54 protein-coding genes, 6 tRNA genes and 1 rRNA gene (1 of these 61 cut by a window edge) are annotated in these 56173 nt (G+C 63.6%); 26 read left to right on the top strand and 35 right to left on the bottom strand.

The features are described 5' to 3' along the window. The 3 genes from KBX13_RS07015 to ramA form a co-directional block, all read right to left on the bottom strand. Positions 1-531, bottom strand: a 16S ribosomal RNA gene (locus KBX13_RS07015); the annotation flags it as partial. 605 nt (positions 532-1136) lie between these two features. Further along, positions 1137-2393 carry a UDP-N-acetylglucosamine 1-carboxyvinyltransferase gene (gene murA, locus KBX13_RS07020; RefSeq protein ID WP_070361962.1) on the bottom strand — a complete coding sequence of 419 codons (1257 nt, stop codon included), beginning with the start codon at positions 2391-2393 and terminating at the stop codon, positions 1137-1139. A gap of 24 nt (positions 2394-2417) precedes the next feature. After that, positions 2418-3260: an acetate metabolism transcriptional regulator RamA gene (gene ramA / locus KBX13_RS07025; RefSeq protein ID WP_070478053.1), complete on the bottom strand. Its 843-nt coding sequence runs from the start codon at positions 3258-3260 to the stop codon at positions 2418-2420. A gap of 261 nt (positions 3261-3521) precedes the next feature. Here ramA and cysK point away from each other — a divergent pair, with 261 nt between their 5' ends. Then, the gene (cysK, locus tag KBX13_RS07030; RefSeq protein ID WP_070361960.1) at positions 3522-4457 is read left to right on the top strand and encodes a cysteine synthase A; all 936 of its coding nucleotides are present in this window, start codon (positions 3522-3524) and stop codon (positions 4455-4457) included. A 52-nt stretch (positions 4458-4509) separates the two neighbouring features. Further along, positions 4510-5109: a serine O-acetyltransferase EpsC gene (gene epsC / locus KBX13_RS07035; RefSeq protein WP_070361959.1), complete on the top strand. Its 600-nt coding sequence runs from the start codon at positions 4510-4512 to the stop codon at positions 5107-5109. Between the two features lie 6 nt (positions 5110-5115). On the opposite strand, the gene KBX13_RS07040 is transcribed toward epsC, so the two are convergent. The 6 genes from KBX13_RS07040 to KBX13_RS07065 form a co-directional block, all read right to left on the bottom strand. Continuing rightward, positions 5116-5412 (bottom strand): GNAT family N-acetyltransferase, encoded by a 297-nt coding sequence (locus KBX13_RS07040; RefSeq protein WP_070361958.1) that lies wholly within the window; start codon positions 5410-5412, stop codon positions 5116-5118. A gap of 66 nt (positions 5413-5478) precedes the next feature. Next, positions 5479-5551: transfer RNA gene (locus KBX13_RS07045), tRNA-Phe, on the bottom strand. Positions 5552-5573: 22 nt separating this feature from the next. After that, positions 5574-5647: transfer RNA gene (locus tag KBX13_RS07050), tRNA-Asp, on the bottom strand. Between the two features lie 186 nt (positions 5648-5833). Beyond that, positions 5834-5910 (bottom strand) — tRNA-Asp (locus tag KBX13_RS07055). Positions 5911-5943: 33 nt separating this feature from the next. Further along, positions 5944-6016: transfer RNA gene (locus KBX13_RS07060), tRNA-Glu, on the bottom strand. Between the two features lie 256 nt (positions 6017-6272). Beyond that, positions 6273-6345: transfer RNA gene (locus KBX13_RS07065), tRNA-Lys, on the bottom strand. Positions 6346-6546: 201 nt separating this feature from the next. Between KBX13_RS07065 and KBX13_RS07070 the strand changes: the two genes are divergently transcribed. The 4 genes from KBX13_RS07070 to cydC are packed head-to-tail and all read left to right on the top strand — an operon-like array spanning position 6547 to position 12191. Next, the gene (locus KBX13_RS07070; RefSeq protein ID WP_256021522.1) at positions 6547-8088 is read left to right on the top strand and encodes a cytochrome ubiquinol oxidase subunit I; all 1542 of its coding nucleotides are present in this window, start codon (positions 6547-6549) and stop codon (positions 8086-8088) included. Between the two features lie 3 nt (positions 8089-8091). Beyond that, positions 8092-9096, top strand: coding sequence for a cytochrome d ubiquinol oxidase subunit II (gene cydB, locus KBX13_RS07075; protein WP_256008636.1), 1005 nt, complete (start codon positions 8092-8094; stop codon positions 9094-9096). A gap of 3 nt (positions 9097-9099) precedes the next feature. Further along, the gene (locus tag KBX13_RS07080; protein ID WP_256021426.1) at positions 9100-10632 is read left to right on the top strand and encodes an ABC transporter ATP-binding protein/permease; all 1533 of its coding nucleotides are present in this window, start codon (positions 9100-9102) and stop codon (positions 10630-10632) included. Next, positions 10629-12191, top strand: a complete 1563-nt coding sequence (gene cydC / locus KBX13_RS07085) for a thiol reductant ABC exporter subunit CydC (RefSeq protein WP_256021428.1) — start codon at positions 10629-10631, stop codon at positions 12189-12191. The genes KBX13_RS07080 and cydC overlap by 4 nt, the downstream gene beginning before the upstream one ends. A 6-nt stretch (positions 12192-12197) precedes the next feature. Here the strand turns inward: cydC and KBX13_RS07090 are convergent, their stop codons facing one another. Beyond that, the gene (locus tag KBX13_RS07090) at positions 12198-13700 is read right to left on the bottom strand and encodes an acetyl-CoA hydrolase/transferase family protein (protein ID WP_070361953.1); all 1503 of its coding nucleotides are present in this window, start codon (positions 13698-13700) and stop codon (positions 12198-12200) included. A 198-nt stretch (positions 13701-13898) separates the two neighbouring features. On the opposite strand from KBX13_RS07090, the gene dusB reads away from it, so the two are divergent. Continuing rightward, the gene (gene dusB / locus KBX13_RS07095) at positions 13899-15050 is read left to right on the top strand and encodes a tRNA dihydrouridine synthase DusB (protein WP_256001022.1); all 1152 of its coding nucleotides are present in this window, start codon (positions 13899-13901) and stop codon (positions 15048-15050) included. A gap of 43 nt (positions 15051-15093) precedes the next feature. Further along, positions 15094-15822 (top strand): PhoU domain-containing protein, encoded by a 729-nt coding sequence (locus KBX13_RS07100; RefSeq protein WP_256001023.1) that lies wholly within the window; start codon positions 15094-15096, stop codon positions 15820-15822. A 3-nt stretch (positions 15823-15825) separates the two neighbouring features. Here KBX13_RS07100 and pstB read toward each other — a convergent pair whose 3' ends face one another. From pstB to mshD, 5 genes are all read right to left on the bottom strand, one after another. Next, positions 15826-16599: a phosphate ABC transporter ATP-binding protein PstB gene (gene pstB / locus KBX13_RS07105; RefSeq protein WP_070361951.1), complete on the bottom strand. Its 774-nt coding sequence runs from the start codon at positions 16597-16599 to the stop codon at positions 15826-15828. A 14-nt stretch (positions 16600-16613) separates the two neighbouring features. Then, positions 16614-17507: a phosphate ABC transporter permease PstA gene (pstA, locus tag KBX13_RS07110; protein ID WP_070361950.1), complete on the bottom strand. Its 894-nt coding sequence runs from the start codon at positions 17505-17507 to the stop codon at positions 16614-16616. Continuing rightward, complete coding sequence (gene pstC / locus KBX13_RS07115) at positions 17504-18466, bottom strand: phosphate ABC transporter permease subunit PstC (protein WP_070361949.1); 963 nt, start codon at positions 18464-18466, stop codon at positions 17504-17506. Before pstC ends, pstA begins: the two co-directional genes overlap by 4 nt. A 2-nt stretch (positions 18467-18468) precedes the next feature. Then, positions 18469-19590, bottom strand: coding sequence for a phosphate ABC transporter substrate-binding protein PstS (pstS, locus tag KBX13_RS07120; protein ID WP_070361948.1), 1122 nt, complete (start codon positions 19588-19590; stop codon positions 18469-18471). Positions 19591-19711: 121 nt separating this feature from the next. After that, entirely contained in the window at positions 19712-20626 is a 915-nt protein-coding gene (gene mshD / locus KBX13_RS07125) for a mycothiol synthase (protein ID WP_252931975.1), read from the bottom strand. A 34-nt stretch (positions 20627-20660) separates the two neighbouring features. Here mshD and KBX13_RS07130 point away from each other — a divergent pair, with 34 nt between their 5' ends. Both KBX13_RS07130 and KBX13_RS07135 read left to right on the top strand, forming a co-directional pair. After that, positions 20661-21398 (top strand): DUF2993 domain-containing protein, encoded by a 738-nt coding sequence (locus tag KBX13_RS07130; protein ID WP_070478068.1) that lies wholly within the window; start codon positions 20661-20663, stop codon positions 21396-21398. A gap of 20 nt (positions 21399-21418) precedes the next feature. Continuing rightward, positions 21419-22042, top strand: coding sequence for an FABP family protein (locus tag KBX13_RS07135; RefSeq protein WP_070361945.1), 624 nt, complete (start codon positions 21419-21421; stop codon positions 22040-22042). A gap of 20 nt (positions 22043-22062) precedes the next feature. Here KBX13_RS07135 and KBX13_RS07140 read toward each other — a convergent pair whose 3' ends face one another. Continuing rightward, positions 22063-22986 carry an aminodeoxychorismate lyase gene (locus tag KBX13_RS07140; RefSeq protein WP_070478072.1) on the bottom strand — a complete coding sequence of 308 codons (924 nt, stop codon included), beginning with the start codon at positions 22984-22986 and terminating at the stop codon, positions 22063-22065. 31 nt (positions 22987-23017) lie between these two features. Between KBX13_RS07140 and KBX13_RS07145 the strand changes: the two genes are divergently transcribed. Beyond that, a complete protein-coding gene (locus KBX13_RS07145; protein ID WP_256021430.1) occupies positions 23018-24103 on the top strand; it encodes a folate-binding protein YgfZ in 1086 nt (361 codons plus the stop codon). A 189-nt stretch (positions 24104-24292) separates the two neighbouring features. Beyond that, entirely contained in the window at positions 24293-24499 is a 207-nt protein-coding gene (locus KBX13_RS07150) for a DUF3073 domain-containing protein (protein WP_070478076.1), read from the top strand. A gap of 378 nt (positions 24500-24877) precedes the next feature. On the opposite strand, the gene purM is transcribed toward KBX13_RS07150, so the two are convergent. Genes purM through KBX13_RS07165 form a run of 3 tightly spaced genes read right to left on the bottom strand, consistent with a single transcriptional unit; the run spans position 24878 to position 27900 of the window. Next, positions 24878-25951 carry a phosphoribosylformylglycinamidine cyclo-ligase gene (gene purM, locus KBX13_RS07155; RefSeq protein ID WP_256021432.1) on the bottom strand — a complete coding sequence of 358 codons (1074 nt, stop codon included), beginning with the start codon at positions 25949-25951 and terminating at the stop codon, positions 24878-24880. Continuing rightward, complete coding sequence (purF, locus tag KBX13_RS07160) at positions 25948-27441, bottom strand: amidophosphoribosyltransferase (RefSeq protein ID WP_256021435.1); 1494 nt, start codon at positions 27439-27441, stop codon at positions 25948-25950. The genes purM and purF overlap by 4 nt, the downstream gene beginning before the upstream one ends. A gap of 21 nt (positions 27442-27462) precedes the next feature. Beyond that, positions 27463-27900 (bottom strand): sterol carrier family protein, encoded by a 438-nt coding sequence (locus tag KBX13_RS07165; RefSeq protein WP_168156162.1) that lies wholly within the window; start codon positions 27898-27900, stop codon positions 27463-27465. Between KBX13_RS07165 and KBX13_RS07170 the strand changes: the two genes are divergently transcribed. Continuing rightward, positions 27899-28879, top strand: coding sequence for a hotdog domain-containing protein (locus KBX13_RS07170; RefSeq protein ID WP_336296762.1), 981 nt, complete (start codon positions 27899-27901; stop codon positions 28877-28879). The genes KBX13_RS07165 and KBX13_RS07170 overlap by 2 nt on opposite strands. A gap of 8 nt (positions 28880-28887) precedes the next feature. After that, positions 28888-29481 carry a hypothetical protein gene (locus KBX13_RS07175; RefSeq protein WP_256021438.1) on the top strand — a complete coding sequence of 198 codons (594 nt, stop codon included), beginning with the start codon at positions 28888-28890 and terminating at the stop codon, positions 29479-29481. 10 nt (positions 29482-29491) lie between these two features. On the opposite strand, the gene purL is transcribed toward KBX13_RS07175, so the two are convergent. The 7 genes from purL to purD form a co-directional block, all read right to left on the bottom strand. Further along, positions 29492-31765 carry a phosphoribosylformylglycinamidine synthase subunit PurL gene (gene purL / locus KBX13_RS07180; protein WP_256021440.1) on the bottom strand — a complete coding sequence of 758 codons (2274 nt, stop codon included), beginning with the start codon at positions 31763-31765 and terminating at the stop codon, positions 29492-29494. A gap of 7 nt (positions 31766-31772) precedes the next feature. Next, positions 31773-32444, bottom strand: a complete 672-nt coding sequence (purQ, locus tag KBX13_RS07185) for a phosphoribosylformylglycinamidine synthase subunit PurQ (protein WP_070478088.1) — start codon at positions 32442-32444, stop codon at positions 31773-31775. Next, complete coding sequence (purS, locus tag KBX13_RS07190; RefSeq protein ID WP_070361934.1) at positions 32441-32671, bottom strand: phosphoribosylformylglycinamidine synthase subunit PurS; 231 nt, start codon at positions 32669-32671, stop codon at positions 32441-32443. The genes purQ and purS overlap by 4 nt, the downstream gene beginning before the upstream one ends. Positions 32672-32758: 87 nt before the next feature. Then, positions 32759-34879, bottom strand: coding sequence for a S9 family peptidase (locus KBX13_RS07195; RefSeq protein ID WP_256021443.1), 2121 nt, complete (start codon positions 34877-34879; stop codon positions 32759-32761). 30 nt (positions 34880-34909) lie between these two features. Next, positions 34910-35806: a phosphoribosylaminoimidazolesuccinocarboxamide synthase gene (locus tag KBX13_RS07200; RefSeq protein ID WP_070363439.1), complete on the bottom strand. Its 897-nt coding sequence runs from the start codon at positions 35804-35806 to the stop codon at positions 34910-34912. Positions 35807-35817: 11 nt separating this feature from the next. Beyond that, the gene (purB, locus tag KBX13_RS07205; protein WP_256021524.1) at positions 35818-37266 is read right to left on the bottom strand and encodes an adenylosuccinate lyase; all 1449 of its coding nucleotides are present in this window, start codon (positions 37264-37266) and stop codon (positions 35818-35820) included. Between the two features lie 26 nt (positions 37267-37292). Beyond that, complete coding sequence (gene purD, locus KBX13_RS07210) at positions 37293-38540, bottom strand: phosphoribosylamine--glycine ligase (RefSeq protein WP_070363437.1); 1248 nt, start codon at positions 38538-38540, stop codon at positions 37293-37295. 30 nt (positions 38541-38570) lie between these two features. On the opposite strand from purD, the gene KBX13_RS07215 reads away from it, so the two are divergent. Further along, positions 38571-38975 carry an HIT family protein gene (locus KBX13_RS07215; protein ID WP_070361932.1) on the top strand — a complete coding sequence of 135 codons (405 nt, stop codon included), beginning with the start codon at positions 38571-38573 and terminating at the stop codon, positions 38973-38975. On the opposite strand, the gene KBX13_RS07220 is transcribed toward KBX13_RS07215, so the two are convergent. The 4 genes from KBX13_RS07220 to KBX13_RS07235 form a co-directional block, all read right to left on the bottom strand. Beyond that, on the bottom strand, positions 38972-40366 hold the full coding sequence (locus KBX13_RS07220; protein ID WP_256021445.1) for a cell wall metabolism sensor histidine kinase WalK: 1395 nt from the start codon (positions 40364-40366) through the stop codon (positions 38972-38974). The genes KBX13_RS07215 and KBX13_RS07220 overlap by 4 nt on opposite strands. A gap of 14 nt (positions 40367-40380) precedes the next feature. Then, complete coding sequence (locus tag KBX13_RS07225) at positions 40381-41088, bottom strand: response regulator transcription factor (protein ID WP_070361930.1); 708 nt, start codon at positions 41086-41088, stop codon at positions 40381-40383. A gap of 460 nt (positions 41089-41548) precedes the next feature. Next, a tRNA-Thr gene (locus tag KBX13_RS07230) sits at positions 41549-41621 on the bottom strand. After that, complete coding sequence (locus KBX13_RS07235; protein WP_256021447.1) at positions 41600-42349, bottom strand: DUF364 domain-containing protein; 750 nt, start codon at positions 42347-42349, stop codon at positions 41600-41602. Before KBX13_RS07235 ends, KBX13_RS07230 begins: the two co-directional genes overlap by 22 nt. Positions 42350-42532: 183 nt before the next feature. On the opposite strand from KBX13_RS07235, the gene KBX13_RS07240 reads away from it, so the two are divergent. The 8 genes from KBX13_RS07240 to KBX13_RS07275 are packed head-to-tail and all read left to right on the top strand — an operon-like array spanning position 42533 to position 49051. Further along, positions 42533-43858 carry a threonine/serine exporter ThrE family protein gene (locus tag KBX13_RS07240; RefSeq protein ID WP_256472805.1) on the top strand — a complete coding sequence of 442 codons (1326 nt, stop codon included), beginning with the start codon at positions 42533-42535 and terminating at the stop codon, positions 43856-43858. 55 nt (positions 43859-43913) lie between these two features. Beyond that, the gene (locus tag KBX13_RS07245) at positions 43914-44276 is read left to right on the top strand and encodes a hypothetical protein (protein WP_070361929.1); all 363 of its coding nucleotides are present in this window, start codon (positions 43914-43916) and stop codon (positions 44274-44276) included. Positions 44277-44278: 2 nt separating this feature from the next. After that, on the top strand, positions 44279-45562 hold the full coding sequence (locus tag KBX13_RS07250) for a trehalose-6-phosphate synthase (RefSeq protein ID WP_071573141.1): 1284 nt from the start codon (positions 44279-44281) through the stop codon (positions 45560-45562). Continuing rightward, positions 45559-45963 carry a hypothetical protein gene (locus KBX13_RS07255; protein WP_256001041.1) on the top strand — a complete coding sequence of 135 codons (405 nt, stop codon included), beginning with the start codon at positions 45559-45561 and terminating at the stop codon, positions 45961-45963. Before KBX13_RS07250 ends, KBX13_RS07255 begins: the two co-directional genes overlap by 4 nt. Beyond that, positions 45960-46643, top strand: a complete 684-nt coding sequence (locus KBX13_RS07260; protein ID WP_256021449.1) for a trehalose-phosphatase — start codon at positions 45960-45962, stop codon at positions 46641-46643. The genes KBX13_RS07255 and KBX13_RS07260 overlap by 4 nt, the downstream gene beginning before the upstream one ends. Positions 46644-46676: 33 nt before the next feature. After that, a complete protein-coding gene (locus KBX13_RS07265; protein WP_256021450.1) occupies positions 46677-47558 on the top strand; it encodes a metal ABC transporter solute-binding protein, Zn/Mn family in 882 nt (293 codons plus the stop codon). Continuing rightward, positions 47558-48238: a metal ABC transporter ATP-binding protein gene (locus KBX13_RS07270; RefSeq protein ID WP_256021452.1), complete on the top strand. Its 681-nt coding sequence runs from the start codon at positions 47558-47560 to the stop codon at positions 48236-48238. The genes KBX13_RS07265 and KBX13_RS07270 overlap by 1 nt, the downstream gene beginning before the upstream one ends. Next, a complete protein-coding gene (locus KBX13_RS07275) occupies positions 48239-49051 on the top strand; it encodes a metal ABC transporter permease (protein WP_252931451.1) in 813 nt (270 codons plus the stop codon). Here KBX13_RS07275 and rlmB read toward each other — a convergent pair. Genes rlmB through KBX13_RS07300 form a run of 5 tightly spaced genes read right to left on the bottom strand, consistent with a single transcriptional unit; the run spans position 49033 to position 53209 of the window. Beyond that, complete coding sequence (gene rlmB, locus KBX13_RS07280) at positions 49033-49971, bottom strand: 23S rRNA (guanosine(2251)-2'-O)-methyltransferase RlmB (RefSeq protein WP_070478108.1); 939 nt, start codon at positions 49969-49971, stop codon at positions 49033-49035. The two genes, KBX13_RS07275 and rlmB, sit on opposite strands and share 19 nt — an antisense overlap. Beyond that, complete coding sequence (gene cysS / locus KBX13_RS07285; protein ID WP_256021454.1) at positions 49971-51365, bottom strand: cysteine--tRNA ligase; 1395 nt, start codon at positions 51363-51365, stop codon at positions 49971-49973. The genes rlmB and cysS overlap by 1 nt, the downstream gene beginning before the upstream one ends. A gap of 5 nt (positions 51366-51370) precedes the next feature. Next, entirely contained in the window at positions 51371-51862 is a 492-nt protein-coding gene (ispF, locus tag KBX13_RS07290; RefSeq protein WP_070361920.1) for a 2-C-methyl-D-erythritol 2,4-cyclodiphosphate synthase, read from the bottom strand. Positions 51863-51872: 10 nt separating this feature from the next. After that, on the bottom strand, positions 51873-52598 hold the full coding sequence (ispD, locus tag KBX13_RS07295; protein WP_070478112.1) for a 2-C-methyl-D-erythritol 4-phosphate cytidylyltransferase: 726 nt from the start codon (positions 52596-52598) through the stop codon (positions 51873-51875). A gap of 14 nt (positions 52599-52612) precedes the next feature. Beyond that, complete coding sequence (locus tag KBX13_RS07300; RefSeq protein WP_070361918.1) at positions 52613-53209, bottom strand: CarD family transcriptional regulator; 597 nt, start codon at positions 53207-53209, stop codon at positions 52613-52615. Positions 53210-53419: 210 nt separating this feature from the next. On the opposite strand from KBX13_RS07300, the gene KBX13_RS07305 reads away from it, so the two are divergent. The 3 genes in view from KBX13_RS07305 to disA are tightly spaced (at most 6 nt apart) and all read left to right on the top strand, a layout consistent with a single transcriptional unit that may run on beyond the window. Beyond that, the gene (locus tag KBX13_RS07305) at positions 53420-53959 is read left to right on the top strand and encodes a hypothetical protein (RefSeq protein WP_070361917.1); all 540 of its coding nucleotides are present in this window, start codon (positions 53420-53422) and stop codon (positions 53957-53959) included. 6 nt (positions 53960-53965) lie between these two features. After that, on the top strand, positions 53966-55354 hold the full coding sequence (gene radA / locus KBX13_RS07310) for a DNA repair protein RadA (protein ID WP_071573134.1): 1389 nt from the start codon (positions 53966-53968) through the stop codon (positions 55352-55354). Next, positions 55347-56173 carry the 5' portion of a DNA integrity scanning diadenylate cyclase DisA gene (disA, locus tag KBX13_RS07315; protein ID WP_070361915.1) on the top strand. It continues 220 nt past the right edge of the window, so only the first 827 of its 1047 coding nucleotides appear in the window; the start codon lies at positions 55347-55349; its stop codon lies off the right edge, out of view. Before radA ends, disA begins: the two co-directional genes overlap by 8 nt.

Raw genomic sequence — 56173 nt, forward strand, 5'->3', positions numbered from 1 at the left:
GACAACGCTCGCACCCTACGTATTACCGCGGCTGCTGGCACGTAGTTAGCCGGTGCTTCTTCTCCAGGTACCGTCACTTGCGCTTCGTCCCTAGCGAAAGGAGTTTACAACCCGAAGGCCTTCATCCCCCACGCGGCGTCGCTGCATCAGGCTTGCGCCCATTGTGCAATATTCCCCACTGCTGCCTCCCGTAGGAGTCTGGGCCGTATCTCAGTCCCAATGTGGCCGTACACCCTCTCAGGCCGGCTACCCGTCGACGCCTTGGTAGGCCATTACCCCACCAACAAGCTGATAGGCCGCGAGCTCATCCCATACCGCAAAAGCTTTCCACAACAATATCCAAAAAGTTGTCCTATCCGGTATTAGACCCAGTTTCCCAAGCTTATCCCGAAGTACAGGGCAGATCACCCACGTGTTACTCACCCGTTCGCCACTCGAGTACCAGTGCAAGCACTGGCCTTTCCGTTCGACTTGCATGTGTTAAGCACGCCGCCAGCGTTCATCCTGAGCCAGGATCAAACTCTCCACAAAAACTATTTCAGAAAGAAACAAGGCCGTGAAAAGCCTGAAAACCTAACCAAAAACAAACCAACCACCAACAACAACCAACACGGTCATCATTAATGGACTGGCAAAATCCTAAAATTACAAAATGTAAAGTACAAACAACCGGTCCCAACCCGACGGGGCAAAACAGGACCAGTCACAACCACATCAACCAATACAGTCAACATGACCGTGCATCTGCACCACACCAGTGACACCCAATCATAGGTTCAAGCATCACCGCCGGCACACACCAAAACATGGCACACAGCACGCAACCAAAAGTCAATGCAATCAAAAAAATAAAAAGTACATTGGCACACTATCGAGTTCTCAAACAACAACCGCACACCCAACAACCAACCCCAACCAGAGCCAGCGTCAAGCAGCTGAAACAAAGTTACACACCCGTAAACACAAAGTCAAATCCAACCAAACCAGCCAGACTCAAAACCGCCCACAAGCAGCAACTTTATTCACTTTGATCATTCCCTCCAAGCGGCCAGGCCGCTCGTCGGCAACGAGGGATAAACTAACCACGAACCAACAAACAACACAAATCGCCTGGGAGGGACCGGTTTTTAAGCGTTCTAATCGTTTGCTCGTTGCACCTTCGCACCGAGTTCATTGAGCTGCTCCACAAATCGCGGGTAACCACGGTCAATGTGGTAGACATCGTGCACCGTGGTCTGCCCTTCCGCGACAAGGCCAGCGAGGACGAGTCCCGCGCCCGCACGAATGTCAGAGCTCCATACATCCGTGGAGGAGAGCGTCGAAACGCCACGAAGAGCCACATGGTGGCCATCGATGTTGGCGTCAGCGCCGAGGCGCATCATTTCGTCGACAAACCGGAAGCGCGCTTCGAAGACGTTCTCCGTAATGACTGAAACGCCGTCGGCTACCGCGGAAAGTGCAATCGCCATCGGTTGCAGGTCTGTCGGGAAGCCGGGGAACGGCAGCGTCTGGTAGTCGACGGCCTTGGGGCGTTGGTTCATGCGTACGCGGAAACCGTTGTCGTAAGTCTCCACCTGCGCGCCAGCCAGCTTGATCTTCTGCAAAGGAAGGTGCAGGTGACCTGGTGCAATGCCGGATACCGTGATATCGCCCTGAGTAATTGCAGCTGCGTAAGCCCAGGTTCCGGCAACAATCCGGTCGCCAACCACGGTGTGTTGCGTCGGCTCCAGCTTTTGGACGCCATCGATAACAATTGTCGACGTTCCCGCACCCTCGATCTTCGCCCCCATGGCCCGGAGCATGTCGCAAAGGTCGACGATCTCCGGTTCACGTGCCGCGTTGGAGAGAGTAGTACGCCCCTCAGCAAGTACTGCCGCGGTAATGATGTTCTCGGTCGCACCAACCGAGGGGAAGTCGAGTGCGATGTCCGCGCCGTGCAGCTGCTGGGCGCGGGCAACAACGGCTCCGTGCTCGATGTGTGTCGTCGCCCCGAGCTTCTCCAGGCCAGACTGGTGCATATCTAGAGGTCGGGACCCAATCGCGTCGCCACCAGGAAGGGCAACATACGCCTCGCCGCAGCGGGCGACGAGCGGGCCAAGCACCGCAACGGAGGCGCGGAATTGCCGGACGGCTTCGAAGTCGGCGTGGGGAGAAACCTCAGCAGGAGTGTGGATGGTGACCACGGTGCCGTCGATATCTACGGAGCAGCCGAGTCCGACGAGGACGTCCCGCATGAGGGGGACGTCGAGAATTTCGGGGCAGTTAAATAGCGTTGTTGTACCTTCGGCGAGCAGCGCTGCCGCCATGAGCTTCAACACGCTGTTCTTGGCGCCGTCTACCTTTACGACGCCTTCAAGCCGGGTACCGCCAGAGACTAAAAATCGTTCTTTCACGGAACCCAGCGTACCCAACAACGGTTACGGCAACGCCCCGATGCGACGAGCTGCGTTAACGGCCTCGTAGCGGGTGTGTGCCCCAAGCTTGCGCATCACGCTGCGGAGGTAGGACTTCACCGTCTCGGCACCGATCCCCATCTCGGCCGCGGCCTCAACATTGGTATGGCCGAGCGCAACACAGGAAAGAACGTCGAGTTCACGAGCGGAAAGCTTCGTCGTCTGCTTCACGCGCACCGGGGAAACCATCTGGTCACACAGCTGCTCGATTTCCTTGCGAAGATTTTCATCGCCCACACGATTTGCTAGCATGCGCAGCTTCGAGTGCGTGGAGCGAACCTGCTCCCACTCAGCACTGTTCATAACGCGACCCGTCTTCTGTCCGGCGCGCGCGCCGTCGCCCTGCCTCAGGGCGGTATTGACCGCGAGGTCCTGCTCGAGACAGCGAGCCGTCATAGCAACCTCTTCAATCACCTTGTCGCCCAAACGCACCGGCGAGTGCACACCCACGTAGAGGACGCCACGGATCTCGCGCTGGGTAATTACCGGGACTGCAACGATGGAGTGCAGGCCTTCGTCTTGAATCTGCTTGTCGTACTCGTGGGAGATGACATTCGCGCGTGTGTAGTCGGAAATACCCACCGCGCGGCGCGTAGCGACGACCCTTCCACCTACACCGGCACCTGACTCAATGACAAGCTCCTGCAGGGCTGGAGTCCGTAGTCCGATCCATTGCGTGATCTGCAAACGGTTATCCGCCAGGAGGGTGCCATACATGGCTACGGGGATACCGGTTGCGGTTTTCAGCGTGGTCAACGCTGCCCGGATGGCGTCGTCGTCTTCCTTAAGGCACTGTGCGTCGGTCAATGATCTCTCGCTTTCCACCCGTTCGAGTGTCCCCTGTTTAGGGACACTGCTTGTCGAACTTGACTCAAAGCCCTTTCATCATAACGCGTTTTCGGGGGTAGCCAAACTTTGCACTTGCCACACATTCACAGAAACACAACCCCGGAAGTAGGTGAACAAATCGGTCTATTTGACAAAGACTAGCTGGTTCATGTCGCGAGTGTATAATCGCGCAACAAGAACGCAACGTAAGCGAAACATACAGGTAAAGGAGTTATTTTCATGGCAAAGATCGCAAAGTCAGTATTGGACCTCATCGGCAATACGCCGCTCGTAGAGCTCAACGGCATCACTGACGGGCTCAAGGCACGCGTCCTAGCAAAACTTGAGTTTTACAACCCGGCAAATTCCGTCAAGGACCGTATTGGTGACGCTATCGTCCGCGCGGCGGAAGCCTCCGGCGAACTGAAGCCAGGCGGCACCATCGTGGAAGCGACATCGGGCAACACCGGCATCGCACTCGCGCTCACCGGCGCTGCGAAGGGCTACAAAGTCATCCTGACCATGCCGGAGACAATGTCGCAGGAGCGTCGCGTGGTCCTTCGCGCGTACGGGGCAGAGATCGTATTGACGCCAGGCGCGGCAGGCATGAAGGGGGCCGTCGATAAGGCGAACGAGATCGTCGAGACGACGGAAAACACAATCCTGGCCAGCCAGTTCGAAAATGAAGCCAACCCGCAGGTCCACTACGAGACCACCGGCCCCGAGATTTGGAACGACACTGATGGGGAGGTCGACATTGTGGTTGCCGGTGTCGGCACAGGTGGCACGATCTCTGGCTCCGCGAAGTACCTCAAAGAGCAGAAGGAATCCGTCAAGGCCGTCGCAGTCGAGCCAGCTGCTTCCCCACTGCTGTCCACCGGCGAGGCAGGCCCGCACAAGATTCAGGGCCTCGGTGCGAACTTCATCCCTGGCACGTTCGACCGCAACGTCATCGACGAGATTATTACAGTCTCAAACGAAGACGCCGTCGCCACCTCACGCGAACTTGCGCTGAAGGACGGTGTCCTCGGCGGCATCTCGGCGGGCGCAAACCTCAAGGCGGCGCTCGAACTCGCCGCCCGCGACGAGAACGAAGGCAAAACGATCGTCGTGATCATTCCGGACTTCGGCGAGCGCTACGTCTCCACCGTGCTCTACGAAGACATTCGCGACTAGGCCGACCCAGCACGACGTCACCCACACGGATGGTCATTGATAGGATCGCCACATGATCAAAACGGCCATCCGCGTGATTCACATGATCCGCGAGGACCTCGCCAACGCGAGGGACCACGACCCGGCGGCGCGAGGCGACCTCGAGAACGCCATCGTCTACTCCGGACTCCACGCAATTTGGACGCACCGAGTGTGCCACTGGATGTGGAAGCGCAACCTCAAGGGGCCAGCGCGCGTGCTCGCCCAGGCCAACCGGTTCTTCACCGGTATTGAGATTCACCCCGGCGCCACCATCGGCCGACGCTTCTTCATCGACCACGGCATGGGCATCGTCATCGGTGAGACCACCGAAATCGGCGACGGCGTCATGCTCTACCACGGCGTAACGCTCGGCGGGCAGGTGCTCACACAGACGAAGCGCCACCCCACCATCGGCAACAACGTCACCATCGGTGCCGGGGCGAAGGTCCTCGGCCCCATCACAATCGGAGACAACACAGCGGTTGGGGCGAATGCCGTCGTCACAAAGTCCATTCCAGCGAACTCTATCGCCGTCGGCATTCCTGCCAAGGTCAGGGAGCGCCAAGAGTGCGAAACAAAGCACCTCGTCGACCCCGACAAGTACTTCGACCCGGGCAGCTACGTCATCTAATCCGCGCTACTTGACGAGGTCCGCGTACTCCGGGTTCTGCGCAATGTAGCGCGCCACAGCGGGGCACGTCGGAATAACGTTGAGCCCCTCGGAGCGGGCGTCGTCAAGCGCGAACTGCATCAGCGGCTTCGAGAGGCCCTGGCCTCGGAACTTCGGGTCCACCACCGTATGTGGCAGCTCCCGCGCACCGTCGACGTCAGCGTACGTGGCAAACCCGGCCAATTGCCCGTCGACAAATATCTCGTAGCGGGACTCCTGGTCATTCCTCTTCAGCTCGGGCTGTACTGCGTCGTGCTGCGACAAATCAACGCTCCAATCCTCGGGGACAGAAACACAAAACCCCTCCACCGCAGTGAAGGGGTTGGAGTGTGGCCAGAGCCAGGATCGAACTGGCGACCCCACACTTTTCAGGCGTGTGCTCTACCGACTGAGCTATCTGGCCAGAACAACACAAGTGCTGTTCGCGACCCTGACGGGACTTGAACCCGCGACCTCCGCCGTGACAGGGCGGCGCGCTAACCAACTGCGCCACAGGGCCTTATTCAGTTTCGTACTCACGGCCGCTACACGGTCGCTTGCACGAGTTGATACTTTACACAGAGCTCTCGAACACAAGCAAATCGCCAGCACAAACCATATTTTTCGACGCCACTTCACCTCTTCATGTAGGCAGGTTGGACAAAATAAAAAGAGCCGGAACGTTTCCGTTCCGACTCTTCAAACATGGCGACCCTGACGGGACTTGAACCCGCGACCTCCGCCGTGACAGGGCGGCGCGCTAACCAACTGCGCCACAGGGCCATATGTTTTTGTGTTTCAACCTTGCGGCTGAAGTACCCCCAACGGGATTCGAACCCGTGTTGCCGCCGTGAAAGGGCGGAGTCCTAGGCCTCTAGACGATGGGGGCCCGCTGCGTTAACAGCTCGACCATCATAAGCCGATGCAGAATAACATCACAAATCACCAGTACATAGCAAGTTTTCAAGGGTGATTCGTTAGCCAAAATTTGCAAAGTGTAGTAACAGGATTGTAGTAATCCTCGAAACGGGAGTGCGGACAAGAGTTACTACAATCCTGTTACTACACTTTAAGCTTCGCGCCGACTCAAGCCATTCTGCATCCAACAAAAAGCGCCACCGACCGAAGTCGCGTGGCGCTGAATGTGGGCCCTGCGGGGATCGAACCCGCGACCTGCGGATTAAAAGTCCGTAGCTCTACCAACTGAGCTAAAGGCCCGTGCGCAACAACTTAGCACAACTCAAGGGTGGGCCGAAATCGTAAACCCACCCCGAAATGACCCTTCAGGACGCTACCCCCATATATGGTCATACTCCCTGGAAGTTAGGGGTTTTCGGCGCCTGCTACGGTAAATATATGACCATAACCTTTATTGGTTGTTTACGTTGAAGGAGTCACAAGCCGCTAGATTTAGTCGATCTGTCAAGGTGGCAGTTCGGCATTACGACGGTCTATCACTACCTTTTCGTCCCACTGACCATGGGACTCGCGCCGATGGTTGCGATCATGCAAAGCATCTGGCACAAGACTGGCGACGAGCGCTGGTACCGCGCGACCCGTTTCTTCGGAAACATCTTCCTCATTAACTTCGCAATGGGCGTTGTCACCGGCATCGTCCAGGAGTTCCAGTTCGGCTTGAACTGGTCTGAATACTCCTCGTTCGTGGGAGACGTGTTTGGTGCACCGCTCGCCTTCGAGGGCCTGACGGCATTCTTCTTTGAATCCGTCTTCCTCGGCGTCTGGATTTTCGGTTGGGGCAGGTTGCCGAAGTGGGCACACCTTGCGTCAATCTGGATTGTTTCGATCGCCGTGAACATCTCGGCGTTCTGGATTATTACCGCAAACTCGTTCATGCAGCACCCGGTGGGCGCTGTGTTCAACCCGGAAACGAACCGCGCTGAGCTGGTTTCCTTCAAGGCGTTGCTGACGAACCCGACGGTGCTGTGGGCATTCCCGCACGCGGTGTTCGGCGCTTGGATGCTCGCGGGCACCTTGGTGTGCGGCGTCGCTGGCTGGTGGATGATCCGCGAGGCCCGCAAGGGCGATCCGGATGGGGATGCCGCGACGGTGTGGCGTTCCTGCACCCGCTTCGGTGCGTGGGTCATCCTCGCTGCGACGGTGCTCATCACGCTGACTGGTGACGAGCTGGCCAAGCTGATGTTTACGCAGCAACCGATGAAGATGGCGTCGGCAGAGGCACTGTGCCACACTGAGCTGGATCCGCACTTCTCGGTGCTTTCTATCTCGACGTACAACGACTGCGAGTCCGCAACCCAGCTGATCGGCCTGCCATTTGTGCTTCCGTTCCTGGCACAGGGCAAGCTTTCTGGCGTTGAGCTGCAGGGCGTGCTGGATCTGCAGCAGTACTACGAGTCGCTGTACGGCCCGGGCAACTACACCCCGAACCTGTTCGTGACGTACTGGTCCTTCCGCATGATGATCTTCTTCATCGTCGTTTCCGTCGTGATGGCGCTGGTAGGCCTGTGGGTGACCCGCGGCAAGCGCGTGCCTACTGCGAAGTGGCTGGGCACCTTGTGCCTGGTGGCGCTGCCGGCTCCATGGCTGTCGAACATTTCGGGCTGGATCTTCACTGAGATGGGCCGCCAGCCGTGGATCGTCCACCCGAACCCTGCGTTCCAGGGTGGGGACCACCCGGGGATGGAGCAGAACATTCACATGCTGCTGGACTTCGGTGTTTCTGACCACCAGCCGTGGCAGGTGCTGCTCTCTATGGTGCTGTTCACGGTGCTCTACGGCATCGGTGCGGTGCTGTGGGTATGGCTCATTCAGCGTCAGGTCCGCAAGGGCATGGACCAGCCTGGACTGCACGAGGGCGACTCCAAGCGCCTGAAGGACGTGCTCTACGGCCCGAACGCCGAGACCGAGTTGGAGCCGTTGAGCTTCAAGTCTTCGCAGGAGTCCGGCGCAACCACAACCACTGCGGACAACAAGGAGCTATAAATCATGGACTTACAAGTGCTTTGGTTTGTGATCATCGGAGTGTTCTTCACCGGCTACTTCGTGTTGGAGGGCTTTGACTTCGGTGTTGGCATGTTGTTGCCGTTCATGAAGGGCGATGAAATCGAGAACGACCGTCGTCGCACGGCTGCGATCAGGACAATTGGCCCGATCTGGGACGGCAACGAGGTGTGGCTCATTACGGGCGGCGCGGCGATTTTCGCGGCGTTCCCTGAGTGGTACGCCACGCTGTTCTCCGGCTTTTACCTGCCGCTGGTGCTCATCCTTATGGGCCTGATTGTCCGCGGCGTGAGCTTGGAGTGGCGAGTCAAGGTGGACACGCTGAAGTGGCGCAGGCTTTGCGACGCCGGCACGGCGTTTGGCTCCTACCTGCCTACGCTGCTGTGGGGCGTTGGTTTCACGAACATCGTGATGGGCGTTCCGCTCAACGAGCAGGGCCGCCTGGACTCCTTCTATGACGGCTTCCTTGGCCTGCTCAACCCGCTCGGCCTGCTGGGCGGCGTGGCGTTCGTGCTGCTGTTCATGCTGCACGGTGCGACGTTCCTTGGGTTTAAGTCCCACGATCCGCTGCGTGCTGAGATGCACGCGTTCGCGAAGAAGTTCATTGCTGGCCCGGCGATCGTCGTTGGCGCGGCGTACCTGCTGTGGATCCAGCTCACGCTGGGCGCTGGCTGGACCTGGATCCCGCTGGTGCTCGCTGCAGTTGGCCTGGTTGTCTCCGTGGTCGCGATTGTTGGCAACAAGGACGGCTTGGCGTTCTGGATGACGGCGTTTGCCATTATCTGCTGCGCGATCGTTCTCTTCGGTTCGCTATTCCCGGACGTGATGCCGTCGACAAGCGATCTGTTCGCTGGCTGGGATATCCGCAACGCGTCCTCCTCGCCGTACACCTTGAAGGTGATGACGTGGGCGGCTGTGTGCCTCACCCCGATCGTCCTGGCGGGTCAGATTTGGACCTACTGGGCGTTCCGGAAGAGGGTGTCGGTCTAGGCTATGGCCTCGCCGATTGACCCCCGGCTACTTCGCCTCGTTCCGCCCGTGCGCCAACTCATTGTGCGCACGGGCGTTGCGCAAGCTGCAGACACGTTACTGCTGGTGGCCCGGGGTATTTTGATTGGGATTGTCGCAGCGTCGGCGGTGATGGAGCGCGCGGTTCCGCGTGCCTCGTTGCTGTTGGCGCTTGCTGGCGTTGTTGTGGCCCACGGCGTGTTGTCGTGGGTAGCGCAGCGCTGGTCCGCCGATGCGGTCGGCGGCGTTGTAGAGGACTTGCGGACGAAGGCGCTGCGGGCGTTGGCGAAGCAGGACCCGCGCACGGTGGAGCAGGATTCGGCGACGTGGCGCCATGTGCTCACGCGCGGCATTACGGACTTCCGCCCGTATCTCACGGAGTTCCTCCCTGCCCTCTTTTCGACGGCCATCGGCACCCCAATCGTGGTCGCCGTCATCTTCTACTTCGACTGGATCTCTGGCGTGTTTTGCCTGATTACGCTGCCGTTGATTCCGATGTTTATGGTGCTGATCGGCAAGTTGACGGCGGATCACACCAAGCGCCGACTCGAGGTCACAGCTGGGCTGGGTGCTCAACTGTCGGACCTGTTGGCAGGTGCTCCGACACTGCGCGCTCTGCACGCCACGAAGCGTCCTGCGCAGCAGATCCGCCAAACGGGCCAAAAACACGCGGACTCCACCATGGGAGTGCTGCGCCTGGCGTTCCTGTCCTCGTTCGCTTTGGAGTTCATCGCGACGCTGTCGGTGGCGTTGGTCGCGGTGAGCATCGGCCTGCGGCTGGTGACCGGTTCGATCACGCTGCTGGCCGGGCTGACGGTGCTCATCATCGTCCCGGAGGTTTTCGCACCGATCCGTAGGGTCGGCGCAAGCTACCACGCCGCAGCCGACGGCCTGAGCGCCGCCGAGCGCGTCCTCGAGCTTCTCGACGCCCCCTCCTCCACCACTGGCTCCTACATCGCCGAGGAACCCGGTGTGCGAGTACGCAACCTGAGCGTGCGTGGACGAGACGGAGTCCGCCCGGATGGGCTCACCTTCGACGCCCCGCGCGGCCAGGTCACGGTGCTGACCGGCGCAAATGGTTCTGGTAAGTCAACCACGCTGTTGGCGGTGCTGGGCCAGTTGCCGGATGCAATGGTTGGGGGCGAAGTGGGCGTCGAGAAGAAGGTGGCGTATCTGCCTGCGACCCCGGCGATGGAGCCTGGGACCGTGGGCTCGAACGTGGCCCTGTTTGGCGCGCACGGGGACATCGACCTGGTGGGCGTGTCTGAGGCGCATGCTGTCGGCCCGTACGGGGACGGCATTTCCGCAGGCCAGCGGCAGCGTGTCGGCATTGCGCGCACGTTCGCCGCGGACGCGGACGTGTTCGTGTTGGACGAGCCGACTGCGCACCTCTCCCCCGAATTGGTCGACGAAGTGATACGAAGGATGCGCGGGCTGGCGCAGCGGGGCGCTGCGGTGCTGGTTGCGTCCCATGACCAGCGGGTACTCGACGCCGCGGACCAGGTGGTGCAGGTATGAGTGACTTAAAGTTTTTGCTGCGCATCGCACAGGTGCGTCCCCGCGACCTGATCAGCCCAATCATCGCCGGGGCGATTACGCTGCTGGCGGCGCTGAGCCTGACGGTACTGTCCGGCTGGCTGATTACGCGCGCGTGGGAGATGCCGCCGGTGTTGGACCTCTCGGTGGCGGTGACGGCTGTGCGCGCGTTGGGTATTTCGCGAGCGGTGTTCCGCTACCTTGACCGGTTGGTGGCGCACAAGCTGGGCCTGCGCGCGCTGACGACGCTGCGCGCCACCATGTACGACGCCCAGGCGGCCGCCGGCCGTGTGGGCCGCGGCGAGGGCCAGGCGCTGCTGGTGGCGGATACGGAGCGCGTGACGGATTACATCGTGCGCACGCTCGTCCCACGTGGCGTCGCCGTGGTGCTCACGGTGGTAGCCATCGTGGGCGCGGCGCTGCTGCACCCACTGGCGGCGGTAATCATGGCGGGTGGGTTCGCGCTCACGGGCCTGCTCATCCCCTACTTAGCGACGCGCGCTTCGCGCAACACCTTCCTGGTCGAGGCAGAAAACGCTTTCACGCTGCAGCTCGACTCGGTGCTGCACGACAGGGGGGAGTACGCCGTCGCTGGCAAGGGCGACGCGCTGATAGAGCAAGCCGCGCAGGCCTCAGCGGATGCGAGCAAGGCGTGGGCACAGTCCACGCGCCCGGAGGCCACCGCGTCTGCAATCCAGGCGTGGGCCACGGGCATCTGCGCGCTGCTGATTACGTGGTTGGCCGTCGAGACGTATACGGGCAACCCGGTGTGGCTGGGCATGCTGGTAATGCTGCCGCTGGCGGCCTTTGAGGCGCACGGCCCACTCGCGGGGGCTGCGGTGCACGCGGACCAGGCGAAGCGCAGTGCCCACCGCCTGCGCGAGGTCGCGGACCGCGCCGAAGAGGCAACGAAGCTCAGCGGCGGCCCCCTCCCCCACCCGGAGACCGGCGTGGCCGTGCGGGCGGAGGCGCTGCGCACCGTCTACGGCGACCAAGCATGGGACTTCGAGCTTGCCCCCGGCCAGCGGATGCTGGTGCGCGGGCCTTCCGGCTGTGGCAAGACCACGATGCTGGAAACGCTCGCTGGGCTACTGCCCGTCGCCGACGGGACGGCGGCCATAGCGGAAGGTGCGCGCCTGTTCGCGGAGGACGCCTGGGTGTTCGCCACGACGGTGCGGGAGAACCTGCTGGTTGCCAACGGCGACGCCAGCGATGCCCGCATGGCCGAAGCGCTGGAGGCGACCGGCTTCGAGTTTGGCCTGGACTTCATGCTGGAAAACGGCGCAGACTCGCTGTCCTCCGGGCAGCGCCGCCGACTGCTGCTGGCCCGCGCCCTGGTCAGTGACGCCCCCATACTGCTGCTCGACGAACCAACCGAGCACCTTTCTATCGACGCCGCGGAGCACCTCCTCGACGTCCTGCTGCACAAGCCGCTACCCGGCGCGCTGCCACAGCGCACGGTGATTGCGGTCGTACACGTCGACGGGCCCGTCGGCATCGAGGTTGCTGCCTCGCCGACGGGCCCGGATGTGGTGTCGTAGCTGGCGCTACTTCTTCATCGTGCCTGTTTCCATGATGCGGGTATGGAAGTCGAACGCGTGACGCAGATCGTGTGGCGTCTGCTGGAACTTGCTCTTCGACGCCAGCTCCACGTACTCCTCGAGCAGTGGGCGGTAGTCGGGGTGAGCAATCGCGATCATCTTGGCCACACGGTCACGTGGAGCGAGGCCGCGCAGGTCAGCTACACCGAACTCGGTGATGAAGACCATCGCGTCGTGCTCGGTGTGGTCCACGTGGGACACCATCGGGACGATGGAGGAAATCGCTCCGTCCTTCGCGGTCGCCGGGGAGATGAACGAGGAGATGTAGGCGTTGCGGGTGAAGTCGCCAGAGCCGCCCAGAGCGTTCATGATGCGGGAGCCGTTGATGTGGGTGGAGTTCGCGTTGCCGTAGATGTCCGCCTCAATCATGCCGTTAGAGGCGATCAGGCCGGTGCGGCGGATGACCTCCGGGTGGTTCGAGATCTGCTGCGGGCGCAGGATGATGGACTCGCGGTAGCGCTTGGCTTCCGCGTTCATCTTGTCTGCGTACTCAGGGGACAGCGAGAAGGACGTTGCGGATGCGACGGACATCTTGCCGGCGTCGATAAGGTCGACCATGCCGTCCTGGATAACCTCGGTGTACGCCTGGATGTTCTCAAACTTCGAGTCCATCAGGCCGGCCATCACGGCGTTCGGCACATTGCCCACGCCGGACTGCATAACGTAGCCGTCATAGGTGAGGCGGCCGTGGCGCACCTCGTGCTCGAGGAAGTCGAGGAAGTTCGCGGCGATGCGCTCAGAAGTCTCGTCCGGAGCCTTGAACGGCGCGTTGCGGTCCTCAGCGTTGGTCTTAACGACGGCGACGACCTTCTCCGGATCGATCTCGATGTAGGTGGTACCGATGCGGTCGCCAGCCTTGGTAATCGGGATCGGGATGCGGTTCGGCAGTGGTGGCACGAGCCAGATGTCGTGCATACCTTCAAGGTCGAGCGACTGCCACTCGTTTACCTCGATGATGATCTTCTTCGCCGCGTTGAGGTACTCAACAGAGTTGCCGACCGACGAGGAAGGCACGATGTTGCCTTCCTCGGTAATGCGGACCGCCTCGACGATCGCGACGTCCACGTCGCCGAAGAACCCCTGCTCAACCATCATGCCGGAGTGGGACAGGTGGATGTCCTGGAACTTCATCTCTCCAGCGTTGATCTTGTTACGCATCTGCGGGTCAGACTGGTACGGCATTCGGTAGCGCAGCGCATTTGCTTCCGCCAGGACGCCGTCGCACTCCGGTGCCGTCGAGGCGCCGGTGAACAGGTCGATTGCGTACTCCCGGCCAGCGTTATGCTCGTCGGTTGCCTTGGCTGCGATCGCAGCAGGCATTGCCTTCGGGTAACCAGCGCCGGTGAATCCCGAGATACCGACCTTATCTCCATGGTTCACGAACTGGGCAGCTTCCTCTGCAGTCATGACCTTGGCGCGCAGCTTGTCACTCGCGATACGCTCGCTCATTAAAAACCTCACTTCGTGTTGATGATTCAGATATCACACCACCATAATTGTGACTTAGGTCTTACGGCAGAAAACTACGCAAACATCCAGAAAGGTCACCCTCACTGGATACCCCCTACCGGGCGAAGCGGGCGTCGACAAACAAAAGGGACATCCGAATTGGACTGCGCAGGCAGTGGCGGGAACAATGGGGGCACTATGAACCCACATCTGAGCATCGGCGGCCTGGAGCTGAACTCCCCCGTCCTCCTCGCGCCGATGGCCGGCGTGACCAACATGCCGTTCCGCGTGCTGTGCCGCGAAATTGAACAGGAGCTCACCGGCACCACCTCCGGACTGTACGTCTGCGAGATGATCACCGCCCGCGCGATGGTCGAGCGCAACGAGAAAACGCTCAAGATGATCCGCTTCGCCGATGTGGAACAGCCGCGCTCCATGCAGCTCTACACCGTGGACCCCGCCTACACCTACGAGGCGGTGCGCATGATCGTCGAGGAAAACATCGCCGACCATGTGGACATGAACTTCGGCTGCCCGGTACCGAAGGTGACCCGGCGCGGCGGCGGCTCTGCCATCCCGTATAAGCGCAGGCTGTACGGCAACATAGTGGCTGCGGCTGTCCGCGCGGCGGAAGGTTCGGGGGTGCCGATTACGGTGAAGTTCCGCATCGGGATTGACGACGACCACCACACGCACATGGACGCCGGGCGCATCGCCGCCGAGGAAGGTGCGGCAGCCGTGGCGCTGCACGCGCGCACTGCCGCGGAGCGCTACTCCGGGGCGGCGCACTGGGATGAGATCGCCCGGCTGGTTGAGCACATGCGCGGCACGGGGCTGCCGGTGATCGGCAACGGGGACATCTTCGCTGCCAAGGATGCGACCGACATGATGGAGCAAACCGGCTGCCACGGCGTGGAGGTAGGCCGCGGGTGCTTGGGCAGGCCGTGGCTGTTCGCCCAGATTGGCGCGCAGCTGCGCGGGGAGCCGATTCCGCCGGAGCCGACGCTCGGGCGCGTCAGCGGCATCATCGCCCGCCACGCGGAACTGCTCGCGGAGCACGTCGGTGAGCAGCAGGCCTGCCGCGACATCCGCAAGCACACCGGCTGGTACCTGCGCGGATTCCCGGTTGGCGGCGAATTCCGCAAGGACCTGGCCCGGGTGGAAACGCTCGATGAGCTCGGGGCGCTGCTGGCGACCATCGCGGACTCCGAAGAACTCGCCGAGCACGCCGATGACGCCCGCGGCCGCCAGGGTTCTTCCTCCAAGGTTGCGCTGCCTGAGGGCTGGCTCGACGATCCGGAAGACGCCACCGTGCCGGAGGGCGCGGAAATCGAGAACAACGGCGGCTAGCCCTAGCCTCGTTGATAAGGCCGTACCTATTACTATGGCGGGCATGCGTACCGCCTACCGTGAACACCTCGAAGCCTTCAACCGCGACCTGCTGCAGATGTGCGACACCGTGCGCGAAGTCATGCAGCTGGCATCCACGGCGCTGCTGGAGCAGTCACTTGAGGACGCCGAGCATGCCCTCAACGCCTCTGACCCGCTCAAGGAGCTGAAGCTGCGCTGCGAGGAGCGCAGCATGAGCCTGCTCGCGCTGGAGAACCCGGTGGCGGGAGACCTGCGCCAGGTGCTGTCCTCTATCTATATCGTGGAGAACTTCTCGCGGATGGGCGCGATGGCGAAGCACATCGCGAAGCTGGCGCGGCTGCGGCACCCCTTCCCCGTGTTGCCGAATACGGAGCACGCCCCGATCGCTGAGATGGCCGCCCGCGTGGACGAAATGGTCAACATCACGCACGACCTGCTGCTCGACCCTGACGCGGACGTCGCTGTTGAGCTCAACGCAATCGACGAAGGTGTCGACGACCTCCACGACTACCTCAACGCCATCACAACGTCCGACTCCTGGGAGCACTCTGCCCGGGAGGCCGTCGATGTGGCGCTCGTCTCCCGCTACTACGAGCGCTACGCGGACCGCTGCGTGAACGTCGCCGGTCGCGTCGTCTTCCTGGTCACGGGCCTAAACCCGAAGGAGTACATGAAGCAGCGCGACGAGGACGCGTTTGACCGCCACTCGAAGCTGGCGGCAATCGAGCGGCGGTTCAGAACCAAGAAGTAGCGGCTAGCCGAATCGGCCAGCGATGTAGTCTTCGGTTTCCTGCCGTGACGGGTTCTCGAAGATCGTGGTGGTGTCGTCGAACTCGATGAGCTGGCCCGGCTTACCTGTTGCTTCCAGGGAGAAGAACGCCGTCTTGTCGGACACACGCGCGGCCTGCTGCATGTTGTGCGTCACGATCACGATGGTGTAGTTCTCCTTCAGCTCGTGGATGAGTTCCTCCACGGCCAGGGTCGAGATCGGGTCGAGGGCGGAGCAGGGCTCGTCCATAAGCAAGACCTCGGGGCGCACCGCGATGGCTCTCGCGATGCAGAGGCGCTGCTGCTGACCACCTGAAAGGCCACCACCCGGCTTGTCCAGGCGGTCCTTGACCTCGTCCCACAGGTTCGCCGCGCGCAGGGAGCGCTCCGCGACGTCCTTGAGCTCCTTCTTGTTCTTCACCCCTGCCAAGCGCAGGCCCGCCACGACGTTGTCCTCGATGGACATCGTCGGGAACGGGTTGGCCTTCTGGAACACCATGCCGACGGTGCTTCGCACCGACACCGGGTCCACGTCCTTGCCGTAAATATTGTGGCCGTCCAGAATAATCTCGCCCTGCACGGAGGCGCCCGGGATCACCTCGTGCATGCGGTTGAGCGTGCGCAGCACGGTTGACTTGCCACAGCCCGAAGGGCCGATGAACGCAGTGACTGCCTGCGCGGGAATCTCCATGGTGACGTCCTGCACCGCGTGAAAATCACCGTAGTAAATGTTGACGTCACGCATCTGAAGCTTCGACATATTGCACGTAATCCTTATTTCTTCACTGAAAACTTCGCGGCAATCAACCGCGCGAGCGCGTTGAGCACAACAACAATGATGAGCAGTGTGAGGGCCGAGCCCCACAGCCTGTCGGCGGCCGCACCCGTACCGCCTGCCTTCCACATGTCCAGCATGAACAGCGGCAGCGAGGACTGCGGCTGACCAAACATGCCGGCCCAGTTCACGATCGGCGTGGATCCGACGAGGATCAGCACCGGCGCAGACTCGCCCATCACGCGGGCAATCGCCAGCATGATGCCGGTGGTGATGCCGGAGAAGGCCGTCGGCACCACAACGCGCACGATGGTCTTCCACTTCGGCACGCCCAGGGCGTAGGACGCCTCACGCAGATCCATCGGCACCACGCGCAGCATCTCCTCCGTATTGCGCACCACCACGGGCAGCATCAGCAGGATCAGCGACAGCGCGACCGCGAAACCGGAGCGCGCCTGCCCCAGCACCGTGATCCACAGCGCGTAGATGAACAGCGCGGCAACAATCGACGGCACACCTGACAGGATGTCCACCATGAACGTGGTCAGCTTGCCCAGCTTCCCGCCCTTGTCATACTCCACCAGGTAGATCGCTGTGGCCACGCCAATCGGGATCGCAATTATCGACGCCACCAACGTCTGCGCCAGCGTTCCTACAATCGCGTGCAGCGCACCGCCGCCCTCCTTGGTGGCGCGGATACCGACCATGTCGGTGGTCCACCAGGACACGTCGCTGATGGCGTCCCACCCGCGGCCGACCACCGTGACCAGCAGCCACAGCAGCGGCAGCATCGCCAGCACCATCGTGGCAGCCACGAGCGTGCCCATCACAGCGCTTTTGATCGTGCGCGACTTCGCCACGGGGGTAAATGGCGACATAGGCTTTGTTGTCATTTACTTCTCCTCACAATCGCGCGCGCTGCAGCGTTGACCGCGAACGTAATCACGAACAGGACCAAGCCCGCCGCGATGTAGGCGCCAGCGCTAATCGGGTTGTTGAACTCCGCCGATGCATTCGCAATAGCGGTTGCGAAGGTGGTGCCGCCGTCGAAGAGCGAGCCGCGGAACAGCGGTGCCGGGGAAACCACCATGTACAGCGCCATCGTCTCGCCCAGCGCGCGGCCAAGACCCAGCATGGAGCCAGCCACGAAGCCGGACTTGCCGAACGGCAACACCGTCATCCGAACCACGTCCCAGCGCGTCGCGCCCAACGCCATCGCTGACTCGATGAGACCGCGCGGCGTCTGCGTGAAGATCTCGCGGGCGGTGGCTGCGATGATCGGCAAGATCATGATGGCCAGCACGATGCCACCGGTCAGGATGTTTCGGCCCGTCGCGAACGACGGCGAGTTTTGGTAGTGCGCGAAGAGGAAGAAGTCGCCTCCCCAGGAATGCACCCACTCATAAAATTTGCCCAGTGCAGGTCCCAGCACTTTCGCGCCCCAGATGCCATAGACGATCGACGGCACCGCCGCCAGCAAATCCACCAGCACCGCGAGCGGGCGCACCATGCGCTTCGGCGCGAAGCTCGAGAGGAACAGCGCCACGCCCAGAGCGACCGGCATCGCAATCAGCAGCGCGATGAGCGAGATCATCACCGTGGAGAAGAACAAGTTCGGGATACCGAAACGCATTGCGTCCAGGTTCGCCGTCTCCCACGGGCCCGAATACGTCAGGAACCCGAGGAAGCCACCCTCGTTCCGCAGCAGCGGTGGCAACGCCTCCAGTAGGAGGAATGCGCCAATCGCAGAAATGATGAGCGTGATTAAAACCGAAGAGGACGTCGATACGCCCTCGAAGACGCGGTCCCCGGCTCGGCGCCGGGGGCGCGCCTCAACTTGAGCTGTAGCCATTGTTACTGAATCGCGTTGATAGCCTCACGGAGACGCTCAGCGTGCGCGCCCGACACCGGGATGAAGCCCTCGGACTCCAGCTCGCTGTCCTGCGAGTCCAGCGCCACGTTCAGGAAGTCACGCACCATGCCAGCGGTTGCGGCATCGTAGCCAGCCGAGCACACAATCTCGTAGGTGGTCAGGATCAGCGGGTAGGAATCCGCATCCTTCGACGCGAACAGTGCCTCCGAGTCCACCACCATGTTGTGGCCCTCCGTGGAGAACTTCATGTGTGCCAGCGCGTTGCCCACGGTGGTGGAGTTCAGCTCAACCGGGCCGTTGCCGAAGTCAACCTTCGCAATCTTGTCTGCGAAGCCCGCCTCAACGTAGGTGATCGCGCCTGGGGTGTTTGCCACCTGGTCAGCGACACCGGTGGAGCCATTCGCACCGGAGCCGACCTCCGTCGGGAACGCCTTGCCCTTCGACTCCCACTTGCCATCCGACGCCGCAATCAGGAACTTCTGGAAGTTGTCCGAGGTACCCGACTCATCCGCGCGGTAAACGACGTTGATCTTCTGGTCCGGCAGCTCCACGCCCGGGTTGGACTCCGCAATCTTCGGGTCATTCCAGTTCTTGATGACGCCCTGGAAGATCTCCACGATGTTGTCGACGCTCAGCGTCAGCTCGTCGACGCCCTCCAGGTTGTATGCAACCGCGACAGGGCCAATCACGAACGGCAGGTGCCACGCCTCGTTGCCACCGCAGCGCTCCGCCGCCTTTGCGACTTCCTCTTCCTTCAGTGGCGAGTCGGAACCAGCGAAGACCACCTGGTTGTCCAGGAACTGCTTCACGCCAGCGCCGGAACCAGTCGGGTTGTATGCCAGCGTCGCGCCCGGAACGTCCGCCTCGTACACCGTACGGAAGTAATCCATCGCGTTCTGCTGCGAAGACGCGCCCTCCGCCAGCAGCTGCCCAGTTTCGCCGGAAAGTTCGTACTCCCCTGCGACTGCAGCATCGGAACCGGGGGTATCCGTTGCGGAGGTGTCCGCCGCATTGTCTGCACCGTTGCCACACGCAACCAACGCGGCCGACGCTACCGCCAATGCACCGAATACTGCTGCAGAACGCTGATTTTTGAAATTCACGTGGAATACCTTTCCAAGAAATAGTGACCTTTAATGTTCGAGGAGTAACGCTAAAGCATGATGGTGAACACTAAAGGCCCCTATTCGTGAACTTCACATGAATGTTGCGTGACGGTTGGGTTTAATCACCCGCCGCTGCCCCCGCCGCTTTATATACGACGTGGCGCTCCGCGACCTGGAATCCAAGCTCCTCGTAGCGCTTCACGGCCGGGGCATTGTCCGCCTCAACGTAGAGGATCACGGCCGGGCTTCCCTGCTCCGCGAGGTGAACCAGCCCCAGTTCCATCAATACGCCGCCAAGGCCGTGGCCGCGGAAGGCGTCCGCCAAGCCGACAACGTAGACCTCTCCGGTGCCGTCCGGGTGGCGCTTCGTCCAGTGGAAGCCCGCAAGCTCCTCGCCGCGGTAGAGCAGCCACACCCCGGCTGGGTCGAACCACTCCGCTTCCATCGCGCGGTGCAGGCGCTCGATATCCCAGCCGCCTTGCTCCGGGTGCCAGGAAAACGCCTGGTTGTTGGCCTCCAGCCACGCCTTTTCGACGGCCCCACGGCCCCACTTTGCGCTCGCCTCGGTGAGGTTGAACGCCTCGTATCCCTCGGGCAGCTGCACGGGTTCAGCGCGCACCTCGTCCAGACGCATCACGAGCAGCTCGCGCACCGGGCGGAGCCCGAGGAGCAGCGCAACCTCGTGTGCGTCGGGCAGGTTGCCGTGGGCCCATAGGCCGGCGGCGGGGTTGTGGGCGAAGGTGGCGTCGACAAGGCTGCGGCCCATCCCCTGACCACGCGACTGCGGATCCACCGCGAGCTCCGCCGAACCGTCCGGGGCGAACCCCACGACTCCTACAACGTCGTCACCTTGGTTGACTACCAGGTGGTTGTGGCCCAGGCGGGCGTCGTGAAGCCCGTTGAGGAACTGCTCGGAAAAGGCTGCGATGCCGTCGTAGTCCGCGACGCGCTGCAGCATCGCCTCGACCTGTTTGGCCGTCTCCGGATGTTCCGGCAGCGTGAGCGGTTGGGGGTGAAAGCGAGTGTTCGTCATGCCCCAAGGCTAGCGTGTGTGTACAACTAGAGACGTGAAGAAACGGTCGATCGCACTCGGGCTCGTTGCGGTGCTGTGCATCGGTGGCACCGCCGACACCCTGTTTGCCTCCGGCGTGGAGCGCACGCTGTCGAGGCAGGCCGCGCAGCTCAACGGGCTCGAAGTCGCCCCCGAGGCCTACATCTCCGGGTTCCCGGTGGCGCTGGCTGCTGTGACCGGAGCTGTGTCAAGGGTGAGCCTGCACTCCGTAGACGTGCCGGTGGCGGGCGTCGGCGTGGGCAACGCCGGGGTGGAGCTGATCAACCTGGAACTGCCCGCAAACGCCGGACAACGCCTGCGCCGCGCGGACCTCACTGGCGCGCAAGCCGACGTCGTGCGCCGCACAGTACGCCTCGACGGCGTCGCGTTCGGCCAGCTCCTCGGCATGACCGACCTCGACATCGCGCACCCCTACGACATCTCACCCTCCGGCGGCACCGCAAGCGAAGCCCGCATGACCGGCACCGTCCCCGGCACGGACATTCCCACCACAGTCGTGGTCACCCTGCGCCTCGACGGCCCCACGTTCCGCATGCGGCCCAGCCAGCTTATCGACGTCCCCTCCGACCTCACCGACCGCGTCATCGACGCGTACACCCTGGACAGGGACACCCGCGACCTGCCGCTAGGCGGCCAGGCCGACAACGTGCAACTTTCCGGCGGCTCCATCGAATTTTCCCGCGACCGCATCAACACCGTCGTGGAAGCTGCCGACCTCGCACCGCTGGTGTAGGACGTTGTAGCCTGGTACGCATGAGTGAAAAGCTAAACGGAAACGAAGCAGTCAACCTCGCCGCTGAACAGTCGAAGGCGACCGCGCACCGCAATATCCCAGCGCTTGGGTTTGATGAGATGCCGCTGCCAGCGGACACGGCCAACCTTCGCGAGGGCCCTAGCCTCCACGACGGCCTCTTAGCACTTCTGCCGCTGGTCGGCGTGTGGCACGGCGAGGGCCAGGCCAACGATAACGGCGACGAGTACGCGTTTGGCCAGCAGCTGGTCATCTCCCACGACGGCGAGAATTACCTCCGCTTCGAGTCCCGCATCTGGCGCCTGGACGAGGACGGCAAGCCCACCGGCGCGGACCAGCGCGAGGTCGGCTTCTGGCGTATTTCCCTGAAAGACGAAATCGAGGTCACCCTGACTAATTCCCGCGGGCTCACCGAGATCATGTACGGCACGCTGCTCAACGAGCGCGCATGGCAGCTGACCAGCGCGTCGACCATCGTGACGGAAACCGGCCCTGAGAACCACGGCCCGGGCAAGCGCGTCTACGGCCTGATGCCGAACAACAACCTCGGTTGGGTTGACGAGCGCGCCGTCGACGGCGAGATGGTCCCCTACATGTCCGCAGAGCTCAAGCGCGTGGCCGGCTAAGCACTAGGGCTTACAGGCTTTTACAGGCCGAGACTCGCGTCGAGCGCCTGCTGCACCAGCTCCTGGATCTCCCGAGCGTTCTCGGGGGCCGGGAGCTTTTTGTCATTCAGGCGCTTCACCCTCGTTGCCATCCGCGTGGAGCTCACCAGCCACACCGACTCAGCCTTGAACAGCTCATTGAGGTAGATGTCTTTCTGCTTGCACTTCCAGCCGCGCTCGGATGCGTACTCGAACAGCGCGGCCTGCGTCGTGCCCGGCAGGATGCCCGGCCCCGGCTTCGGCGTGCGGATCCGCCCGCCCTTCTTCACCACGATCACCGTCGAGTTCGCGCCCTCCAGCACGCGCTCGGTGGTGGGGTCGATGTAGATGACGTCGTCGTGCCCGTGGCTCTTCGCCCAGCGCAGCGCAGCCATGTTCGCCGCATAGTTCAAGGTCTTCGCGCCTACCTGCATCCACGGCACTGCGTGCTCACCGGTGTCCAGGGAGTAGCCACGCGAGGTCGTCATCACCGACACCCCGCTCTTGCGCTGCTTCAACGCAGTCTCGTCGATGGGGCGCACCGTCAACCACGCCGTGGGGACGCCGGTGGTTTCGCGGCCGCGCGTCATCGTCCACACGCAGCGCGCGTCCACTTCCTCCGGCTCGCTGCCACGCTCGCGCACATAGTCGGCCACCGCCTCATTCGTCGCCTTCACCCAGTGGTCCACCCCCGGGTCCGGCAGGTCGAGTGTGCGGGCGCTTCGCCGGAAACGCTCAATGTGGGCCTCAAGGTTGGCGGGCACCCCCTTCCGGATCAGGATAGTTTCGAAGATGCCGTCGCCACGCGTGACGGCGGCGTCGTCCCAAAACACGTGCGGCATGCTGGCGTTTTGGCGTCGAATAGAACCGCCGAACGGTTCCACAAGATAGATCACTGGAGCTGGTAACAAGTGCGACGAACCCATGCGTTCATAGTATCCCGCTACGATGGTGGATGTGTTGAACTCTTCTCCACTTTTGCAACGCCCTGGCGCCGCAGAGTTTGCGGGCACGACGCCGCTCGACGCGAAGGGGGTCGCCTGGCACTACGGGGAGCCGCTCGGCGAACAACGCGCCATGGACACCCAGCCCGTCATCATCGACCGCTCGCAGCGCCGCATCATCGCGGTCGCGGGGCCCGACGCACCAGAGTTCTTAAACAACCTCCTCTCACAAAAGCTTGACGACGCCCCCTCCGGCTTCGCAGCCTCCGCCCTCGACCTCGACGCACAGGGCAGGATCCTCCACCACGCCGACGTCTTCTACGACGGCGCCACGTTCTACCTCGACCTGCCAGCCGCGCAATACGAAACCTTCACCGCGTTCCTGCGCAAAATGGTGTTCTGGTCCGACGTCACCATCACCGACACCGACCTGGCGATCCTCACGCTCATCGGCCCAGCCGACGCCACGGAAGCCCTCGCGTCGATGGACGGCACGGCGTTTTCCCGGCGGGTGTCCCCGTGGACCGCGCACGCGCGCTTCGACATCGCGGTCGAACGCGACCGGCTCGAAGAGGTCGTCGATGCGCTGGTGGAACGCGGCGGCGTGCTCGGCGGGCTCATGGCGTTCACCGCCGAGCGCGTGCGGGCCGGCGAGCCCGAACTCGGCGCCGACTGCGACGAAAAAACCATCCCGCACGAAGCCCCGCGCCTGATCAACCGCGGCGACCGCATCGCCGCAGTCCACCTGGAGAAGGGCTGCTACCGCGGACAAGAGACCGTCGCGCGCGTGGAAAACATTGGCCGCTCCCCCCGCCTGATGGTCATGCTGCAGCTCGACGGCTCCGCACCCACCGAGCCAGAGATCGGTGCAACCATCCGGGCGGGCGGGCGCGCGGTTGGCACACTCGGCACCGTTGTCCACGACGCCGACTACGGCCCCATCGCACTCGCCCGGCTAAAACGGTCCGCACTCAACGCCGGCACTGACGTCGACCTTGACATCGATGGCGTTTCCGCCCGCATCGACCCCGATTCCCTCCCTACCGACGAGGGCGAGAAAGCCGGGCGCAAGGCACAACAACGGCTGCGCGGCAACTAGATCTCAAATTGGGCCCCGGTGCGGGCTCTCGCCGGGGCCCGCTGGGCAAACACACAGGTCACCCCGTGGAGGGGAATTTTTGGGACGTTCGCGCTATTATGTCCTACAGGACAATTAACGAATCGAAAAGCATGAGGCCGCTCCCTGCCCGGGAGCCGCCCAGAAGAACCACCTCAAGGGGGTCACGCAATGGGTCGCGGACGCGCCAAAGCAAAGCAGACCAAGGTTGCTCGCCAACTGAAGTACAACTCTCCCGAAATGGACCTCGAGTCGCTCCAACGCGAGCTCGCAGGCAAAGCTCCGAAGAAGAGCTGGGAAGAGGACGACGACTACGAGGTAGATGACCAGTACGCCGATTACGCCGACTGGGATGCATACGGCACCTCAGGCCGCTAAACGTCCAACGCTTACAAAGAACACCTGCTGCCCATCCGGGCCGCGGGTGTTCTTTTGGTGCCTTAACACTCGTTCAGAGGCTGCTGGCACCAAGGAGACACCACATTCCTTGGTTTTTAGGTAGAGGCCTGGCGTTTTCCCAGGTCGCTGGTCGGGCGGGAGGGAATTTGGTGCACGCACAGGAGCACGAGTGCCAAAGGACGCAATTCCAAAACAGGCCACTTACATATCCACAGGTCACAAAAGGGCTAGATAAAACTGGGTGCGTCCTTTGGCACTGGGGCGACCAAGGAGACACCACATTCCTGCACAGCTAATCAGCGACCTAGGCTTTTGTGAAGCCCGTTGATTGAAATTGCGGAATGTGGTGCGTGATTCCTAAGAATGCTGGCCCCGAAGTACCGCGCGGGCATCCTCCCCGGCCTCGGCCGTGCGGACCTCGCCGAGGACCCAGCTGTCGATGCCGCGGTCCTTCAGCAGCGCCAACGCCTGGTCACGCGCTTCTGGTGCCACGACGGCCACCATGCCGATGCCCATGTTGAAGGTCTTCTCCATCTCCTCGACGGGGACGTCGCCGACGGACTGGATGGTCTGGAAGATCGGACCGGGGGTCCAGGTGGAACGGTCCATGTCTGCGACCAGGCCTTCAGGGATGATGCGCTCCATGTTGCCGGCCAGGCCGCCGCCGGTGACGTGGCAGAACGTGCGCACGTCGCACTCCTTGGCAAGCGCCAGGCAGTCGAGGGCGTAGATCTTGGTTGGTTCCAAAAGCTCCTCGCCGAGGGTGCGGCCGAGGGCGTCGACGTGGCCGTCGAGAGGCAGGCCGGCGCGCTCGAGCAGCACGTAGCGTGCGAGTGAGTAGCCATTGGAGTGTAGGCCGGAGGACGCCATCGCGATGATGGTGTCGCCCTCGCGGACCTTGTCCGGGCCGAGGAGCTCGGAAGCTTCGACGACGCCGATGGCGGTGGCGGAGACGTCGTAGTCGTTGACGTCCATGACGCCTGGGTGCTCCGCGGTCTCGCCGCCGAGCAGCGCACAGCCTGCCTGGACGCAGCCCTCGGCGATGCCGGAAACAATGTCGGCGACCTTCTCGGGGACGACCTTGCCGATCGCGATGTAATCCTGCAAGAAAAGTGGCTCCGCGCCACAGACGACGAGGTCGTCGACGCACATGGCGACCAGGTCGATGCCGATGGTGTCGTGCTTGTCCATCGCCTGAGCGACGGCCAGCTTGGTGCCGACGCCGTCGGATCCGGCCGCGAGCAGCGGCTCCTTGTACTTGCCCAAGGCGAACAGGCCGGCGAAGCCGCCGATGCCACCCTGGACCTCTGGGCGGGAGGCGCGCTTGGCAAGGGGCGCGAGCAACTCTACGGCCTTGTCGCCGGCTTCGATGGAGACACCTGCGGCCTCGTAGGACACGCCCGATTCAGCTGGGGTGTTGTGGTGGGTCATGATGCGTTTTCACCTTTCTGAAGACGACGAACAAGATCTGCGTTGTGGTTGCCCTCCGGGAGCCCGAGTGGGTACTCGCCGGTGAAGCAGGCCGCGCAGAGGTTGGAGGCTGGCTGGTTGGTGGAGGCGATCATGTCCTCGGTGGTGACGAACGCCAGGGAGTCCGCACCCACCATGGTCCTGATGGACTCGGCGACGACTTCTTCGTTGCCGCCGCGCCCGTGGTTGGCGATGAGCTCGCCGGGGCTGGCGAAGTCGATGCCGTAGAAGCACGGCCATTTCACTGGTGGCGAAGCGATGCGCACGTGCACTTCGGCGGCGCCGGCCTCGCGCAGCATCCGGATCAGTTTGCGCTGGGTGTTGCCGCGCACGATGGAGTCATCCACGACGACGAGCTTCTTACCCTCGATGACTTCGCGCACCGGGTTGAGCTTCAGTCGCAGGCCCAACTGGCGCAGCGTGTCCGAGGGCTGGATGAAGGTGCGGCCCACGTAGGCGTTCTTCATCATGCCCTGCTTAAACGGGATGCCGGACTCCTCGGCGTAGCCGATTGCTGCCGGGGTGCCGGACTCTGGGACCGGCATGACCAGATCGGCGTCGACGGGTGCGACGCGGGCCAGGCGGCGTCCGATATCGATGCGGGCGCTGTTGACGGATTGGCCGTCGACAACTGAGTCGGGGCGGGCTACGTAGACGTACTCGAACACGCAGTGCGCGTGCGGTGCGTCGGCGAAGCGCTCGGAGTGGACGCCGGTCTCGTCGATGGCGATGAGCTCGCCTGGTTCGATGTCGCGGACGAAGGAGGCGCCCACGATGTCCAGCGCACACGTTTCGGATGCGACGACCCAGCCGCGTTCCAGGCGGCCGAGGCACAGTGGGCGCACGCCGTGTGGGTCGCGGGCCGCGTAGAGGGTTTTACCGTCGGTCACCATGAAGCAGAACGCACCCTTGACGCGCGGCAGGAGTTGGCGCGCGGAGTCCAGGAGGGTGACGTCGTCGCGGATGGCGTCGGCGAGCAGGGCGGAGACGACCGCCGTGTCGGAGGAGGAGCCCTGGCCCTCTACCCCGTCGGCGGGGATGAGCTTGCGCTCCACGGCCTCGCGCTGCAGCTCCACGTAGTTGGTCAGGTTGCCGTTGTGTGCCAGCGCGACGTCGGTGCCGTTGGGGCTGACGCGGTACATCGGCTGCACGTTGTCCCACGAGTTGTTGCCCGCCGTGGAGTACCGGGTGTGGCCGATGGCGACGTCGCCTTGCAACGCGCCGAGCGTCGGCTCGTCAAAGATTTGGCTGACCAGCCCGATGTCTTTGAACACCACCACTTGGTCGTGGTCGCCCACAGCGATACCTGCGCCTTCTTGGCCGCGGTGCTGGAGGGCAAATAGTCCGAAATATGTCAGTTTTGATACGTCGTCACCGGGCGCCCAAACGCCGAACACACCGCATTCTTCGCGCGGCGTGTCATCCCCGATGTATTCCTCTTCGGTTCGCACGTGCTCTACTCTAACGAACGCCTAGGGGTGAAGGGGTAGAACGGGCAGCCCTTTTTGGACTTCGTGGGCTCGGGAGCCGGAGGCGTCGATACGCCCGGCGCGAACTTCTTCCTCGAAAGTGGCACAACCTGTGGCGATTCGCAGCCAGGTGGTCGGGTCCATTTCCACGACGTTGGGCGGGGTGCCGCGGGTGTGGCGGGGGCCTTCGACGCACTGCACTGCAACAAACGGGGGTACTCGCAGCTCTACTGTGTGTCCGGGCATCTCGTGGGCGAGGGTACGGGCGGTGCGTCGCACGGCGTCGGCAAGCAGGGCCCTGCCGGGCTTGTCGACGCCCTCTTCGTCCAACAGCCAGTCCTTGATTGCCAGGACGGCCGCTCGTGTCGCTGCCGGGTCCACCTCTGTCTTCTTCGGTGCCTTCCTCTGTGCCATGGATTTCATATTATGCTGTGGTGCCATGAAGTCTCCTTCCATCACGCTGCGTTTCATGGCGGCTCCTACAGATGTTCTCCACGCGGGCGCCCAGGGCGTCTCCGGTGGCCGTGTGTTGCAGTGGATCGACAAGGCGGCATACGCGTGTGCCGCGCAGTGGTCTTCGACCTACTGCGTGACTGCCTACGTCGGCCACATCCACTTCACCCGACCGATTCCGTCGGGTCACATTGTGGAGGTCCGTTCCCGGATCGCGATGACTGGCCGCACTTCCATGCACATCGTCAACGAGGTGCTCTCGGCAGACCCACGAGAAGGTGTTTTCACCCGCGCGTGCGACTGCCTGGTGATTTTCGTGGCAAAGGATGCAGCTGGGCGCCCAACCCCGGTGCCGACATTTACGCCTGAGACCGATGAGGAACGCCGCGTGGAAGCCGCCGCGATCTCCCGCATCGACCTGCGCAAAGCCATCGAGGCGTCCATGCTGGAACAGACCTACACGGACGACTCCACCGCGCCGCGCACGATCCACCGCTTCCTGGCGAAGCCGACCGACATCAACTGGGGCGGCGATGTGCACGGCGGCACCGCCATGGAGTGGATCGATGAGGCCGGCATGGCCTGCACGATGGAGTGGTCCGGGGAACGCACCGCAGCGGTGTACGCGGGCGGCATCCGCTTCTACAAGCCGATCCACATCGGCGACCTCATCGAGGTGGAAGCGCGCCTGACCAGGACGGATGCACGCTCGATGCACACCTCTATCTTTGTTCGATCGGGGGATCCGCGCGGCGGACGCGAGTCGCTCCAGAACGCGATTCACGCCACGGTGACCTACATCGGCATTGACATCGACGGCAATCCACTGGCCGCGCGCAAGTTCACCCCAGTCACGGACGAGGACAAGCGCCTCTGGGAGCACACGCAGACGCTCAAGGACCTGCGGGCACAGTACGAGCCGGAGCCGCTGGTGCGCCCAGACGATGCGCAGCAGCGCGTCGACTAGTGGCGGCTATGTCAGTGCTGAAGCGAACCGCTGCGCTGCTGGCCGCGAGCGCCTGTGTGGCCGGTTCACTGGTTGGCTGCGCGGCGCCCCAGCCGAAGACGGCGACCGCGCTGCAGTTCCGCCAGTCCGCCGCCGTCACGCTCCTCGGCGATAAGGGCGGGGCGTACCACTTCCGGGCACGCGTAGAGAACCCCCGCGTCATCTCAGGACAGGAGGCACGCAGGCGTGTCGGCAACTACACCAACGCCGACACCGCGCTCGCCGACGTGACCCAGCTACGGTGCTTCGACATCAGCTACGTCTACACCGGCGGCACCGCAGGCGACAGCCCCGACGAAAGCGTAGCCAGCCCCGAAATCACCATCGTCGGCGAAGGCAACGTGGCGGCGAACCGCGTGCGCAACTTTGCCACCCAGCTCTGCGACACCGTAGACCTCCCGGTCTTGCCACGGGACCCGCAGGCGCTCGTTCCCAATCAGACCTACAACCAGACCTTCGTCAGCTTCTCCGTCGACGATGCCTCCCAGCCCGGCGTTGAGGCAACAGGCCTGCGCATGGAAACGCCGCCAGGCACCGTAATGACCTGGCGGCATAACCTCTAAATCGCGCTAACTACAGCGCGGCGTTCGGGGCCGTCGCGTTGCCGAACAGTGCCGGCAACGTATTCGCCCACGCGTCTGCCAGCGCGGCCACGGCGACGGAGTGATCACCGAAGGTGATCTGGCCGTCGTCGGTGGTGGTGCCCAACACGTGCGCTGGGACGCCGGTTGCGTTGGCGCGCTCGATGGTGGCGTCGACAAGCGATGGATCCACCGCGACGAGCACGCGGGAGGCGGACTCGGAGAACAGCGCGGTGAACGCGTCCTCGTGGACCGCCGAAAGATCCAGCTTGGCGCCCTTGCCGGAGCCCAGCAGCATCTCGAAGACAGCCTGGGACAGGCCACCTTCTGAGAGGTCGTGCGCGGCAAGGATATCCTTGTTCGCGTGCAGCAGCTCGCCGAGGCGCTCCTCGTTGGCAAGGTCTACCTGTGGCGGCAGGCCGCTCAGGCCCTGGCCGGAGATGTCCTGCCACACCGAGCCGCCGAACTCCGCCTTCGTGTCACCCAGCACGAGCAAGGCCTGCTCGCCCTCGCCCTTCGGCAGGCGGTGCGGGATGGCGGCGTTGACGTCCTCGATCACGCCGAGCACGCCCACGACTGGGGTCGGCAGGATTGGGGTCTCGCCGGTCTGGTTGTAAAAGGACACGTTGCCGCCGGAAACCGGAATCTCCAGCTCAGCAGCGCCGTCGGCGAGGCCGTGGACGGCTTCGCGGAACTGCCACATCACGTCGGGGTTCTCAGGGGAACCGAAGTTGAGGCAGTTCGTCACCGCGACCGGCTTCGCGCCGGTGACCACAACATTGCGGTAGGCCTCCGCAAGCGCGAGGCGCACACCCATGTTCGGGTCCAGGTAGGAGTAGCGGCCGGACGCGTCAGCGGAAATCGCCACACCGCGCGAGGTCTCCTCGTTGATGCGCAGCACGCCCGCATCCGAGTACTGGGCCTGCACGGTGTTGCCACGTACGTAGCGGTCGTACTGCTGCGTGATGAAGTCGCGGGAGCACAGCGCCGGGGAGGCAACCATCTTCAGCCAGGTAGCCTCCAGGTCCTCCGAAGTATCGACGTCCGCCTTCGCCTGCACGCCATCAAGCCATTCGGGGCGCGCGTACGGGCGGTCGTAGACCGGGCCTTCGTCGATCGATGACGGCGGCGCGTCCAGTACCAGCTCGCCCTTGTGGTAGACGAGGTAGCGGTCCTTCTCATCGGTGACCTCGCCAATCACGGCCGCACCGACCTCCCACTTCGCGCAGATCTCCATGAAGCGATCCACGTTCTCAGGGGTGACCACGGCGCACATGCGCTCCTGGGACTCGGACGCCAGGATCTCGGCGGCGCTCATATTCGCCGCGCGCAGTGGCACGTTGTCCAGGTTGACGGTCATGCCGCCGTCGCCCGCCGCAGCCAGCTCGGAGGTAGCACACGCCAAGCCGCCGCCACCGAGGTCCTGAATACCGACGACAACGCCGGCCTTGTACAGCTCCAGGCAGCACTCGATGAGGACCTTCTCCGCGAACGGGTCGCCAACCTGGACGGCTGGGAGCTTGCGCTCCTCGCCTTCCTCGAAGGTCGCAGAGCCCAGCACCGACACGCCGCCGATGCCGTCAAGGCCCGTGCGGGAGCCAAAGAGGACCACCTTGTTGCCAGTGCCGGACGCGAACGCCAGCTTCAGGTCCTCGACCTTGAGCGTGCCCACGCACAGCGCGTTGACCAGCGGGTTACCCGCATATGCTTCGTCGAAGACGGTCTCGCCGCCAATGTTCGGCAAGCCCAGCGAGTTGCCGTAGCCGCCAACGCCGTGCACCACGCCAGGCAGGACTCGCTTGGTGTCCGGCGCGTCAGCTGGACCAAAGCGCAGCTGGTCCATCACCGCGATTGGGCGTGCGCCCATCGCCATGATGTCGCGCACAATGCCGCCCACACCCGTCGCGGCACCCTGGTAGGGCTCCACGAAGGACGGGTGGTTGTGGCTCTCCACGCGGAAGGTCACCGCGTCGCCGTCACCGATGTCGACGACGCCCGCGTTCTCGCCGATACCGGCCAGAATTTTCGACGCCATCTCCTCCGTCATCGTCTCCCCGAAGTAGCGCAGGTGCACCTTGGAGGACTTGTAGGAGCAGTGCTCGGACCACATGACGGAGTACACCGTCAGCTCCGCATCCGTCGGGCGGCGGCCCAGAATGCGCTTGATCTTTTCGTACTCGTCGGTCTTCAGGCCGAGTTCCGCGTAGGGCTGCTCCAGCTCAGGAGTCTGCGCGGCGTGCTCCACCGTGTCATTATGTACAGTCATTGTTTCCCTACGCTCCGATCGAAGAAATAGCGGACAAGAACAACCCGAGCCCGTCCGTCGACGGCCCCGTAAGCGCCTCAATCGCGTGCTCCGGGTGCGGCATGAGCCCAACGATGCGACCGTTTTCGCTCGTCACACCAGCAATCGCGTTGATGGAACCGTTGAAGTTATCCGTGTAGCGGAACACCACGCGGCCTTCCTTCTCCAGCTGCTCAATGGTCTCGGCGGACGCCTGGAAGCGGCCCTCGCCGTGCTTCGCCGGCACGAGGATCTTGTCCCCCTCGTTGAAGCGGTTCGTCCACGCGGTCTCCGCGTTGGCCACCTCAAGGTAGGTGTCCACGCAGTGGAAGTTCAGGTGCTGATTGCGGGTCAGCGCGCCCGGCAGCAGTCCAGCCTCGGTGAGGATCTGGAAACCGTTGCAGATGCCCAGCACCGGCATGCCCTTCTTCGCAGCCTCCACCACAGCACCCATCATTGGGGCTTGCGCGGCGATGGCTCCGGAACGCAAATAGTCCCCGTAGGAAAACCCACCGGGGACCACGACGGCGTCAACACCCGTCAAATCTTCATCAGCGTGCCACAGCGACTTCGGCTGTGCGCCAGCCAGGCGAACTGCACGCAACGCATCGACGTCGTCGAGCGTGCCTGGGAACGTGATTACACCGATGGTTGCCGTCATCGAACAACCTCGAAGTCTTCAATCACCATATTTGCCAAGAGGGTTTCGGCGACGCGCTTGAGCTCATCGTCGGACACGGTGTCGTCGACTTCGATTTCAAAGCGCTTGCCCTGACGCACGTCCTCGACACCGTTCACCCCGATTCTGCCCAGCGCGCGCAGGACAGCTTGGCCCTGCGGATCCAAAATTTCAGCCTTCGGCATGACATTTACCACGACTTTTGCCATGAGAATCCTTCGTGTCTCGGAGGTCATTACGACGAAGACAGTATAACGAACGGATCCCTCCCGCGGGAGTCCTTTATTTTGCGGCTGCTAGACGGTGCACGCCCCCGAGTGCACGAGCGTCCAGGCGTACTCGAACGCGGTCTGCTTCCACTTCTCGTAGCGGCCGGACACACCGCCGTGACCGGCGGACATCTCCGTCTTAAGCAGAATCTCCCCGCCCGTAGCTATTTCACGCAGCTTCGCCACCCACTTCGCGGGCTCCACGTACAGCACGCGCGTATCGTTCAGGCTGGTCACTGCAAGGATGTCCGGGTAGCGCTGGGCTGTGATGTTCTCGTACGGGGCGTAGGAGGCCATATAGTCGTAGACCTCCGGGTCGTGGTACGGGTCGCCCCACTCCTCCCACTCCACCACGGTCAGCGGCAGCTCCGGCATGAGGATCGAGGTCAGCGGGTCCACGAACGGGACGATCGCCTGAATACCCGCGAACTTCTCCGGGGCCATGTTCGCAATCGCGCCCATCAGCATCCCGCCCGCCGATCCGCCCTCAGCAACGAGCGTGTCGTAGGAGCTCACGCCCGCGCGCACCAGCTCGTCGGCGCACGCGATGAAGTCGGTGAACGTGTTCTTCTTCGTGAGCATCTTGCCGTTGTCGTACCAGCCGCGGCCCATCTCGCCGCCGCCGCGCACGTGGGCGCACGCCCACACCATCCCGCGGTCCAGCAGCGACAGTCGCGCCACTGAAAAACCTGGGTCCACGGAAGACTCGTAGGAGCCGTAGGCGTAGAGCAGCGTCGGGTGCGGATGAGCCATGTCAAGGTCTGCGCGGTGCACGACGGAGATCGGCACCTGGGTTCCGTCGTCGGCCGTAGCCCACATACGGCTGGCAACGTAATCGGCGGCGTCGTAACCCCCAAGCACCTCCTGCTGCTTCAGCAACGTCAGGCCGCGGGTGGCCACCCGGTAGTCAAACAGCTGGGCCGGCTGCGTAAACGAGGTGTAGGTCAGCCGCACCACCGGCGCGTCCCACTCAGGGTTACCGCCGAGGCCCGCGGTGTAGAGCTCCTCGTCAAACTCGAGCTCGCGCAGCGCGCCGAAACTGCCGCCCTCCACGGGTGCCACCGCAAGCCGACTGATGCCGCCCGAGCGGTAGGCACAAAACAGGAAGTCCCGGTACGTATCGACGCCCTCTACGCGCACGTCCGCGCTGTGCTCCACGAACGTCTCCAGCTCAGTCAACGGCACCCGCGCATCCACCGGGCAGGTCCCTACAGCGAAGTTGGGGCCGGTGGCGTTGTGCGTGACCACCCAGTACCCGCGCCCGGCGAGCTCCGCGTAATCCAGGTCGTACTCCACGCCTTCCTCGCGCGGCCACAGGACCTCGAACTCGGCGGTCGGCATCTCCAGGGGTACCGCGCGCCACTCGCTGGTCAGCTTCGAGCTGGCCACGATGTACAGGAACTGCTCGGCGCGGTCCCCGCCCACGCCAAGGTTGAAGCGCTCGTCGTCCTCCTGGTAGACCAGCACGTCCTCCGACGCCGCCGTGCCCACCTCGTGGCGCCACACCTGGTGCGGGCGCCACGCGTCATCAACGCGCAGGTAAAACAGGTACTGCTCCCCCGCCCACGTCGCGCCGTAAAAGGCGCCTTCGATGGTATCCGGCAGCAGCTCGCCGGTCTCCAGGTCCTTGATGCGCAGGTCGAAGCGTTCGTCGCCGGAGGTGTCCGTCGAAAAGGCGAGCAAGCGCCCCGACGTAGATACCGCTGACGCGCCGAGCGAGAAGAACTCATGGCCTTCGGCCATCTCGTTGAGGTCAAGCAGCACCTGCTCCCCCGGCAGCGGCGAGCCGTCCTCCGGCAGCGTCGGCGGCGTCCACGGGTCGTCGCCGACCCGCACGCGGCAGGACACGCCGTAGCTCTTACCCTCGATGGTGCGGCCGTAGTACCACCAGTCTCCGTTGCGCTGCGGCACGGACATATCAGTCTCCTTGATGCGAGACTTCATCTCCTGATAGACCTGCTCCGCGAGCGGGGCAAACGGGGCGGTCACCTCCGCGGTATACGCGTTCTCCGCCTCCAAATAGGCAATGGTCTCCGGGGACTGCTTGTCCCGGAGCCACTCATAATTATCGACGAACTCGCGTCCATGAAACACGCGAGTCGTAGGGTGTTTTGCTGCCACTGGCGGTTGCGCGCTGAAATTCGTCATAGGCGACGAGTCTACGCGCAACCTCACGCCTTAGGCACGCGCCCCCGGCCAGTCCCCAAACTTCTCGCCGCTGAGGCGCTCGTACGCCTCGATGTAGCGGTCGCGGGTCGCCTCCACCACGGAACCAGGCAGCTCCGGTGGCTGCGTGTTCTCCGCAGGGTCCCAGCCGGACTTCGGGCCGGTGAGCCAGTTGCGCACGTACTGCTTATCGAAGCTCGGCTGCACCTTGCCTTCCTCGTACGTATCGGCTGGCCAGTAGCGGGACGAATCAGGCGTGAGTACCTCGTCCGCAAGGACCAGGTTGCCTTCCTCGTCGACGCCGAACTCCAGCTTCGTGTCCGCCAGGATGATGCCCTTGGTCTCCGCGTACTCCGCAGCCTTGGTGTACACCTCCAAGGTGAGGTCGCGCAGCTGGGCAGCGAGCTTCGCGCCCACCTTCTCCTCCACATACTCGAACGTCACGTTCTCATCGTGGTCGCCCTGCGCGGCCTTCGTCGCCGGGGTGAAAATCGGCTCCGGCAACTTCGAGGCCTCAACCAGGCCCTCGGGCAGCTTCACGCCGCAGACCATACCGGTGCGGTCGTACTCTTTCTTGCCCGAACCAGTCAGGTAACCGCGAGCGACGCACTCGAACGGAATCATCTTCAGCTTCTTCACCACGTACGAGCGGCCGAGGACCTCCTCCGGAATCCGGGGATCATCAACCGGGCCCGCCAGGTGATTTCGCACACCCGAAAGCAGGTCGAAGAAGAACATGGACGTGGCAGTCAGAATCCGGCCCTTATCCGGGATCGCCGGCTCCAGCGAGAAGTCGAACGCCGAAATGCGGTCGGACGCCACCATCAATAACGTTTCGTCATCCACCTCGTAAATCTCGCGGACTTTGCCGCCAGCCAGGTGGGTATAGTCAGAAAGCTCTGGACGCATGGACATAAAGGTTACAGAATCTCCCCTGGTTTGTACGCAGCGGCGTCCGGGTGGGCGTCGATAAGCTGTTGGATACGAGCGCACACGTTGCTGACTTGCGACTCCGCCGAGCCAATGAACGCGTGGCGGTCAGCCAACGCATCCTGCAGCTGCTCTTTGTCGAGCGGGAGGCGCTCATCAGCGGCGAGGCGCTCAATGAGGTTTTGTTCAGCGCCATTTTCGCGCATATCAAGCGCCATCGCAACCGCGTGCTCCTTGATAATCTCGTGCGCCGTCTCACGGCCCACACCCGCGCGTACCGCCGCCATCAAAATCCTCGTCGTGGCCAAGAACGGCAGGTAACGGTCCAGCTCACGGTTGAGCATCGCCGGGAACGCACCGAACTCATCCAGCACAGTGAGAAATGTCTCAAACTGCCCGTCGATAGCGAAGAAGGCGTCAGGCAGGGCCACGCGGCGCACCACCGAGCAGAACACGTCGCCCTCGTTCCACTGCTGCCCAGCAAGGTCAGCGACCATGGTGAGGTAGCCGCGCAGGATCACCTGGAAGCCACCGACGCGCTCACAGGAACGCGCGTTCATCTTGTGCGGCATCGCCGAAGAACCAACCTGGCCCTCCTTGAAGCCCTCCGTCACCGTTTCGTTGCCGGCCATCAGGCGGATCGTGGTCGCGAGCGACGACGGACCCGCTCCCAGCTGCACAATCGCCGAGATCGCGTCAAAATCCAAGGAACGCGGGTAGACCTGGCCGACCGAATCGAAGGTGCGCTCGAAGCCCAGGTGGCGTGCCACCGACTGCTCCAGCTGGCGCAGCTTCGCTTCGTCGCCGCCCATCAGGTCCAGCATGTCCTGCGCAGTACCCATCGGGCCCTTGATGCCACGCAGCGGATATGCCTCCAGCAGTGTCTCGATGCGCTCAACCGCCACCAGCATCTCATCCGCCGCAGACGCGAAGCGCTTGCCCAGCGTCGTGGCCTGCGCCGCAACGTTGTGCGAACGCCCCGCCATCACCAGCGTGGAGTACTGATCCGCCCGATTCCCGATCGCCTTGAGCACCGCGACCGACTTGTCACGAATCAGCTCCAGCGAGCGGTAAATCTGCAGCTGCTCGACGTTCTCCGTCAGGTCACGGCTGGTCATCCCCTTATGGATGTGCTCGTACCCGGCCAGCGCGTTGAACTCCTCAATGCGCGCCTTCACGTCATGTCGCGTGACCTTCTCACGCTCAGCAATCGAAGCCAGGTCCACCTTGTCGACGACCGCTTCGTACGCAGCGATCGCCTCCTCGGGAATCTCGACTCCCAGCTCACGCTGCGCCTTCATCACGGCGATCCAGAGCTGACGCTCCAGAATGATCTTGTGTTCTGCGCTCCACAGCGTCGCCATCTCCGGCGACGCGTAGCGGTTCGACAGGACGTTGCTATTGTTCGGTTTCAACAGTTTCTCAGCCACGACGCTGATTATCGCACAACGTCCCGACACGCGCGCTAGATACGGATTTCTCCCTCAATCGCGCGCCGTCCAATGTCCTTGCGGTAGAAGGAACCCTCGAGCGAAATCTGCTCAATCGCCTGGTAGGCAGCGTCCACCGCATCCTGCAGCGTTACGCCCTTACCCAGCACGTTGAGCACGCGCCCACCGGCCGAGACGTACTCCCCATCCTTGGTCGCGGTACCTGCGTGCAACACCACGTCGGGGTTGTCCAGGTCGGCGCCAGTAATGACGTCCCCGGTCTTGGGGTGCTCCGGGTAATCCTTGGCCGCCAGCACTACCGTCGCAGCGTAGCCGTCCTCCCACTCCAGCGCCGGCAGCGTGTCTAGGCTGCCCGTTGCTACGGCGTAGAGGACGTCGACAAGCGGGGTACGCAGCAGGCTAAGCACCGGCTGAGTCTCCGGGTCGCCGAAGCGCGCGTTGAACTCCACCACCGACGGGCCCTCCGGACCCCACGCGGCGCCGACGTACAGCAGGCCCTGGTACGGGATGCCGCGGGCGACCATCTCACGCGCAACCGGGCGCGCAATCTCGTCCACGATGCGGTCCACGCCACCCTCCGGCAGCCAAGGAAGCGGCGTGTACGCGCCCATCCCACCAGTGTTCGGGCCCTCGTCATTGTCGTAGGCGCGCTTGTGATCCTGCGCCGGCAGCAACGGCACCACGGTCTCGCCGTCCACCAGGCAGAACAGCGACACCTCCGGGCCCTCGAGGAAGGACTCGAACAGCACCGGGTTGCCGGCCTCAATCACCTCGCGAGCGTGCGCGCGGGCCTCGGCAGCATCAAGCGTGACGACGACCCCCTTGCCGCCAGCCAGCCCATCATCCTTGACCACGTAGTGCGGGCCGAACGCCTCAAGAGCATCGTCGATCTCCTCGATGCGCTCCACGCGCTGCGCGCGGGCCGTCGCCACACCAGCAGCGGCCATGACGTCCTTCGCGAATGCCTTCGACCCCTCCAGCTGCGCCGCGGCCTTCGTCGGGCCAAACGCTGGAATGCCCGCGGCCTGCAGCGCGTCCACCGCACCCGCCACCAACGGCACCTCAGGGCCAATCACGACAAGCTCAGCGTCAACGTCCTTCGCCAGCTCGACGACCGACTCAGGCGAAGCGACGTCGACACTCCTGACCTCAGCAAGTGATGCCATGCCGGCGTTTCCCGGCGCGACAGTGAGCTCGTGTCCTGCAAGACCTTTCAACAGGGCGTGTTCACGGCCGCCCGAACCGATAACAAGGATGCGCATGCCCACTAACTTACCGGTAACCTAGGCGCTATGAGCACTGTGTTTACAAAGATTATTCAAGGTGAAATTCCAGGCCGCTTCGTGTACAAGGACGAGGACGTCGCCGCGTTCCTCACCATCGAGCCGATCGCGTACGGCCACACGCTGGTCGTTCCCGTCAAAGAGATCGATAAGTGGACCGACATCGAGCCAGCGCTGTGGGCAAAAATGAATGACGTTGCCCAGCGAGTAGGCAACGCCATCATCGAAGCATTTGGCAGCGAGCGCGCCGGCTACCTCATCGCCGGCTTCGAAGTGCCGCACGCACACATCCACGTCTTCCCCGCCAACGACATGTCCGGCTACGACCTGTCCACCGTGATGAAGATGGACGAAACCGACCCGGCCAAGATGGACGAGGCCGCGGAGAAGCTGCGCGCAGCACTCGAGGCTTAAGCCTTCGGGCCCTTCTCCATCGGGAGGGAAATGGTGAACGTGGAGCCCTCACCCGGCGCGCTTTTTACGGTAATGGTGCCGTCGTGCTGCTCGATGAGGGACTTCGCGATCGCCAACCCCAACCCCGAACCACCGCCGGAGGCGCGGTTCCTGGAGTTGTCCGCGCGGTAGAACCGCTCGAAGATGTGCTCCGCGTCCTTCTCCTCCATGCCGCAGCCGTCGTCGATCACTTCAATGATGATGCGGTCCAGGTTTTCCCGCAACGCCACCGTGACCGACGCGTCCTTGCCCGCGTGCTTGAACGCATTGACAATCAGGTTCAGCAACACCTGGTGCAGCCGCGACGGGTCACCGTTGACCGTCGGCACCGAGGTGGCGTTGTTCTCAATCGTGAGCGAACGCTCCGGGAACGCCGCCTGCGCAGAGCTCACCGCCGAAGTCACCATCTCCAACACATCCACCTGGCGCTTATCCAGGCGAGTGCCCTCCGCACGAGTCAACGCGAGGAGATCCTCCACCAGCAACTGCATGCGGGCAGACTCCTCCTCAATCTTGCCGATGACCATGTCCGCATCCGGCGCCATACCCTTCCGGTACAGCTCCGCATACCCGCGCACACTCGTCAGCGGAGTACGCAGCTCATGAGACGCGTCACCCACAAAGCGACGCATCTGCTCCTCCTTCAGCTGCGCATCCTCCACGGACTCCTGCAGCTGCTGCACCATCGTGTTCATCGCATATGACAACTTGCCGACCTCAGTCTCCCTCGACCACACCGGCACCCGGCGCTTCGTGTCGCCGTCGGCAATTGCAAGCGCAGTGTTCTCTACCTCACGCAACTGGGCCAACGCCTTACGAATATAGGTGCGCCCCGCGCACGCAATCCCCACCACGGCAAGGAGCCCAAATGTCGTTTCCACAATCGCAAGCCAACGCAGCACGCGGTGCTCTGCGTCGAGCTCTTTCGCGACATACTTCACAGTGCCGTCCGGCATCTCGCGTGACATCGCGCGCCACTTCACGCCCGGCGCCACGCCTGTCGACGGCACCGTCACCGCCTTATCTTGCTGCTTGACCCTCGAAAGGTCCGGCGGTGTATCCACATACACCGGGCTCCACGACGTCCCGAACTGCGGATACCACGTCTCCTGATAAAAATCGCTCGGCGCACCCGACGACGGCACCCACGTCACCTGACCAACCCACGTGTCCAACCCCTCGCTGAGCTGGTCGTCGACACGCTGATACAAAATGCTGCGCATGAAGATGTACACCGCCGAGAAACTCACCAACAGCGCCAGCGTGGCAATCGCCAACACCAACGCCACCAGCTGCTTCTGCAGCGGCTTCGTCCTCGAGTACGCAAGCGCATGAAGCCGACGCCTACTCATCGGTCACCTACGCCTTACTTACGAGGTGTACGCAGCACATAGCCGACGCCACGCACCGTATGAATCAACGGCACATCACCGTTATCCACCTTGCGTCGCAGATACGAAATGTACGACTCAACCACGTTGCCGTCGCCACCAAAGTCGTAGTGCCACACGTTATCCAGAATCTTCGCCTTCGACAGCACCACCTCAGCATTCAGCATCAAGTAGCGCAGCAGGTTGAACTCCGTCGGCGACAACTCAATGATCTCGCCAGCCTTCGTCACCTCGTGCGTCTCATCATTCAACGTCAGATCGGCGTACCGCAGCGTCGTATCCTCATCCGCATCCTCCGTCACCTTGCCGCGACGCAGAATCACACGCAGACGAGTAATGACTTCCTCCAAGGAGAACGGCTTCGTCACATAATCATCAGCGCCAATAGTCAGGCCGTGGATCCGATCCTCCACCGCATCCTTCGCCGTCAAGAACAGCACCGGGCCATCAATGCCCTCACTGCGCAGCTTGCCCAACAGTTCAAAGCCGTCCATCCCCGGCATCATCACATCAAGGATGAACGCGTCCGGACGGAAGTCCTTCACCTTCTCCAGCGCCTCCTGGCCAGAGCCCGCACTCTCGACCTCAAAGCCCTGGAACTTCAAAGAAACCGTCAACAACTCAACGATATTCGGCTCATCGTCAACAACGAGCACCTTTACAGGCTTCGTAGCCTCAGACATGTACAGTTCACTCCTTCATACACCAGGGCATTTCGCGTTTCCCTTAGATTTCTCTCGGGAACTGCGTCGGCCGCCATGAATGGCTTCCACGCCCATGAACATAACTGCCTCTATCTAACGCCGTTTCTCTGAACGTTTCCTGTACGCCCCCTGCATGTGGGTGAGTAAAACAGGGATAGTCCGCCGGGAGAGGCGGGGTTGGGGCCGGTTGGATTTCGTTCCGGTCGACCTCTTAGCGTCGACCAATGCAGGTCGTCGGGAATGACTGTGCATTGCCTGGGCACCAGATCTCACCGCCATCAAACGCTGAACTGGGGAAACGTCGCTTGGCCTTGGCGAAAATGGGGAAATTGGTGCACCGGGGCGATTGCGGGACGTCGGGCATCAAAATAGTCAGGCACCCCGACGCAAACACCCCCTCCCCGGCGTTAGGTACGTCCCGGGAGGGGGTGTTGTTCCGAGCTAGAGACGAGACTTGAACTCGCAACCTACGCATTACAAGTGCGTTGCGCTACCGATTGCGCCACTCTAGCAGCGCTGAAGAGTCTACACTAACGTTCACTCGTTTACCGAAATCCCACTTCCTACCTCCACCGATGCCCTTCAGCGTCCCGACGAGCCCGGCAGGGTCGGTGGGGATGAACCCGGAAAGGGTGGTGGCTCCGGCGTCGAAGAGGATGGAGCTCATCGGGGTCGATGGGCCGACGATGATGGTGTCCAGCCCGGAGGCGAGTTCCAAGAGACGTGGCATCGTTTTGTTCACGAGGGCAGATGCAGTGATGAAGACTGCATCGAGGTCTGGGGCGAGGTATTCGAAGGCGGAGTCGGGGTAGTCGCCGGGGCGTTGGACCCGTTCGAAGACGTAGAGGTCGGCGACGTCGCGGAGGGTGCGCTCCAGGCCTGGGAAGTGCCCGACGACGCCAACGCGCTTGCCGGCGTAGTGGGAGGCGTAGGCGACGAATGCGTCCGGAGCTTCGGCGAAGTGGGACGCGTCGCGGTTCACCCAAGCATTGATGGCGGCGAGGCCGACGCCGGCTTCGGCGAAGCTCCACGATGTGACCATGGAGGCGGCGTCGATAAGAGGGCGTCCGATTGGGGACTCGGAGAGGACGGGGCGGCCGTCGCCGGGGTAGACGGCGGCGATGCCGACGTGGCCGTCGGAGGTGCGGAGCCAGGCCCAGTGGGGTGCGATGCCGAAGTCGGTGACGGTGATGGCGGTCGGGGTGGCGTCGATAAGTTGCTCGTAGAGTTGCCAGGTCATGTGGCCATTCTAGGCGTGTCGGGGTGGCTTGCTAGGGTCGAATACGTGAACTTGAATTCGCTGTGGGAGTTTGTCCGCGGGTCACGCCAACACGTGGCGACGATTGACGCGGCACGAACGTCGCCGCCGCCGTCCGTGCTTGCCCCGATTGATCTGACGGATACCGCGCAGGTAGCCGGGGTGATGAATATTGCTGCGCGCATTGGGGAGATCCTGATCGCGAATGGCACGACGTCTTCGGATGCGATTGCGCAGATTCACACAGTGACGTCTTCGTATGGTCTGCACTACTGCCATGTGGACATCACGGTGAACACGATCATGATTAACACGATTATTGGGGTGCATAAGCGTACCCCGGTCAACGTGTTCCGCGTGGTCACGATGATGAGCGAGAACTACCACAAGCTGCAGGAGGCGGACCGGCTGATTCGCTCGATTCGTTCGGGTGCCACGCCACCGGAGCTTGCGGAGAAGATCCTCGACGATATTGATAACTCCCCTATCCCGTGGCGCAATACGCGGTACCTGGCGGGTTGGCTGGTGATGGGCGCGGCGGTCGCGATTTTGCTGGGCGGGGACCTGTTCATGTCCGCGATTGGCGGGCTCACGGCGTTTCTCATCATGGGATTTAACAAGATTTTGTCCCGCAACTCCCTGCCTTACTTCTTCCACTGCGCCATCGGCGGCTTCTTGACGACGATCCCGGCGGCGCTGTTCTACGAGGTCGCGCCGATGATCGGCAAGACGATTGTGCCCAGCCAAGTGATCGCGGTGGGCATCGTGGTCCTGTTGGCGGGTCTGACCTTGGTGCAGTCGCTGCTTGACGGGGTGACGGGCTCGCCGGTGACGGCCTCGGCGCGATTCTTCCAGACACTGCTCTTTACCGGCGGCATCGTGGCTGGTGTCGCGATTGGGTTGAACACGTGGGAGCTCATGGGCCTGGGATTGCCTCCGCTGGAGACAATGCTGGGGACCCCAACGTTTAGTGGTGCGGCGGCGCGTATTGCGGGGAGTACGTTGGCGTCGGCGTCATTCGCGGTGACGTGCTTCGCGGAGCGCCCCGCGGTGGTGGTGGCGGCGTTTACGGCCGCCGCCGGTTCGAGTATGTACTACCTGTTTCTGATCCCGATCGGCTCCGGTGCGTTGATGGCGACGGCGGCGTTGGCGTTCGTCGTCGGCCTTGCGGGTGGCTTGATTGCCCGCCGTTTCCTGATCAACCCGGTGATCACGGCGGTGGCTGGTGTGACCCCGTTCCTGCCTGGCTCTGGTGTGTATCGCGGGATGTACGCCATGATGAACGAGCAGATCGTGGTGGGCCTGACCAACCTGTTCATGGCGGTCGGCACCTGTATGGCGCTGGCTGGCGGTGTGGTGTTTGGCGAGTGGGTGGCGCGCCGTCTGCGTGCCCCGCAGCACTACATTCCGTACGAGGCTTTCAAGCGGGCCGGGCGCTTCACGTTCCAGCAGATCCGCCGACGGAGGCCCCCAGGCGGGCTTCGTCACTAATATTGGCGTAGAATCGTTGTGCTAGTAATGCGCGTCATACAAGGAGGAACCCGTAGTGCCACCCAAGATCACCGACTCTCGCCCCTCGCCTGAGGCGCTCCACGCCGTTGAGGAGCAGACAGCATCTGGTGCTCGCAGGATTGTTGCTACCTACGCCGAGGACTTTTTTGATGGCGTGACCTTGATGTCCATGCTCGGTGTCGAGCCACAGGGCTTCGTGTACAAGAAGTACGCGGAGGAAGTCCTGGGCGCTGAGGAAGAGGAAGAGCCGAAGAAGGCGACCAAGAAGAAGGCTACGAAGAAGAAAGCCACCAAGAAGAAGGCTTCTAAGAAGAAGGCCACGAAGAAAAAGGCCACCAAGAAGAAAGCAACAAAGAAAAAGGCCACCAAAAAGAAGACTGTAAAGAAGAAGTCGTAGTTGTGAATGAGTTCGTAGTGGTGGCTAACCGCCTGCCCGTCGACCGTGTCGAGGGCGGGTGGAAGGCATCACCCGGCGGGCTCGTGGCTGCGCTCGCACCCGTGTTGCGGGCACGCGCCGGTTGCTGGGTGGGGTGGTCCGGCGCGGTGGATGAACCGGTCGCGCCGTTTCGCTTTGATGGCATTGACCTGCACCCGGTGACGTTGGACGCCCAGGACTACGAGGAGTTCTACGAGGGTTTCTCCAACTCGACGTTGTGGCCGCTTTACCATGACTTGATCGTGGCCCCGCAGTACAACGAGCAGTGGTGGCAGCGCTACCGTGACGTTAACGTCCGCTTCGCGCGCGCGACCGCCGAGGTGGCGGCGCAGGGCGCGACGGTGTGGGTGCAGGACTACCAGTTGCAGCTGGTGCCGGGCCTGCTGCGCGAGATGCGCCCCGACCTGACCATCGGGTTCTTCCTGCATATTCCGTTCCCCTCCCCCGACCTGTTCCGTCAGCTCCCGTGGCGCGAGGAACTCATCGGCGGACTCAACGGCTGCGACCTGGTGGGGTTTCAGCGCGAGGCGGATGAGCGCAACTTCCGCGCACTCGTCGGCGACGATAACAACAGCCCGCGCAGTGGAACGTTCCCGATCTCGATTGACCCGGCGGCGGTGCAGGTTGGCTCGCCGGAGGCGGTGGCGAAGCTGCGGGCGTCGGTAGGGAATCCTGCGGCCCTGATGCTGGGGGTGGACCGCATGGATTACACGAAGGGCATCCTGCAGCGTTTGCTCGCGTTTGAGCAGCTGCTCGAAGAAGGTGTCGACGCCACCCTGATCCAGCTGGCCACTCCATCGCGGGAGCGCATCGAGCACTACCGCAAGACCCGCCGCCAGGTCGAAGAGGCAGTGGGCAGGATTAACGGCCGCTTCGGCTCGGTGGGTCGCCCGGTGATCCACTACATGCATCGCGGTGTGTCCAAGCAGGAGCTGGGCACGTTCTATGCGGCTGCGGACGTGATGTTGGTGACACCGTTTAAGGACGGCATGAACCTGGTGGCAAAGGAGTACGTGGCCTGCCACCCGGACGGGGACGGCGCGTTGGTGCTGTCCGAGTTCGCCGGCGCGGCCGTAGAGCTGCACGACGCGTATTTGTGTAATCCGTTCGAGGGGGCGTCGATACTTCGGGCGATGCGGGAGGCACTTGACCCGGATCCGGAACGGATGCGGCGGATGTACGCGCGGGTGCTGGGGCACGATGTGCACCGGTGGGCGGCGGAGTTTTTGCAGGAGGTTGCGCGATGAAACGGCTGGTTGTTGCAGGTGCAGCACTGGGGCTGGCGGCGTGTTCGCCGGCGCCGCCGGTGTGGCAGGTCGTTGCGGTGTACACGGCTCCGGACACGCCGGGGGATGTGCCGGATCGAGCGAATGTGAGCATCGACGGTTCGGAGCTGACGGGCTCGACGGGATGCGGCAAGGTTGAAGGCGACGTCACGGTCACTGAAGACACGCTGACGGTCAACGAGATTTCTTTCGCCGACACAGCCGGCTGCGAGGGGGCGGCGCGCTACACGCACGATCAACTGGCGTCGCTGGTGGTGCCGGAGGCCACGTTCCGAATCAACAATGTCAGTGACACCGAGAAGGTGCTCACGCTCGACGGCGACGACGTGAACGAACCGAGCATGCGGGTGATGATGCTGTGAGTTCCATCGCCTACTTATCGACGGCCCCTTCGCTCCTTGTCTGCCTCGATTTCGACGGCACGATCAGCGAGCTGAACCCGGACCCTTATGCGGTGAAACCGCACCCGGTGGCGCTGGAGGCGATTGAGCGCCTGGCGCACGCCCCGAATACGGAGGTGGCGATGCTGTCCGGCCGCCACCTGGAGGGCCTGCGCAGGGTGTTCCCGCTGCGGAACCCGGTGGTGTTGGTGGGTTCGCACGGCGCGGAGCCTGGCCCGGAGCTTACGCCGGAGGATGTCGAGTATTTGGACGCAATCGAAAAGCAGCTGGAGGCGATCGCGGTCTCGCCGGCGTACGTGGAGGTCAAGCCGTACCAGCGGGTGCTGCACGTCGCGCCCGTGGGGGACGCGGCGGAGCGCGAGCGCATGCTGGCGGAGGCGCTGCGGATTCAAACGCCTCGCCCTGTCACGCCGGGCAATAACGTGGTGGAGTTTTCCGCGGTAGATGTGTCGAAGGGTTCGTGGCTGCGGGCCCACAAGCAGCGCTTTGCTGCGACGCTCTTCGCTGGCGATGACGTCACGGACGACACAGCGCTAGCGGTGCTGGGGCCTGCGGATGTGGGGATCAAGGTAGGGGTCGACGTCGCAGGCGTGGACGAGATGGCGGCCTTCCTGAAGGCGCTCGCCGACGCTCGTTGTTGATATTCATTTTCAATACCACGTACAATGGCGGCCATGTTTTCACGACGCTTCATTGGCATCCTTGCTGCATCGACGCTCGCACTGAGCGCCTGCAGCAGCACTGACAGCACCGGCGACACCGCAGCTGATGCCGCCGACGGCCAGATCGTGGCCACGACGCAGGTGTGGGCGGACGTCGCGAGCCTGGTGACGGGCCAGGACGTCCCCGCGATCATCTCGAATACCTCGGTGGACCCCCACGACTACGAGCCGACGGCCGCCGACCTGGCGCAGGTGGCGAAGGCGGTGCTCGTGGTGGCCAACGGCGGCGCGTACGACGCCCGCATCTACGGCGCGGCGGAAGACGCGAACGTGGTCTCCGCGCTGCCGCTGACGGAGGCGCACGAGCACGAGCACGGTGAGCATGGCCATGACGACCACGACCATGAGGGCCACGACCATGACCACGCCCACGAGGAGAACGAGCACATCTGGTACTCCACCGCGGCGATCGCGAAGGTGGGCGCGGACCTCGCGCAGCGCACTGATGGCAACACGGACGCGCTCGATGAGAAGCTTGAGCAGCTGCAGGCGAAGCTGGACAGCCTCAAGGCGGCGCGCGTGGCGCAGACGCACCCAATCGCGGACGCGATCATCGAGGAGTCCGCGCTCGAGGACGTCACTCCGGAGTCCTTCCGCCACGCAACGCTGAACCACTCGGAGCCGTCCTCGGCGGCGCTCGCGGAGTTCATCGCTGCACTCGAGTCCGGCGAAATCGACATCCTGATTAACAACCCGCAGAGCCCGAACGGTGTCTCCGACAAGCTGGTTGAGGTGGCGAAGGCCAACAACGTGAAGGTCGTTGACATTTACGAGACCCCACCAAACGGCGAGAACTTCTTCGACTACTTTGCCAAGGCGCTTGACGAGCTCTAATGCTGCACCTGACCAACGCCTCCTGCGATCCCCTGTGGCACGACATCAACCTTGATGTCGCCGCGGGGGAATTTGTCGCTGTGCTGGGCCCGAACGGCAGCGGCAAGTCCACGCTGCTCGGCACGATCCTGGGCACGCGGAAACTCAGCTCAGGCACGATTTCGGCGCCGAAGAACATCGGGTTCATCCCACAGCAGCGCATGTTCCCGCCGGAGCTGCCGGTGCGGGTGCGCGACCTGGTGTCGCTCTCGCTTGAGCACCGTCCGCTGCGTCGGCCGAGGAAGGGGGACGTCGATACGCTGCTGGACAGCGTGGGTGCGCTGCACCTTGCCGACGCCCGCGTGGGCACCCTGTCGGGCGGCCAGCAGCAACTGGTGCGGCAGGCGCAGGCCTTTGCGAAGCAGCCCGATCTCATCCTTGCCGACGAGCCCCTGCTCTCGCTCGACGTGGCGCGCCAGCGCGACTTCATGTCCCGGCTACATGCTGCGAAGGTCGCGGTGGTGATGGTGACGCACTCCATCGACCCGGTGATCGACATCGTGGACAAGGTGCTCTACCTGGGGCCGAACGGGCACGTGGTCGGCAGTGCCGACGAGGTGCTGCGCTCCGATGTGCTCAGTGAGCTGTACGGGGCTCCAGTGGAGGTCGCACGCGTGGGTGGAAAGACGGTGATCCTGTAAATGCTGGAGCAAACGCAGTACCTGCTCGGGTTCGATTTCGTGATCGTTGCGCTGATTGCCTGCGCGATGCTGGGCGTGCTTTCCGGCGTGATCGCGCCGCTGATCGTGATGCGGAAAATGTCATTCGCGGTGCACGCTACTTCTGAGTTGGCGTTGATGGGTGCCGCGGTTGCGCTCGTGACGGGCCTGAACCTCAGCTTGGGGGCCGTCGTCGGCTCGATTGTGGCGGCGATCGTGCTCGTCCTGCTGGGGCTTCGCAGCGACACTGACTCATCCGTGGGCGTGGTGATGAGCTTCGGCATGGGCATTTCCGTGCTGTGCATCCACCTCTACCCCGGTAACTCCACCACCGCGATGGCGCTGCTGACGGGCCAGATCGTCGGGGTGAGCAAGGAAAACCTCGGGGTGCTGACGGCCACCACGCTGTTGGTCGTGGTGGCCGTGATGGTGCTGTGGCGCCCGCTGCTGTTCGCCTCTGTAGACCCGGAGATGGCGGCCGCGAGCGGGGTACGCGTGAAGGTGCTGGCCACGCTGTTCGCCATCCTGCTCGGCATGGCGGCCGCCCAGACCGTGCAGATCGTGGGCGTGCTGCTGGTAATGGCGCTGCTGATCACGCCCGGCGCGTCCGCGGTGGCCATTACGGCGCGGCCCGCGGCGGCGGTGGCGTGGTCGGTGCTCTTCGCGGAGCTCGCCGCCGTGGGCGGCATGCTGCTCTCGCTGGCGCCCGGCCTGCCGGTGAGTGTGATGGTGGCGTTCGTGTCCTTCGCCATCTACCTCGTGTGCCGGGCGGTGGGCTACTTCACGCGGCGCTGACGTGCGAACTCGCTGAGCACCACGCCGGCCGCGACGGAGGCGTTCAGGGACTCTACCCAGTCGGTCGTCGGGATGGACATGATCACGTCGCAGTTTTCCCGCACGAGCCTGGAGATGCCCTTGCCCTCCGAGCCGACGACGATGACTACCGGGTCGGTGGCGCCCTCGAAAGTGTCCAGTGTGTGCTCGCCGCCCGCGTCGAGGCCCACGACCATGTAGCCGTTGTCCTTGAACTGCTTGACAGTACGGGTCACGTTGGTCACACGCGCGACAGGCAGGCGAGCCGCCGTGCCCGCCGAGGTGCGCCACGCCACGCCCGTCACCTGCGCGGAGCGTCTCTCCGGGATGATCACGCCGTGGCCGCCGAACGCGGCCGTCGAGCGGATCACCGCGCCGAGATTACGCGGGTCGGTGATGTTGTCCAGGATGACAAACATGCCGGTCTCCCCGCGGTCCGCCACACCAGCGACCAGGTCGAAGACGTCCGCGTACTTGTACGGCTGGATCTTCAGGCCGATGCCCTGGTGCATGCCGTTTCCGGTCATCATGTCCAAGTCGTGGCGGTCCACCTCCTGCACCGGGATGTTGCGGGAGTTCGCCAGGGTGACGGCCTCGCTGAGGCGGTCGTCGTGCCCGGTGCCGCGCGCCACGAACAGCGCCTCGGCTGGCACCTTGGCGTGCAGGCACTCCACGACGGGGTTGCGGCCAACAACCATGTCCGGCAGCTCGCGCTCGTGGCGGCCTTGGTCGCGGCGCTTGCGCTCCAGCTTGCGCTTGTGCGCCGCGTGGTAGACGCGGTCCTCGGCCTTCGGGGTTGCACCCTTGCCGCGCAGCCCGCGGCGACGCTGCCCGCCAGAGCCCTTCGTGGCGGTCTTCTTGTTCTTCTTCTGCTTATCGGGGCGGTGGTATGGCTTGGCCATTAGTTCTCCTTCAGTTGCCACTGCGCGCCGTCGGCGGTGTCGGTGACCTCGATGCCTGCGGCGGCAAGGCGGTCACGCACGGCATCGGCCGCGGCCCAGTCCTTCTCGGCACGCGCGGCGGCCCGGCGCTCAAGCTCGGCACCAACCAACACATCAAGTGCCTCGGTTACTCCATTATTTTTCGACGCCCCATCGTCCCACACACCGGGGTCCACCCCCAACACCGCGGCCATCGCACGCACCTGAGCAGCCAACTCGGCTGCCTTGGCGGTATCGTGCGCGGCGAGCGCCTTGTTGCCTTCACGGACCACGTTGTGGATTTCGGCGAGCGCGCGGGGCACGGAGAAGTCGTCGTCTAGCGCCTGGGCGAAGCCTTCGGTCCAGGTGGTCGACTCGGGCGTGCCGGTGCGATGCACGAAGTCCTCGATGCGGCGGTAGCCCGCCGCGGCCTCCTGCAGCGCCTCCGGCGAATACTCCAGCACGCTGCGGTAGTGCGCGGATCCCAGGTAGTAGCGCAGCTCCACCGGGCGCACGGCGTCCAGCATGTTGTCGATGCTCAGCACGTTACCCAGCGACTTCGACATCTTCTCGCCCGCCATGGTCACCCAGTGGTTGTGCATCCAGTACTGGGCGAAGCCATCACCCGCGGCGTGGGACTGCGCCTGCTCGTTTTCGTGGTGCGGGAACTGCAGGTCCAGGCCGCCGCCGTGAATGTCGAACTCGGCGCCCAGGTACCAAGTGGACATGGCGGAGCACTCCAGGTGCCAGCCGGGGCGGCCGTCGCCCCACGGGGTCGGCCAGCTCGGCTCGCCAGGTTTGGCGGCCTTCCACAGTGCGAAGTCGTGGCTGCCGCGCTTGCCGTGCACGTCACTTTCGCCCTGGTTCATCTCCTCGACACGGTTGCCGGACAGGGAACCGTAGTCGTCGCTCGCCTTCGTCCAGGCGGCCACGTCGAAGTAGACGGAGCCCTCGGAGGCGTAGGCGAAGCCGGCGTCGATAAGCCGCTGCATGTAGTCGACCATCTGGGTGACGTGGCCCGTGGCGCGCGGCTCGACAGACGGCGGCAACACGCCGAGGGTGTTGTAGGCGCGCGTGAACTCGCGCTCGTACGTACTGACCCACTCCCACCACGGCCGATCGTGCTCGGCGGCCTTGTTTAAGATCTTGTCATCGATGTCGGTGACGTTGCGCACGAACGCGACGTCGTAGCCCTTGGCCGCGAACCAGCGGCGCACGATGTCGAACGCCACCCCCGAGCGCAAGTGCCCGATATGCGGGGCGGACTGTGGCGTGGCCCCGCACAAGTAGATGGAAACGTGGCCCTCACGCAGCGGGCGGAATGGACGCAGCGTGCGCGTCGCGGTGTCAAAAATCTGTTGGGTCTCGGCAGTCACGGCCCTTAGCTTAGTGCAACCAGCGCAGTAGCGACGGCAGCGCGCCCCTCACCCGAACCGGTGAAACCCATGTGGTCCGTCGTAGTCGCCGTCACCGACACAGGGGCGCCGAGCGCCTCCGAGAGCACGCGCTGCGCTTCCTCGCGCACCGGGCCCATCTTCGGGGTCTGGCCAATCATCTGCACCGACACGTTGATCACCTGGTGCCCATGCTGCTCGAGCAACTCCCGCAGCTCCTTGAGCAGCTGCGTGCCCCGCACCCCGTCATACTCCGGCCTACCCACCCCGACGAAGGACCCCAGGTCCCCCAGGCCCGTCGCCGAAAGCACCGCATCCACCACGGCGTGGCTGACAACATCGCCGTCCGAGTGCCCCTCGCAGCCGTCTTGGCCCTCGTGGAGGATGCCCGCGATCCAGCACGGCTTCCCGGCCTCGATCTGGTGCGCGTCAAACGCGGTACCGACTCTGAACTGTGGAAAATCTGTGTGCGACGTCATGCGCGCAAGCCTACCGCGTGCTCCCCGACGGCACCTCGAAGATTGTCGGCTCCGCCTCGTCCGTAATGCTCTGCGCCAGGCGCATGTCAATCGGCGTGGTGATCTTAAACGCCATCGGGTCCCCCTGCACCGTGTGCACGTCCACGCCGAACCACTCCATCAGGCTCGCGTCATCCGTGGCGACGAAGTCTGGCGTCCCTTCGTAGTACGCGCGGTTCGCGGCGAGCAGAGAACGCAGGTCAAAGCCCTGCGGCGTCTGCACCGCCCGCAGCGTCGAGCGATCCGGGGTGCCGACGACGCGCCCAGCTGCGTCGATCTCCTTAATGGTGTCGACGACCGGCAGCACCGGCACCACCGCGTCCGCGCCCTCGAGCACGGCGCGGGCGACGCGCGCGATCATACCGGGCGGGGTCAGGGCCCGGGCGGCGTCGTGAATGAGCACGCAGGCGTCCTCGTGCTCGATCGCCTTGAGGCCCTCGTAGATAGAATCGGCGCGCTCCGCGCCCCCGTGCACGAAGCGGACGTCGTGGCCTCGCAGCGTGGTGCGCGCGATCTCCTCCATCTCGGGGCTGACCACCACGATGATCGAGTCCACCACCTCGGCGGTCTCCATCGCGGTCACCGAGCGCTCCAGCAGGCTGCGACCGCGCAGCGGCACGAACGCCTTCGGCACGCTCGCGCCGAGCCGCGTGCCCTGGCCTGCCGCAGCGACGACGGCCACTACCCTGCGAGACATTTGGCTACGTCCCGCTACTTCTCGTCGTCCTCATCGTCGTCGAAGCTGAGGTCATCCAGGTCGATGTCATCCTCGTCCTCAACCACCACGTCAGGCGCGAAGGAAATACCGGCCTTGACCTGCTCCTCAATAATCTTGCGGACGCCCTCTTCCAGCTCCTCGACCTTCTTCTCGTCGACTGGCTCCGCCAGCGCGAGTTCGCCGACGAGGATCTGGCGCGCCTTGCCCAGCATGCGCTTCTCGCCCGCAGACAGGCCCTTGCCCTGGTCACGGCGCCACAGGTCGCGGACAACCTCCGCCACCTTATTAATGTCACCGGACGCGAGGCGCTCCTGGTTCGCCTTGTAGCGGCGGGACCAGTTGCCGGCCTCCTCGACGTCGGTCTCGCGCAGCACCGAGAAGACCTTCTCCAGGCCCTCCTTGCCGACGACGTCGCGCACACCGACAAGCTCGGTGTTCTTTACAGGAACGCGGACCTCAAGGTCCGACTGGAGGATTTGCAGTACGAGAAAGTCGAGCGTTTCTCCGCCAATTTCGCGCTGCTCGATGTCGGCGATGCGTGCCGCACCATGATGCGGATAGACAACCACTTCTCCGACTTTGAATTCCATGAACACTCCTTGAGGATGACAACCGGCTCAGTAACCTCACCACCCTACCATTACGGGCCGTAATGGGGACGCGCACCCGCGATGCGCCGAACTCAACTAAAGTTTAACCCCACCCGCGCCGCCTGGGCCTGGTACGCGTGAGGAAACTGTGAAAAGTCTAGGTCCAGGCGCTAGGGTTGTGCGGAGAAACATATATGTGAAACAAGAACGATGGAGGACACCCACGTGAAGTCCCTGAAGCCGGTTTTCGCACTCGCAACCGCACTGCTCATGGCCGGATGCTCCGCAGGCCAAATCACTCAGACCTCTGACCAGGTGGCTGCAGTTGACGGCGCCAACGTCGAAACCGAGAACGGCGAGCTGGCCGTGCAGGACGTCACCGTCGTCCTCGACGAGACCGGCTCCGCAGCACTGAAGTTCAGCGCCCTGAACCAGGACACGTCGATGACGTCGCACTCGCTGCGTTCCGTTTCCGTTGACGGCACCCCGGTCAGCATCGAATCCTCGAAGGAAATCGGCTACAACTGCGTGCTTGTTGGTGACTCCGCTGCAGGCTTGGACCGCATGCCGCAGGATGACGGCAAGAACTGCATCGAGTACATCCGCACCGCCCTGCCGAACGACAGCTTCGCGTACGGCGGCACCGTGCCTGTGACCTTCACGTTCGACACCGGCACCCTCGAGGTCAACGCCCCGGTTTCCGCTCCGCTGCTGCCTTCCGGCCAGGTCCACCGCGACCTGAACAAGTAAGGCTCTATGGCGAAGAAGCCTCGGGTGATCCACACCTGTTCCGAGTGTGGATACTCCTCTCCTAAGTGGCTTGGTCGCTGCCCTGAATGCGGCTCTTGGGGGACATTGCAAGAATCAGCGCCGGTGGTTACCGCCACCCGCGCGACGGGGGTCTCCAGTGCGCCGCGTGCCGCTGCACTCACGCCGCAAACGCCTGCGCGCCCAATCACAACTATCGACGCCGCCGCGACCAAGACGGTGCGCTCCGGCATCGGCGAGCTTGACCGGGTGTTGGGCAACGGCGTGGTGCCTGGGTCGGTGGTGCTCATGGCGGGCGAGCCGGGCGTCGGCAAGTCGACGCTGCTGCTTGAGGTGGCCTCGCGCTGGGCGGCGATCGACGGTCGCAAAGCGCTCTACGTCACCGCCGAAGAGTCGGCGGGGCAGGTCCGCGGGCGCGCCGAACGCACCGGCGCACTGCGGGAGCGCCTCTACCTGGCGGCCGAGTCCAACCTGGACATCGTGTTTGGTCACGTGGAGCAGATCAAGCCCTCGCTGCTCATCGTGGACTCGGTACAGACGATGCACGCTCCTGGGGTGGAGGGCGTGCCGGGCGGCGTTGCGCAGTCCCGCGCGGTCACGGCCGCGCTGACCACGCTGGCGAAGACCACTCACCTGCCGATTCTGCTGGTAGGGCACGTAACCAAGGACGGCAACGTCGCGGGCCCGCGCGTGCTCGAGCACCTGGTGGACGTGGTGCTGAACTTCGAAGGCGACCGGCAATCAAGCCTGCGTATGCTGCGCGGCATCAAGAACCGATTTGGCGCGACCGATGAGGTGGGCTGCTTCGAGCAGACCGCCGAGGGGATCCGCGAAGTACCGGACCCGTCCGGGCTGTTCCTCTCCCACCGCGGCCGCACCCCGGATGGTTCCGCGGTGACCGTGGCGATGGACGGGGTGCGCCCCATGCTCGCGGAGGTGCAGGCGCTCACCGTGGACCCGGTGAACAAGTCGCCCAGGCGCGTGGTCACGGGCCTGGACGGCAACCGCGTGCCGATGGTGCTGGCGGTCCTGCAGGCGCGCTGCGGGCAGCGCACGAACGACAAGGACGCCTACGTGGCAACCGTGGGTGGGGTGCGCATCACGGAAACCGCGACCGACCTAGCGGTGGCGCTGGCGACCTGGTCGAGCCTGCACGAGACACCGCTGCCACCAAAGACGGTGGTGATCGGGGAGGTCGGCTTGGCCGGCGAGATCCGGCGGGTGCCGAACCTGGGCCGTCGCCTGCAAGAGGCAGCACGCCTGGGATACGAGCACGCAATCGTGCCCGCGGGCGAGTCACTGCAGGTCCCGGGCCTGCGAATTGAGCAGGTGGCCACGGTTGGCCAGGCTATCGCTACACTTGCACAGCATGAGTGATGACACGATGCGCGCCGCCCTCGAGCGCCTCGCCCCCGGCACCGCACTTCGCGACGGCCTCGAGCGAATCCAACGTGGCCACACCGGTGGCCTCATCGTCCTCGGCGACGGGCCGGAGGTCGTCGAGATTTGCGACGGCGGCATCGCCTTCGACGTCGCCTTCCAGCCACCGCTGCTGCGCGAGCTGTGCAAGATGGACGGCGCCGTCGTTTTATCCGCCGACGGCTCCCGCATCACCCACGCCAACGTGCAGCTCGTGCCCAGCCCGCACTTCCCCACCAGTGAGTCCGGCACCCGCCACCGCTCCGCGGAGCGCACCGCGCTGCAGACCGGCAGGCCGGTGATCTCGGTGTCGGCGTCGATGAATACGGTGACGGTGTACGCGGGTGGGCGTCGCCACCGCTTGGAGGAGCCGGCGGTCCTGATGGGCCGGGCGAACCAGGCACTGTCCACGGTGGAGCGCTATCGCCAGCGCCTCGACATGTCGAACCACCGCCTGTTCGTGGCAGAGATGAACAACTATGCCACCGTCGCCGACGTGCTCAACGTGCTGCAGCGCCAGCTGATGCTCGAGCGCGCCGTCACCGATCTGGAGCTGAGCATCGTGGAGTTGGGTGTCGACGCCCGCCAGCTCAGCCTGCAGCTTTCCGAGCTGGAGGGCAACAACGCCCACGACGTTGAGATGCTGGTGCGCGACTACATCGCGACGACCACCGTGCCCACGGACGAGCAGGTCCACCAGGCCCTCGATGCCTTGGACACCCTGCCGGATTCGGAGCTGCTGAACACGACCACGTTGGCGCGCCAGCTGGGGCTGCC

Origin of the sequence: Corynebacterium sp. CCUG 51687 (assembly GCF_024453995.1) — a bacterium.
GTDB classification, from domain to species: Bacteria; Actinomycetota; Actinomycetes; order Mycobacteriales; family Mycobacteriaceae; genus Corynebacterium; species Corynebacterium pseudogenitalium.

Excerpts from the sequence above, each read along its gene's own strand:
- KBX13_RS07170 (WP_336296762.1), top strand. The coding sequence starts at position 27,899 with ATGAAGTCTCCTTCCATCACGCTGCGTTTCATGGCGGCTCCTACAGAT.
- KBX13_RS07215 (WP_070361932.1), top strand. The coding sequence starts at position 38,571 with ATGAGCACTGTGTTTACAAAGATTATTCAAGGTGAAATTCCAGGCCGC.
- rlmB (WP_070478108.1), bottom strand. The coding sequence starts at position 49,971 with ATGGCCAAGCCATACCACCGCCCCGATAAGCAGAAGAAGAACAAGAAG.
- ispF (WP_070361920.1), bottom strand. The coding sequence starts at position 51,862 with ATGACGTCGCACACAGATTTTCCACAGTTCAGAGTCGGTACCGCGTTT.
- KBX13_RS07240 (WP_256472805.1), top strand. The coding sequence starts at position 42,533 with ATGAATATTGCTGCGCGCATTGGGGAGATCCTGATCGCGAATGGCACG.
- KBX13_RS07135 (WP_070361945.1), top strand. The coding sequence starts at position 21,419 with ATGAGTGAAAAGCTAAACGGAAACGAAGCAGTCAACCTCGCCGCTGAA.
- pstB (WP_070361951.1), bottom strand. The coding sequence starts at position 16,599 with ATGTCGAAGCTTCAGATGCGTGACGTCAACATTTACTACGGTGATTTT.
- purD (WP_070363437.1), bottom strand. The coding sequence starts at position 38,540 with ATGCGCATCCTTGTTATCGGTTCGGGCGGCCGTGAACACGCCCTGTTG.
- KBX13_RS07150 (WP_070478076.1), top strand. The coding sequence starts at position 24,293 with ATGGGTCGCGGACGCGCCAAAGCAAAGCAGACCAAGGTTGCTCGCCAA.
- pstA (WP_070361950.1), bottom strand. The coding sequence starts at position 17,507 with ATGACAACAAAGCCTATGTCGCCATTTACCCCCGTGGCGAAGTCGCGC.
- KBX13_RS07080 (WP_256021426.1), top strand. The coding sequence starts at position 9,100 with ATGGCCTCGCCGATTGACCCCCGGCTACTTCGCCTCGTTCCGCCCGTG.
- KBX13_RS07165 (WP_168156162.1), bottom strand. The coding sequence starts at position 27,900 with ATGGCACCACAGCATAATATGAAATCCATGGCACAGAGGAAGGCACCG.
- KBX13_RS07235 (WP_256021447.1), bottom strand. The coding sequence starts at position 42,349 with ATGACCTGGCAACTCTACGAGCAACTTATCGACGCCACCCCGACCGCC.
- purL (WP_256021440.1), bottom strand. The coding sequence starts at position 31,765 with ATGACTGTACATAATGACACGGTGGAGCACGCCGCGCAGACTCCTGAG.
- radA (WP_071573134.1), top strand. The coding sequence starts at position 53,966 with ATGGCGAAGAAGCCTCGGGTGATCCACACCTGTTCCGAGTGTGGATAC.
- KBX13_RS07175 (WP_256021438.1), top strand. The coding sequence starts at position 28,888 with ATGTCAGTGCTGAAGCGAACCGCTGCGCTGCTGGCCGCGAGCGCCTGT.
- purM (WP_256021432.1), bottom strand. The coding sequence starts at position 25,951 with ATGACCCACCACAACACCCCAGCTGAATCGGGCGTGTCCTACGAGGCC.
- cydB (WP_256008636.1), top strand. The coding sequence starts at position 8,092 with ATGGACTTACAAGTGCTTTGGTTTGTGATCATCGGAGTGTTCTTCACC.
- dusB (WP_256001022.1), top strand. The coding sequence starts at position 13,899 with ATGAACCCACATCTGAGCATCGGCGGCCTGGAGCTGAACTCCCCCGTC.
- KBX13_RS07305 (WP_070361917.1), top strand. The coding sequence starts at position 53,420 with ATGGAGGACACCCACGTGAAGTCCCTGAAGCCGGTTTTCGCACTCGCA.
- cydC (WP_256021428.1), top strand. The coding sequence starts at position 10,629 with ATGAGTGACTTAAAGTTTTTGCTGCGCATCGCACAGGTGCGTCCCCGC.
- ispD (WP_070478112.1), bottom strand. The coding sequence starts at position 52,598 with ATGTCTCGCAGGGTAGTGGCCGTCGTCGCTGCGGCAGGCCAGGGCACG.
- KBX13_RS07270 (WP_256021452.1), top strand. The coding sequence starts at position 47,558 with ATGCTGCACCTGACCAACGCCTCCTGCGATCCCCTGTGGCACGACATC.
- pstC (WP_070361949.1), bottom strand. The coding sequence starts at position 18,466 with ATGGCTACAGCTCAAGTTGAGGCGCGCCCCCGGCGCCGAGCCGGGGAC.
- KBX13_RS07300 (WP_070361918.1), bottom strand. The coding sequence starts at position 53,209 with ATGGAATTCAAAGTCGGAGAAGTGGTTGTCTATCCGCATCATGGTGCG.
- KBX13_RS07265 (WP_256021450.1), top strand. The coding sequence starts at position 46,677 with ATGTTTTCACGACGCTTCATTGGCATCCTTGCTGCATCGACGCTCGCA.
- KBX13_RS07255 (WP_256001041.1), top strand. The coding sequence starts at position 45,559 with ATGAAACGGCTGGTTGTTGCAGGTGCAGCACTGGGGCTGGCGGCGTGT.
- KBX13_RS07140 (WP_070478072.1), bottom strand. The coding sequence starts at position 22,986 with ATGGGTTCGTCGCACTTGTTACCAGCTCCAGTGATCTATCTTGTGGAA.
- purS (WP_070361934.1), bottom strand. The coding sequence starts at position 32,671 with ATGGCAAAAGTCGTGGTAAATGTCATGCCGAAGGCTGAAATTTTGGAT.
- cysK (WP_070361960.1), top strand. The coding sequence starts at position 3,522 with ATGGCAAAGATCGCAAAGTCAGTATTGGACCTCATCGGCAATACGCCG.
- KBX13_RS07195 (WP_256021443.1), bottom strand. The coding sequence starts at position 34,879 with ATGACGAATTTCAGCGCGCAACCGCCAGTGGCAGCAAAACACCCTACG.
- KBX13_RS07220 (WP_256021445.1), bottom strand. The coding sequence starts at position 40,366 with ATGAGTAGGCGTCGGCTTCATGCGCTTGCGTACTCGAGGACGAAGCCG.
- KBX13_RS07100 (WP_256001023.1), top strand. The coding sequence starts at position 15,094 with ATGCGTACCGCCTACCGTGAACACCTCGAAGCCTTCAACCGCGACCTG.
- KBX13_RS07090 (WP_070361953.1), bottom strand. The coding sequence starts at position 13,700 with ATGAGCGAGCGTATCGCGAGTGACAAGCTGCGCGCCAAGGTCATGACT.
- epsC (WP_070361959.1), top strand. The coding sequence starts at position 4,510 with ATGATCAAAACGGCCATCCGCGTGATTCACATGATCCGCGAGGACCTC.
- KBX13_RS07225 (WP_070361930.1), bottom strand. The coding sequence starts at position 41,088 with ATGTCTGAGGCTACGAAGCCTGTAAAGGTGCTCGTTGTTGACGATGAG.
- KBX13_RS07200 (WP_070363439.1), bottom strand. The coding sequence starts at position 35,806 with ATGCGTCCAGAGCTTTCTGACTATACCCACCTGGCTGGCGGCAAAGTC.
- KBX13_RS07275 (WP_252931451.1), top strand. The coding sequence starts at position 48,239 with ATGCTGGAGCAAACGCAGTACCTGCTCGGGTTCGATTTCGTGATCGTT.
- purQ (WP_070478088.1), bottom strand. The coding sequence starts at position 32,444 with ATGACGGCAACCATCGGTGTAATCACGTTCCCAGGCACGCTCGACGAC.
- mshD (WP_252931975.1), bottom strand. The coding sequence starts at position 20,626 with ATGACGAACACTCGCTTTCACCCCCAACCGCTCACGCTGCCGGAACAT.